Genomic DNA, 57,671 nt, shown 5'->3' with positions numbered 1-57,671 from the left:
GACTGACCGCGACCATGCCTTTCATCCGCGCCTCTACTGCCCGGTCCATGTCCGAATAGACCGGCTTGCGCTTGCTCTGCTGGGTCAATTGCGCCTTCAGCGCCGCACCCATTCGTTCGACGACAGACTCCGGCTCGCCCACTGGCGGCACCAGGCCGTCGATCAAGGCCAGACGACTCACCCGCTCGGGGACAGCCGCCGCGACGATCACCGAAATGATCGCCCCCAACGAATGACCCAGCAGGGAAAACCGCTCCCAGCCCATCTGCCCCGCCACCTGCAACACATCGTGGGCATAGTCCGGCAAACCATAGGCCGAACCTGGCGGACGGTGGTCGGAGTGACCATGCCCGGCCATGTCCAGCGCCAGAATCCGCAGCCCTTCAAGCCTGGGCGCCAGGCGCGCGAAGCTGTTGGCGTTGTCCAGCCAGCCATGCAATGCAATTACCGGAATGCCGTCCTGGGGACCAAACAGATGAGCCGCCAGTTCAATATGGGGCAGGCTCAGGCGGATTTCTTCTACCGAACAGGTCATGCGCGTGCTCGTTCAAGCGCGGCGTCTGCGTCTGGCATTGCAGTTGCGCCGTCAGCGCCGGCCGTCCAGCGGGAAAACAGCGTTCTGAGCATGTGGGCGGTGTCCTCGGGATGTTCGAGCGGGAACATATGCCCGCCGGGGACAGAAAGATACACGCCCTCGCGCATGCTTTTGACTGACAGCGCATGGTGGCGCCGCACCACGTCACTGCTTTCACCGCGCACCATCGCCAACGGCACCCGCAACTGACGGGCCAGGCCGGGGCTGGTGTGGGGCACGCTGCGGTAGATGCTGATTTCGGTCGCAGGATCGAAACGCAGGCGCAACCCGTCGCCATCGGCTTGCAGCCCATGACGCAGGTACGCCTCGAAGCACTCGGGATCGAAACGCCGGAACAGCGACTTGCCGGCAAAGTATTCCCGGGCCGCCTCGACGCTGCTGAACACCTCCCGGCGCCCCAAGGTCCGGCCTGCGGGCGTGATGCGATCAATGAAGCCAAAGCGCTTGGCCGCGCGAATCATCCACTGATCGAACCGCGTCAGCACCGGCGAATCAAGCATCACCACACCCCGGTACAGCTCGGGATGACGCAACGCCGCGTGGTAATGCAGCACACCGCCGAGAGAATGGCCCACACCCCACACCGGTTCAGGCTGCTCGCGCACATGGTGGATCAACTCATCCACCAGCTCCGGCCAGTTGTCCGTCACCGGAAATTGCGGGTTGTGGGCATGCTGCTCCAGATGCCGAATCTCGAATTCAGGCCCGAGCGCCGCGAACAACTTGCCGTACGTGCCCGACGGGAAGCCATTGGCGTGAGCGAAAAACAGGAGTTGAGACATGCCGACGCACCCAGAGCAACCAGAACAAGCCGCGATTGTGCGCACCGCCCGGCCGGGGCGGCAATGATCGGAACTGCCATCGATGAGGCCACTCCGGTCATGGGCGTGTTTATAGGGTGCGTTTGAACGATAAAGTGGGACCGGCTTTAGCCGGGAAGGCGTAAGGCGTGGCATTCCCACGCGGAGCGTGGGAACGATCAGGTGTCAGAGCTCAGGAATACCGGCGTCTGGACTGGCTTCCTCCCGGCTAAAGCCGGTCCACAAAAAACCAGCGCGTGCAGTCAGCGGGAGTAGCGAGGCCCCCCGACCGTAGGACCGGCTTCAGCCGGGAAGCCCTTGATCTGCTTTTGATCTTCCTACGCAAAACGCCCATACACCACCAATCGCGACTTGGGTGCCGGCTGAACGGAGATCTCGCGCAGTGGGTCGAGCCGCAGGTCCAACCCGCTCAGAGCATCTTTGTGAAACGGTCCAGACACGCCTGAATATAGGCGACCTGGAAGGCGTACGCCTCCTGAATGTTTGCCTTTGCCTCCTCGGGCAAGTGCCTCTTTTTAAAACTCAAAATCCCCACCTGCATCTGCTGCACAGCGTCATCTGCGGCTTTCTGAAAAGTGCCCAGACCATCACTTTCCGGATACAGCTCCTTCAACGCGTCCAGCCTGCGATCAGCCTCATCACGCAATTGCTGAAACTCGACATTGTTGAGCGACTGGTCGTCGTAGATACGCGCCAGCCATCGGCTCAGTGCAGTTTCGCCCGCTCTCGCCTTGGTCTTCTCGGGTGTCGAGAGTTCGGCGGCGAGTTTTGCAATCTCGGTACACCGGGGACAGATTGATTTACGGTGAAGCGCTGTAAATAAATCAGTCCCCTTGAAGCTTGGAACGATCAGATGTTAGAGCTCAGGAAATACCGGCGCCTGGACCGGCCTCTTCCCGGCTAAAGCCGGTCCCACGAAAAGCAGCGCGTGCAGTCAGTGGGAGTAGCGACGCTACTAGACCGTAGGACCGGCTTCAGCCGGGAAGCCCTTGATCTGCTTTTGATCTTCATACGCAAAAAGTCCGGACACCACGAAACGCGACTTGGGTGCAGGCTGAACGCAGGTCTCGCGCAGTGGGCCGAGCCGCATGGATGCGGCGTGAGCGCCGTTGCGGACATGGATGTCCGTTCGGCGGGGGCCCACGGAGCGAGGCCGGAGTGAAGGAACCCTGACGAAGTAAGGGCCAAACCAGGAGCACAAGCCCTTGGTTACTTGGGGCTTTATCAAGTAACTCGCCGAAGGCGAAACCCGAGGCCGTTAGGCCGACGCTCTTGATCTTGGCGTCAAGCGCCTCAACCATCAGCGAGCCGGAGGCTGCTCCCCATGGGGCACCACCGCCACGGTCAACCGGGAAATGCAACAGGCCTTGCCATCCTCCGTCGACAAACGAATATCCCAGACATGGGTCGTGCGCCCGATATGCACCGGGTGCGCCACCGCCGTCACCCGCCCACTGCGGACCCCGCGCAAATGGTTCGCGTTGACCTCAATCCCCACACAAAAGAACCGATCGGTATCAATCACCAGATAACTCGCGGTAGAGCCCACCGTCTCCGCCAGCACCACCGACGCGCCGCCGTGCAACAAACCATAAGGCTGATGAGTGCGCTCATCCACCGCCATGCTCGCCGTCAAAGACAGATCGTCGACCGCCTCAAACCGAATATCCAGCACCTCACCGATGGTGTTCTTCTGCTTCGCATTAAGCGCGTCAAGGTCCGGAGGGCTACGCCATACACTCATGGTTCTTCCTTGTTATTGGAGGGTTTGCACCACTTCTCTCATTCAGCACCGGGAGCGCTGACAACCGCTCACCGCTGCCATCATTCAGCGTGCCGAACATCCACCAGTTCCATCGCGCCAGCAAGCGGCAAATCCGCCTCAAGCTGAGCGAGACTGGCGGTGTGCATCGGTTGCGCCTGCTGCAACGAGCCATGTACCGCCAGCCCGATCAACGTGCCCACCAACGGTTGATGACTGACCAGCAAGACATTCTCCGCACTGTACGCACTCAGTTGCTCCAGCACCTTGTGCGGATTGCAGTCGGGCGTCAGCCACGGCACGGTCACGATGGCCTCCGTGAACCCAAGCGCTTGACGGACCAGCTCGGCGGTCTGTTGGGCACGCACATACGGGCTCGCGATGATCCGCTGCACGGGCTGCCCCATCAGGTGAGCGGCACTGCGCAAAACCTCTTCGCGACCATTGGCGGTCAGCTCCCGCTCGGCGTCCGTAGGGGCCTGAGGTTTCGCCTCGCCATGGCGCAGAATCCAGACCTTCACAGTTTTGGCCCTTCGCCCGGCGTGGACGGCGGCGTAATCGGCGCCGGTGGCGATGGCGATGTGTCGGCAGCGGCGTCCGACGTGTCGGGAACCGCCGGCGAGGTTTCGGAACCCGGTTGCGGCGTGTCGGAAACCGGTGGCGTCGCAGCAGGAACCGGCTGCGGCGTCACGGGTGCCGGTGGCGGCGTGGCCGCAGCGGGTTGCGGAGCAGAAGGCGCCGGTTGCGGCTTGACCGTGACAACGTGTGGCGCCTCGCCTTCAGGCGCACGCGGCGTTGGCCAATCGGCGAACGGCCACGGCTTCTGATCGGTGTGGAAGGTGCCGAAGCGGCCTATCTGCGCCAGGTACTGGCTCAGGCTGTCGCCAAATGACATCACGCTGAGGCTCGGCGCGCCGTTGAACAGCCGGTAAACCAGCTGCACCAGGACGGCCACCGCCAGAACCACTTCCGCCACCTGCCAGACCAGCACAAACAGCACCATCCACAGGATGCGCAGCAGGATCGATTCGTGTTGCTTGAGTTTTGATTCGTTCAAGAGCTTCTCCGTGTGGGGATCAGTTGAAACCACTGGTTGAAATGAAATCGACGTCGGTCTTGGGCTCGGCGCGCATCAGCAGCTCGATGACCTGCTCCAGCGTGCGGCCCTCGAACAGAATGGCGTGCAGCCCGGCCACCAGCGGCATGTAAACCTGCAACTCCTGCGCTTTGGTCTTCAGCACCTTGAGCGTGTTGACGCCCTCGGCGACTTCACCCAGCCGGGTAACCGCTTCGTCGAGGCTCAGGCCCTGCCCCAGGGCAAAACCGACCTGGTAATTGCGGCTCTTCGGCGAGGAGCAGGTGACGATCAGATCGCCGACCCCGGCCAGGCCCAGGAAAGTCATGGGATTGGCGCCCTGACTGACCGCAAAACGGGTCATCTCCGCCAGCGCGCGAGTGATCAGCATGCTCTTGGTGTTCTCGCCCATGTTCAGCGCCACCGCCATACCGGCGATGATGGCGTAGACGTTTTTGAGCGCGCCGCCCAGCTCCACGCCAAAACGGTCAGCGCTGGCGTACACGCGGAACGTGCGGCCGTGCAGTGCAGCCTGAACCTGCTGACAGAGGTCCTCATCTTCGCTGGCGACCACCGTGGCGGTCAGGGCGTGCTCGGCGATTTCGCGGGCCAGGTTGGGGCCGGACAACACGCCGATTCGCGCAGCGGGCGCGATGTCCTCAAGGATCTCGCTCATGAGCTTGAAGGTGTCGGCCTCAATGCCCTTGGTCAGGCTGACCAGCATTTTCCCCGCGAGCAGGTCGATGTGCGGGGTCAGTACGCCACGCAGGGCACTGGACGGCAACGCGACGAAAACCAGTTGACTGTCTTGCAACGTGGCGTGCAGGTCAGTGACCGGCTCAACGCCTTCGAGCACCTTGATGCCCTTGAGGTAGCGCGGGTTCTCGCGATTCACGCGAATCGCCTCGGCCTGCTCCGGATCGCGCATCCACTGCGTCACCCGATGACCGTTGCCGGCCAACAGATTGGCCACTGCGGTCCCGAAGCTGCCGCCGCCAAGGACCGCTATTGGTTGCTGCTGGGTCATAAAACAATCCATTCAGGGCCATCACATCTGGCGATGCGGGCATTATACGGAGCCCCGGGCTCGCGGCCAGCGGCAAAAGGTGACCCCACGAACTTACAGGCCATCCCCCACTCTTGCCGAGGAAATTGCCCACAGCTCGGTTAAGATGCGTCCCTGAGATGAAAATTCCTCAATGGCGCCGATGAGCTATCGTCAGGGTGCTCCCGAAGAGATCCGTCACATGACACCAAGCGTCCACCGCCCGTCCCCCGTCAGGCTTCGCCATGCCTGAACATCGGCAAACCCTCCGGGCGCAGACCGCCGGAACCCCCTCGTGACGGCTCAACGCGGCTGGAACATCAGCACCCGGACGCAGATCCTCAGCCTGGGCCCGGCGTTATTGCTGACCTTGTTGCTGATCAGCTTCTTCACCGTGGTGCGGATTCAGGACCTGCGACAGGAGCTCAATCACACCGGGCAACTCATCGCCAACCAGCTGGCCCCCGCTTCGGAGTACGGCGTCATCGTCGGCAATAACGCGGTGCTGGAAAACCTCATGAACGCCACGATGAACACGCCCCACGTGCGTTTTCTCGAAGTGCGCGACAGTGCCGGAAAGGTACTCGTTCATGTCGAACCCGCCGAGGAACAGGGGCATTCGCGGCAGATGGAAGTGTTCCAGGCGCCCATCCGCCTGCAGCCAGCCCGATCTGCACAGCCGATCGAGGATGCCAATAAGGCCGTTTCCGATAACGCCATCGGCGTGCCGGTCGAAGGCTATCTGGGACGCGTGCTGGTAGGCATGTCCAGTGACGCCTTCAATCAGCGCGAGCAGGAGATATTGCTGAAAGCGGGTGTGCTGGCGATGTTCGCCCTTCTGTTTACTTACATGCTGGCCAGACGTCTGTCGCTGAGCCTGTCCCAGCCGATCAGCGCCATGAGCGCGGCGGTGAAGGCCATCCAGCGTGGCGATTACTCGGCGCCGCTGCCCGTTGCAGATGATGCCGAGCTGGGCGATCTGGCGCGGCACATCAACAATCTGGCTTTGGGCCTGGAGAAGGCCAGCCGCGAGCAGAAGCAAGCGATGGACGCGCTCATCCGCACCCGCGAAGAAGCCGAACGCGCCAATAATGCCAAGTCCGAATTCCTGGCCATGATGAGCCACGAGCTGCGCACGCCCATGAATGGCGTGCTGGGTATGCTGCAGTTGATGGAAACCACGAAAATGACCGACGAGCAGGCCGAATACGCCGCGCTGGCCATGGAATCCACCGAACACCTGCTGCGCGTTATCAACGACATTCTGGATTTCTCCCGCTTCGAACGCGATGCGCTGGAGCTAGAAAGCATTCCATTCAACCTCGCCGACCTGATCAGCACCTCGGTTCAGGCGTTTGCCCACAACGCGCAGCAGCGCGGTCTGGCACTGGAACTGGAGTTACCGCCTTCGATGGAGGCGTTGCAGGTGACCGGCGACCCTACGCGCATCCGGCAGATCCTGGTCAACCTGATCGGCAATGCGCTGAAATTCACCGAATGTGGCAGCGTGCGCGTCGAGGCGGGCTTCACCCTCGCCGACCCGCACCACGTTCGGTTTACCTGCGCGGTACGCGACAGCGGCATCGGGATCTCTCCTGACCTGCTGGAATCGATGTTCGACGCGTTTCAGCAAGCGGACAACTCCATCTCCCGACGCTACGGCGGCACCGGCCTGGGCCTGCCCATTGCGCGCAATCTGGCCGAACGCATGGGCGGGTCGCTGCAGGCGCAGAGCAGCGAGGGACTGGGCTCGGTGTTCCAGCTGCAAATCCCGCTGCAGCGGGTTCAACAGCCGGTGATAGAACCCTCTTCCGGCGCGGTGGCTGAATTGCCCCACAGCCGCGATGCCTGCGTGTTGCTGGTCGAGGACAACCCGGTGAACCGCACGGTGGTCGAAGCGATGCTGCGCAGCCTGGGTTTGCAGGTGAGCGTGGCGGCGGATGGCCTTGAAGCGGTGAACATGGCCAGTCGGGAACGCTTCGCGCTGATCCTGATGGACTGCCGGCTGCCGGTCATGGACGGCTACGAGGCGACGCGCCGAATCCGACTGCTGCCGGGGCTGACGACGCTGCCCATTATTGCCCTGACCGCCAACGCTCAGCACGGCGACCGGGACATTTGTCTGCAAGCCGGAATGAACGATTACCTGGCCAAGCCGTTCAAACGTACTGATTTACAGCAGGTTTTGCAGCGTTGGCTGACCATTAAGCCACCTGCGACTGGCGGTAAATGATAAATTGCGGCAGTCTTGTGTGCCGATTCGACCCACGCCAACGCGCGGACGAAAAATTTCAGTGCACAGGTGTACATTCATTTCACCCGTGCTGTGACTTTCACTACAACGCAATAGTCTATGAGTAGGCTGCCAGCAGAGGGATAACCCGCTGGCCAGATTGGGTACGTAACGCCACACCCTGCCGCACAGGATTATCGAGGAGCTCGCATGACCAAACAAAACGCCTTTACCCGGGAAGACCTGCTGCGCTGCAGTCGCGGCGAGCTGTTCGGCCCAGGTAACGCGCAATTGCCCGCCCCCAACATGCTGATGGTTGATCGCATCACCCACATCAGTGAAGAGGGCGGCAAGTTCGGCAAAGGTGAATTGGTCGCCGAACTCGATATCACCCCGGACCTGTGGTTCTTCGCCTGTCACTTCGAAGGTGACCCGGTGATGCCAGGTTGCCTGGGCCTTGATGCCATGTGGCAACTGGTCGGCTTCTTCCTGGGCTGGCAAGGCCTGCCGGGCCGCGGTCGCGCACTGGGCTCGGGCGAAGTGAAATTCTTCGGCCAGGTTCTGCCGACCGCCAAGAAGGTCACCTACAACATTCACATCAAGCGCGTCCTCAAAGGCAAGCTGAACCTGGCGATCGCCGACGGTTCGGTCAGCGTGGACGGCCGTGAAATCTATACCGCTGAAGGCCTGCGTGTCGGCGTCTTCACTTCCACTGAAAATTTCTAAGGGTATTCGCATGCGCCGCGTCGTTATCACTGGTCTGGGCATTGTTTCCTGCTTGGGCAATGACAAAGACACCGTCTCCGCCAACCTGCGTGCAACTCGCCCTGGCATCCGTTTCAATCCGGAATACGCCGAAATGGGTCTGCGCAGCCAGGTGTCGGGCTCCATCGACCTCAACCTTGAAGAGCTGATCGATCGCAAGATCTTCCGCTTTGTGGGCCACGCCGCTGCCTATGCCTACCTGGCGATGAAAGACGCTGTCACCGACTCCGGCCTGACCGAAGAGCAGGTGTCCAACCCGCGTACCGGTCTGATTGCCGGCTCGGGCGGCGCATCGACGCTGAACCAGATGGAAGCGCTGGATATACTGCGCGAGAAAGGCGTCAAGCGCGTCGGCCCCTACCGCGTGACCCGCACCATGAGCAGCACGGTGTCGGCGTGTCTGGCGACGCCATTCAAGATCAAGGGCCTGAACTACTCCATCGCGTCTGCCTGCGCCACCAGTGCTCACTGCATTGGCACCGCCATGGAACAGATTCAGATGGGCAAGCAGGACATCGTGTTTGCCGGCGGTGGCGAAGAGGAGCACTGGAGCCAGTCGTTCCTGTTCGACGCCATGGGCGCGCTGTCCAGCAAACGCAACGACACCCCGGAACAGGCTTCCCGTGCCTACGATGCTGACCGTGACGGTTTCGTCATCGCCGGCGGCGGCGGCATGGTCGTGGTCGAGGAGCTGGAACACGCTCTCGCCCGTGGCGCGAAGATCTACGCGGAGCTGGTTGGCTACGGCGCCACGTCCGACGGTTACGACATGGTCGCTCCGAGCGGCGAAGGCGCCATCCGCTGCATGCAGCAGGCGCTGTCCACGGTTGATGGCACCATCGACTACCTGAACACCCACGGCACTTCCACTCCGGTCGGCGACGTCAAGGAAATGGAAGGCGTGCGTGAAGTGTTCGGCGACAAGGCACCGGCGATCAGCTCCACCAAGAGCCTGTCGGGTCACTCCCTGGGCGCCGCCGGCGTTCACGAAGCGATCTATTGCATGCTGATGATGGAAGGCAACTTCATGGCCGGTTCGGCCAACATCGACGAGCTGGACCCAGCCGTTGCCGACATGCCGATCCTGACCAAGACCCGCGAAAACACCGAGCTGAATCTGGTGATGAGCAACAGCTTCGGCTTCGGCGGCACCAACGCCACCCTGGTAATGAAGCGCTGGACTGGCAAGTAATCCAGTCAGTTGCAGACAAAAGGCGCCCCTCGGGGCGCCTTTTTTGTGGCAGGTTGAAATGCATTGGCTCGGACCTGATTTCGCAGGACCGGCTTTGGCCGGGAACACATCGGGCGTCACGCCGCAGGATTGCCAGTGCCCAGACCGGCCCCTTCCCGGCTGAAGCCGGTCCTACAACCGAACCGAAAGAGAGAACGCCATCATGCTGACCATCATTCCCCGCGCTGAAGACGTCGAAGGCCAACCGATCCTGCGTCCCCTCCCCGCTGCGCGATGCCGGAGCGTGGGGCCTTTCGTTTTTTTCGATCACATGCTGGAGACCACCTACGCCCCCGGCACCGGCATGGACATCCGTCAGCACCCGCACATCGGCCTCTCGACACTGACCTACTTGTTCGAAGGCGAGATCCGACACAAGGACAGCCTCGGCAGTGATCAGCACGTCAGACCCGGCGAGGTCAGCTGGATGACCGCCGGCAGCGCCATCGCCCACATCGAGCGCACGCCCGAAGCGCTGCACGCCAGCGGCTCGCGACTGCATGGCCTGCAAGTCTGGCTGGCGTCGCCCAAGTCCCATGAGCAAGGGGCCGGACATTACAGCCATCACCCCGCCCACACACTGCCGGTCAGCGACGGCATGGGCATTCGTATCCGCCTGATTGCTGGCGAAGGCTTTTGCCTGAAGTCGCCTGTGCCGGTGCTGTCGCCCACCCTTTACGCCGAACTGAACATGCAGACCGCGACAACGCTGCGAATCCCGGCCGAGCACGAGGAGCGCGCCCTGTACGTGATCGAAGGTGAGCTGCTGCTGGACGCCGAGCCGGTGCAGCCGCGCAGCCTGGTGGTGCTGGATGCAGGGAGCGAGCCGACGCTGTGTGCGGAAAGCGAATGCCACGCGGTACTGATTGGCGGTGCGCCCCTGGATGGGCCGAGAAGGATGAACTGGAATTTCGTCGCCAGCGATCCGGCACTGATTGAACAGGCCACGGCGAAATGGGCGGACGGGGACTGGCCGACCGTGCCGGGGGAAGTAGAGCGGATTGAATTGCCGGTGGGCAGCAGGCCGAAGCGCTGATTGGCCGCGGCCTGCCCGGACTCTGTGGGAGTGACCGGAGGGGCACTCTCACAACAGTTAAAACATCACATTAGCCCGCGAACACTTCATCCAGCAGGTTGTGCATCGAGGTAAACGCACGCTTCGAAACGGTCGGGTTGTACATCTGCACGCCCGGGTTGTTGGCGTGCGGGTCGGTGAAGGAATGGAACGCGCCGCCGTAGCTCAGCAGTTGCCAGTCGACATTGGCAGCGTTCATTTCAGCTTCAAACGCCGGCAGTTGCTCCTTCGGCACCAGAGGGTCGGAGGCGCCGTGCATCACCAGCACTTTGCCCTTGATGTTGTTCGCGTCAGCCGGGTTCGGGGTGTCGAGGGTGCCATGGAAGGACACCGCTGCCTTCAACGGTGCACCGGTGCGCGCCAGTTCCAGCGCGCAGCAACCGCCGAAGCAGAAGCCAAACGCCGCCAGCCGGGACGTGTCGACGGTGGCAATGGTCTGCGCGGTCAGTTGATCCAGTGCAGCCTTCATGCGCGTGTTCAACAGCACGCGATCATTTTTCAACGGCATCATGGCAGCCGCCGCTTCATCGCCATTGGACGGGCGCACCTGCTGGCCATACAGGTCCGCCAGCAACACTACATAGCCCTTCGCCGCCACGTCTTTGGCAATCTGCTCGGCATCTGTGCTGACACCCATCCAGTTAGGCGCCATCACCAGACCCGGTAAGGCCTGACCGCCTTCGGCGAAGACCAGACGACTCTCGTAGCTCACGCCATCGATCTCATACACGATGGACTGCACGGTCACATTGCTCATAGCGAACTCCTGCTGATAAGGATGGAGGGAGATTAAATGACAAAACCCGCCGAAGCGGGTTCTGCCGTGACGCTGATGTTAAACCGAGAGCTCAACCAACAACTTGTTCAGACGGCGCACGTAGGCCGCCGGATCTTTCAAGCTGTCGCCGGCCGCCAGCGCAGCCTGGTCGAACAGGATGTGCGACAGATCACCGAAGCGGTCTTCATTCTGCTCGTTGTCCAGCTTGCCGATCAGCGGGTGCGACGGGTTGAATTCGAAGATTGGCTTGGAGTCCGGTACCTTCTGACCGCTGGCTTCCAGAATCTGACGCATCTGCAGACCCAGGTCCTGCTCGCCAATCGCCAGAATCGCCGGCGAATCGGTCAAACGGTGGGAAACCCTCACTTCGCTGACGGCTTCACCCAGCGCCGTTTTCAGGCGTTCGATCAGGCCTTCCTTGTCCTTGGCGACTTCTTCCTGAGCCTTCTTGTCCTCTTCGGAATCAAGCTTGCCCAGATCCAGGTCACCGCGTGCCACGTCGACAAAGCCCTTGCCGTCGAAGTCGCTCAGGTAGCTCATCAGCCACTCGTCGATACGGTCGGTCAGCAGCAGCACTTCAATGCCTTTCTTGCGGAAGACTTCGAGGTGCGGGCTGTTCTTGACCTGGGCGTAGCTTTCGCCGGTGAGGAAGTAGATCTTGTCCTGACCTTCCTTGGCGCGCGACAGGTAGTCGGTCAACGACACGCTTTGCTCGCCGCCGTCGTCGGAGGTCGACGCGAAGCGCAACAGGCCGGCTATTTTTTCTTTGTTGGCGAAGTCTTCGGCCGGCCCTTCTTTCAGCACCTGACCGAAGTTTTTCCAGAAGCCTTTGTATTCTTCCGGCTGGTTTTTCGCCAGCTTCTCCAGCATGTCCAGCACGCGCTTCGTCAGCGCGGACTTCATCGAATCGATGATCGGATCTTTCTGCAGGATTTCACGGGACACGTTCAGGGACAGGTCGTTGGAATCGACCACGCCCTTGATGAAGCGCAGGTACAGCGGCAGGAACGATTCCGCCTGGTCCATGACAAATACGCGCTGCACGTACAGCTTCAGGCCGCGCGGTGCTTCGCGCTGGTACAGATCGAACGGCGCGCGGGCCGGCACGTACAACAGCGAGCTGTATTCCAGCTTGCCTTCAACCTTGTTGTGGCTCCAGCTCAGCGGGTTCTCGAAATCGTGGGCGATGTGCTTGTAGAACTCCTGGTATTCCTCGTCCTTGACCTCAGTACGCGGACGGGTCCACAGGGCGCTGGCGCGGTTGACGGTTTCCCACTCTTCAACAGGCTCGGCGTCGCCTTCGACCGGCGCCTGTTCTTTCGGCAGCTGGATCGGCAGGGCGATGTGGTCGGAGTACTTTTTGATGATGTTACGCAGACGGAAGCCGTCAGCGAACTCGTCTTCGGCGCTCTTGAGATGCAGCACGATGCGCGTACCGCGATCGGCTTTCTCGATCGTGGCGACTTCGAACTCGCCCTCGCCTTTCGACGACCAGTGCACACCTTCGCTGGCGGACAGGCCGGCGCGACGGGTGAACACTTCGACTTGATCGGCAACGATGAACGCGGAGTAAAAGCCGACACCGAACTGGCCGATCAGGTGGGAATCTTTCTTCTGATCACCGGACAGGTTCTTCATGAAGTCGGCGGTGCCGGACTTCGCGATGGTGCCCAGATGCGTGATGACATCTTCGCGGCTCATGCCGATGCCGTTGTCTTCCAGGGTAACGGTCTTGGCATCCTTGTCGTAGCTGACTCGGATCTTCAGCTCGGCGCCGCCTTCCAGCAGCTCAGGCTTGGACAGTGCCTCGAAGCGCAGCTTGTCCACCGCGTCGGATGCGTTGGAAATCAGCTCGCGAAGGAAAATTTCCTTGTTCGAGTACAGCGAATGGATCATGAGGTGCAGCAGCTGCTTCACCTCGGTCTGGAAGCCCAGGGTTTCCTTTTGAGTTTCCACACTCATGGTCATCAAACTCCAATCAGTCCACACAAATAGGGGGAGCTGCTCGAAACGCCCAAGGCGGCTCGGAGCAGCGCGTTGTCATCTAGGTGGGGGCTGGGGAGACGATTTCAAGGGACAGGCGTGCGGTCAGTGCAGAATCTTCACCCTCTGAAAATCTTTGGGCCGCCGATCTCATGGCTGAGGACGGCGCACAAACGATCACCGCCTCTCTTCGGCTCAGTGATTACGTCGCCGGATGCTTATGTATTTATCCCGACGGAACATGGAACTAACCTAATAACCGAGTGCTCGAAGGCACGTTGATGACCAATAAGGAGAAACACCCCATGCGTAAATCTTTAGCTATTGCCCTGATGCTTTCTGCCACTCTGGGCCTCGCCGCCTGTGACAAAAAATCCGAAGATAAACAGCAAGATGCAAACAAGGCTGCCGAGCAGTCGCAAGAATCGATGCAAAAAGCGCAAGACAAAGTGAACGACGCTGCCAAAGAAAGTCAGGAAGCCGCTCAAAAGAACGCTGAAGCCGCTCAAGAGCGCGCTAAAGAAGCGAACCAGGCAGCACCTGCAACTAAGCAGTAAGTTTCCAGAGTTTCAAAAAACAAAGCCCGCATTAAGCGGGCTTTGTTTTGTCTATCAAATAATCAGCTCTGCTTCAGAGTGATCGGCGCATCGCTTTCACGGCGCGCCAACCTCCCCCCTCAGGCCAGTGCCTCGCTGCGCTTGCCGAGCATGCGGTCCACGACGAACGCGACGAACAGCGTGATCAGCGACGGGATCAGCCATGCGAGGCCTTGCTCGCTCAAGGGCAGATGAGCCAGCGCATCCGGCAGGTACACACCAAGCGCAGAGCCCTTCACCGCATCCACCGCACCGATCAGGAACGCCACCAGCATGACCGGCGCCACGATCCGCCCCTGCTCGTGCCAGAAATCCTTGCAGAAGCTCAACGCCACCAGTGCAATGCACGGCGGGTAGATCGCGGTCAGCACCGGAATCGAGAACTGGATCAGCTTGGTCAGGCCCAGGTTGGAAACCAGCAGGGAAAACACTGCCAGCAGAATCACCAGCGTCTTGTAAGACAGGGGCAGCACGCGGCTGAAGTATTCGGCGCAGGCGCACGTCAGGCCGACGGCGGTCACCAGACACGCCAGCGAGATCAGCACGGCAAGGAAGCTGCTGCCCAACGTGCCGAAGGTGTGTTGGACGTAGGCATGCAACACAGCGGCGCCATTGGTTGCCCCGGCAGCGATGGCGTGGCTGTCGGAACCCAGACGGAACAGGCTGATGTACACCAGTGCCAGTCCCACACCGGCGATCAGGCCGGCGATGATGGCGTAGCGGGTGATCAACCGAGGCGACTCGACACCGCGGGAGCGAATCGCGTTGACGATGACGATGCCGAAAACCAGCGCGCCCAGGGTGTCCATGGTCAGGTAGCCGTTGATGAAGCCTTGGGAGAACGGCGCGGCGACGTAGGCAGGTTCGGCAATACCGACGTCACCCGCCGGCAGGACAAACGCGGCGATGCCGAGGATGGCCAGGGCAATGATTTTCAGTGGTGCCAGGAAACGGCCGACGGTGTCGAGCAGACGACCCGGATAAAGCGAAATCCAGAACACCAGCACGAAATAAACCAGGCTGTAGAGAAACAGCGCGAGCGGACTTTCACCGGTTAAGGGCGCCAGGCCGACTTCAAACGACACCGTCGCCGTGCGCGGCGTGGCGAACAATGGACCCACGGACAGGTAGCAGACGGCGGCGAGGATGGTTCCGGCGACCTTGCCGATTGGACTGCTCAAGGCGTCCATGGCGCCGCCGACCTTGGCGAGCGCGATCACGGTGACCACCGGAAGGCCGACCGCCGTGACCAGAAAGCCCAACGCGGCCATCCATACATTGGGGCCGGCCTGGAGGCCTACGATCGGGGGGAAGATGATATTGCCAGCGCCCACGAACAGCGCAAACGTCATGAAACCCAGTGCCAGAATGTCCTGGCCTTTCAACACTTTCATTGAGGAAACCACACTGCTGAATCGGAATTAAGAAGAGGATTTCCCTGAGGGTGGGGGAAATGCTGCCCGCCCTTTTAAGACAGACCCTGAGCGCGCCGCCGCTCCTTGTGGGAGCCGACTGCACAAAACGGCGGCTAGCCTACCCTATTTGGCGCACCGATACAGGGCGGTGCGACCGCTGAACGCACGTTCGTGTCGCATATCAGAAATGTCTTACAGGATCAGGGCCTTCCCGCCGGCGCAAATCGAAACGCCAGAAACACAAAAGCCACCCGAAGGTGGCTTTTGTTGATCAGGCAGTGAGACGAGGGCGATTAAGCCTTCTTCACTTCCCAACCGGTCAGCTCAGCCAGGGCTTTGCCGATGTCTGCCAGCGAACGCACGGTTTTCACGCCTGCGTCTTGCAGCGCAGCGAATTTCTCGTCTGCAGTGCCTTTGCCGCCGGAGATGATCGCGCCCGCATGGCCCATGCGCTTGCCCGGAGGAGCAGTCACACCCGCGATGTAGGAAACGACTGGCTTGGTCACGTGTGCCTTGATGTAGGCAGCCGCTTCTTCTTCAGCCGAACCGCCGATCTCGCCGATCATGACGATCGCTTCGGTCTTCGGGTCTTCCTGGAACAGCTTCAGGATGTCGATGAAGTTCGAACCCGGGATCGGATCACCACCGATGCCGACGCACGTCGACTGACCGAAACCGGCGTCAGTGGTCTGCTTCACAGCTTCGTAAGTCAGGGTGCCGGAACGCGACACGATACCGACTTTGCCTGGCAAGTGAATGTGACCTGGCATGATGCCGATCTTGCACTCGCCCGGGGTGATAACGCCTGGGCAGTTAGGGCCGATCAGGACCACACCCAGTTCGTCGCACTTGACCTTGGCTTCGAGCATGTCGATGGTCGGGATGCCTTCGGTGATGCAAACGATCAGCTTGATGCCGCCGAACGCTGCTTCAAGGATGGAATCCTTGCAGAACGGAGCCGGAACGTAGATGACCGAAGCGGTTGCGCCGGTTTTTTCTACTGCTTCGGACACCGTGTTGAACACTGGCAGGTTCAGGTGCGTGGTGCCGCCCTTGCCTGGGGTCACGCCGCCAACCATTTTGGTGCCGTAGGCAATGGCTTGCTCGGAGTGGAAGGTACCCTGGGAGCCGGTGAAGCCCTGGCAGATAACCTTGGTGTCTTTATTGATCAGGACGCTCATTATTTGCCCTCCGCAGCTTTGACGACTTGTTGAGCAGCGTCGGTCAGGCTGGTAGCTGCGATGATGTTCAAGCCGCTTTCTGCCAGTACTTTAGCGCCCAGCTCAGCGTTGTTGCCTTCAAGGCGAACAACAACCGGGATTTTCACGCCGACTTCTTTCACCGCGCCAATGATGCCTTCGGCAATCATGTCGCAACGGACGATGCCGCCGAAGATGTTGACCAGTACTGCAGCGACGTTGGTGTCGGACAGGATGATCTTGAACGCTTCGGTAACGCGTTCTTTGGTTGCGCCACCGCCTACGTCGAGGAAGTTGGCTGGCTTGCCGCCGTGCAGGTTGACGATGTCCATGGTACCCATGGCCAGACCGGCACCGTTGACCATGCAGCCGATGTTGCCTTCCAGTGCCACGTAGTTCAGTTCGAACTTGGCAGCGTGGGCTTCACGTGGGTCGTCTTGCGACGGGTCGTGGAAAGCCTTCAGCTTTGGCTGACGGTACATGGCGTTGGCGTCGATGTTGATCTTGGCGTCGAGGCAATGCAGATCGCCGTCAGCCTTGATCACCAGCGGGTTCACTTCCAGCAGGGCCAGGTCGTGGTCCTGGAACAGCTTGGCCAGACCGGTGAAGATCTTGGCGAACTGAGTGACCTGCTTGCCTTCCAGACCCAGCTGGAAGGCCAGATCGCGACCCTGGAATGGCTGAGCGCCAACCAGTGGATCGATGGTCGCTTTGAGAATCTTCTCAGGCGTGTCGTGAGCGATTTTCTCGATGTCCACGCCACCTTCGGTGGACGCCATGAACACGATACGGCGGCTCGAACGATCGACTACAGCGCCCAGGTACAGCTCTTTGGCGATGTCAGTGCACGATTCAACCAGGATCTTGGTGACCGGCTGACCGTTGGCATCAGTCTGGTAAGTGACCAGACGCTTGCCCAACCACTGTTGAGCGAACGCAGCGGCGTCTTCCTTGCTGCGAACCAGCTTGACGCCTCCCGCTTTACCGCGACCGCCTGCGTGAACCTGGGCTTTGACGACCCACTCGGTTCCGCCGATCTTGTCGCACGCTTCTGCTGCTGCTTCCGGGGTGTCTACTGCATAGCCCTTGGATACTGGCAGGCCGTATTCAGCAAACAGCTGCTTACCCTGATACTCGTGAAGATTCATGCTTATTACCGTCTTCGTTAGGTACTGCGCATTCGGTGCTGCTCGTCAAAGCGTGCCGCACCACCTGTGACCGCTTCTCCCGGAGAACGCAGATCAGGCGTGAAGCCTGCCTGCGCTGCCGGGAGTTCGAGTCCAACGATCCTTCCGCGGTAAGCCCTGCGAGCAGGGCCTGCGACGGGCGGATCGTCGTGGTTATTTTCAGCGTTTTTTCTTGTTCTGGATGTGAATGGCGCCGCCATTCACTGCCAGTGCCGCTTCGTGCAGCGCTTCGGACAGCGTCGGGTGGGAGAAGACCATCATGCCGATGTCTTCGGCACTGGTGCCGAACTCCATACCGATCGCGCCCTGCTGTACCAGCTCTGCAGCGCCAGGACCAATGACGTGCACACCCAGTACACGGTCGGTCTTGGCATCAGCGATGACCTTGACGAAACCGCCGGTGTCATTCGCTGCCATTGCACGGCCGCTCGCCGCGAACGGGAACTGACCGACGTTAACTTCCACGCCTTCGGCCTTGAGCGTCTGCTCGGTCTTGCCGACCCACGCGATTTCCGGGTGGGTATAGATAACCGACGGGATCAGGTCGTAGTTCATCTGGGTCTTGTGACCCTTGATGCGCTCGACGACCATGATGCCTTCTTCGGACGCTTTGTGCGCCAGCATCAGACCACGAACCACGTCACCGATGGCGTACACGCCAGGAACGCTGGTCTCGCACTGCTCATTGACGAAGATGAAGCCGCGCTCGTCGATGTCGACGCCGCTGTCGGCAGCCAGCAGCTCGGTGGTCACCGGGCGACGGCCAACGGCCACGATCACGCGGTCGAACGTGATGTTCTGCTCGCCGTCCTTGTCGGTGTAGGTCACGACAACTTCATCGCCATTGACCTTGGAACCGGTGACGCGAGCGCCCAGCTTGATGTCCAGACCCTGCTTGTTGAAGGTCTTCTGCGCTTCCTTGGCAACGGCTTCGTCAGCGGCAGGCAGGAATTTCTCCAGCGCTTCGAGAACTGTCACTTTGGCACCCAGGCGAGCCCAGACCGAACCCAGTTCCAGACCGATAACGCCGGCGCCGATGACGCACAGGCGCTCAGGCACTGCCGGGAATTCCAGGGCGCCTGTCGAATCGACGATGGTGACCTGATTGACCGGAGCCGGCGGAATGTCGATCGGACGCGAACCGGACGCCAGAATGATGTTTTCGGCTTCGATGACTTCGGTGGTGCCGTCAGGCTTGGTCAGCTCGACTTTCTTGCCGGCCAGCAGTTTGCCGTGGCCCTGCAGGGAAGTGACGCCGTTGGCCTTGAACAGGCTGGCAACGCCGCCGGTCAGGCCTTTGACGATCTGTGCCTTGCGACCAATCATAGCAGCAATGTCCATCTTCAGGTCGCTGAGCGAGATACCGTGAACACCGAACTGATTCTTGGCTTCGTAGAATTTCCAGGAGCTGTCCAACAGCGCCTTGGAGGGGATGCAGCCCACGTTCAGACAGGTACCGCCGAGGGCCAGCTTGCCCTCTTTATCCTGGTACTTCTCGATGCAGGCAGTCGTGAGACCGAGTTGCGCGGCCTTGATAGCGGCCACATAGCCGCCAGGGCCAGCGCCAATCACTACCACGTCGAATTTCTGGGACATAGAAAAGAGTTCCTCTTTAGCTGCGAGCTTTAAGCCACAAGCTGCAAGCTGATCCGTGATGCTTTACAGACGAGTTGCAGCCTGTTCATTAGGATGTTGCGACGACCCAAGCGTCGGCGCCAGGCTGCTGTAACTTGCAGCTTGACGCTTGCGGCTTGCAGCTGTCCTTGAATCAGATGTCCAGCAACAGACGCGCCGGGTCTTCCAGCAGGTTCTTGATGGTCACCAGGAAGGTCACGGCTTCTTTACCGTCGATCAGGCGGTGATCGTAGGACAGCGCCAGATACATCATCGGACGGATGACGACCTGGCCGTTGATCGCCATAGGACGCTGCAGAATGTTGTGCATGCCCAGAATGGCCGCTTGCGGCGGATTGACGATAGGGGTCGACATCATCGAACCGAAAGTACCACCGTTGGTGATGGTGAAGGTACCGCCAGTCATCTCGTCGATGGACAGTTTGCCGTCACGGGCTTTCTTGCCGAAGGTGGCGATACCGCCTTCGATTTCAGCCAGGCTCATCTGCTCGGCGTTGCGCAGCACCGGAACCACCAGACCACGATCGCTCGACACGGCAACGCCGACGTCGGCATAACCGTGATAAACGATGTCAGTGCCGTCGATCGAGGCGTTGACGGCCGGGTAGCGTTTCAGCGCTTCGGTCGCGGCCTTGACGAAGAACGACATGAAGCCCAGGCGTACGCCGTTATGGGACTTCTCGAACAGGTCCTTGTACTTCGAACGCAGGGCCATGACTTCGGTCATGTCGACTTCGTTGAAGGTAGTCAGCATCGCCATGTTCGACTGAGCTTCAACCAGACGCTCTGCCACCTTGGCGCGCAGACGCGTCATCGGCACGCGCTTCTCGGTGCGGTCGCCAACGGCAGCCACAGGCGCGGCGGCAGCGGCAGCAGGCTTGGCGGCAGGTGCAGCGGCCGGAGCGGATTTCTTCGCTTCGATGGCAGCAACAACGTCTTCCTTGGTCACGCGGCCGTCTTTGCCTGTGCCTTTGACGCTGGACAGGTTGATGCCGTTTTCTTCGGCCAGCTTGCGGGCAGCCGGAGCGCCGATGGCGTCTTCGTCACCGGAAGCGGCGGCAGGTGCAGCAGCAGCCTGGGCAGGCGCAGCAGCCGGAGCCGATGCAGCAGCGGCTGGAGCGGCAGCGGCTGGGGCAGCGGCAGCACCGCCCTCTTCGATCGATCCCAGTAGCTGGTTCGACAGGACAGTAGCGCCCTCTTCGGCAACGATTGCGCCCAGTACACCGTCAGCTTCGGCCAATACTTCCAGCACGACCTTGTCGGTTTCGATATCGACGATCAGGTCATCACGCTTGACGGCGTCGCCCGGTTTTTTGTGCCAGGTGGCAACGGTGCCGTCGGCAACGGATTCCGGGAAAGAGGGGGCTTTGATCTCAATAGCCATTATCTGTAATTCCTTTAATTCGGTTTCTAGTGCGCGAAGGCGTTAAACGGAGAACGCGTCTTTCAGCAGTTTTTCCTGCTGTTCGGCGTGCATCGAAGCGTATCCACAAGCAGGGGCAGCGGAGGCATCACGGCCGGCATACTCGAGAACGAGGTTGCGGTTGTGATTGCCGATGCTGCGGCGCAAGTGGTGCTGACTGCTGTACCAGGCGCCCTGGTTCATGGGTTCTTCCTGACACCAGACCACGTTGGTCAGGTTGGTATACGACGCGATAGCGTCCATCAGGTCGTCTTCCGGGAACGGATAGAGCTGCTCGAGACGCACGATGGCGATGTCTTCGCGGCCTTCGGCACGGCGCTTTTCCAGCAGGTCGTAGTAGACCTTGCCGCTGCACAGCACCAGACGCGTCACTTTCGCGGCATCGAGGGTGTCGATTTCCGGGATGACCGTCTGGAACGAGCCATGGGCCAGATCTTCCAGTGTCGACACGGCCAGCTTGTGGCGCAGCAACGACTTCGGCGTCAACACGATCAGCGGCTTGCGCAGCGGACGGATCACCTGACGGCGCAGCAGATGGTAGATCTGAGCCGGGGTGGTCGGTACGCAGACCTGGATGTTGTGCTCGGCGCACAATTGCAGGTAACGCTCAAGACGTGCCGATGAGTGCTCCGGGCCCTGCCCTTCGTAGCCATGGGGCAACAGCATGGTCAGGCCGCACAGACGGCCCCATTTGTGCTCGCCGCTGGTGATGAATTGGTCGATCACGACCTGTGCACCGTTGGCAAAGTCACCGAACTGGGCTTCCCAGATCACCAGCGCATTGGGCTGAGTGGTCGAGTAACCGTATTCGAACGCCAGCACAGCTTCTTCCGACAGGAAAGAGTCGTACAGGTCAAAGCGAGGCTGACCGGCGTACAGGTTCTGCAAAGGCACGTAGGTCGCACCGTCTTTCTGGTTGTGCAGCACGGCGTGGCGGTGCGAGAACGTACCGCGACCAACGTCCTGCCCGGTGATGCGAACCTGATGCCCTTCGAACGCCAGCGTGGCGTAGGCCATGGTTTCGGCGTAACCCCAGTTGATCGGAAGGCCACCGACTTGCATCTTCTGGCGGTCTTCGTAGATTTTCTGGACCTGACGCTGAACCACGAAACCTTCCGGCACTTCCATCAGCTTGGCCGACAGTTCCTGCAGGGTCTTGAGGTCGAAACTGGTGTCGTGACGTGCTGTCCACGCGTGACCCAGGTACGGACGCCAATCAACGAACAATTCCTTGTTCGGCTCTTTGACCAGGCTTTTGACAACGTGCATGCCGTTGTCCAGCGCGTTGCGGTACTCGTCGACCTTGGCCTGAGCGGCTTCGGCGTTGAGGATGCCGGCGGTGGCCAGTGCATCGGCATACAGCTCACGGGTGGTGCGCTGTTTGGCGATCTGCTGGTACATCAGCGGCTGGGTGCCACTCGGCTCATCGGCTTCGTTGTGACCGCGACGACGGTAGCAGACCAGATCGATGACCACGTCACGCTTGAACTGCATGCGGTAGTCGATCGCCAGCTGGGTCACGAACAACACGGCTTCCGGATCATCGCCATTCACATGGAGGATCGGCGCCTGAATCATCTTGGCAACGTCGGTCGCGTACTCGGTGGAGCGCGAGTCTTCCTGCTTGCTGATGGTGAAGCCGACCTGGTTGTTGATCACGATGTGGATCGTGCCGCCGGTCTTGAAGCCGCGGGTCTGCGACATCTGGAAGGTTTCCAGCACCACACCTTGACCTGCGAACGCCGCGTCACCGTGGATCGAGATCGGCAGCACTTTCTCGCCAGTGGCGTCGTTGCGACGGTCCTGACGGGCACGCACCGAACCTTCAACCACAGGGGAAACGATTTCCAGGTGGGACGGGTTGAACGCCATCGCCAGGTGGACTTCGCCGCCGGTGGTCATCACGTTGGACGAGAAGCCCTGGTGATATTTGACGTCACCGGAGCCTAGCTCGACCTTCTTCTTGCCTTCGAACTCGTCGAACAGGTCGCGCGGGTTCTTGCCGAAGGTGTTGACCAGCACGTTGAGACGGCCACGGTGGGCCATGCCGATGACAACTTCCTTGGTGCCGTAGGAACCGGAGCGCTGAATCAGCTCGTCGAGCATCGGAATCAGGCTTTCGCCGCCTTCCAGACCGAAACGCTTGGTGCCCGGGTATTTGGTGCCCAGGTACTTCTCCAAACCCTCGCCCGCCGTCACACGCTCGAGCAGATGGCTCTTGATGTCGGCGGAATAGGCAGGACGGCCACGCACGCTTTCGAGGCGCTGCATGAACCAGTTGCGCTGGTTGGAATCGACGATGTGCGTGAACTCGGCGCCGATGGTGCGGCAATATGTCTGCTGCAACGCTTCGACGATTTCGCGTAGGCTCGCTTCTTCTTTGCCGATGAACAGGTCGCCGGCACGGAATGTGGTATCGAGGTCAGCGTTGGTCAAACCGTAATGGTTGATCGACAGGTCAGCTGGCGCAGTACGCTTCCACAGACCCAGAGGATCGAGTTGCGCACCCTGATGGCCGCGCATACGGAATGCCTGGATAAGTCGCAGCACTTCAACTTGCTTCTTTTCATGCTCGCTGCTCACGCTGCCGGCAGAGACCGGTTGGGCGCGGCGCTGGTTTTTCCCCAGCAACACAAAATGATCGCGAACCGTAGAGTGCGATACATCGGTGGCAGTGCTGCCGTCAGCCGGCAACGTCTGAAAATAGGTGCGCCACTCTTCTGGCACAGCGTTAGGGTCGTGCAGGTAGAGCTCATAGAGCTCTTCCACATAGGCAGCGTTACCACCGGAAAGGTGGGCGCTGTTCCACATGCGCTGCATCACGCTTTCTTGCATGCTTGGTCACCCTCGATTAGGGGACACCATCGGCGTCGATGCCAGCGCAAACTTGAAAAGTCCATGTGCAGCGACTTCAAGTCACTAGGGATCACGCAGATAGTCCGGGTACCAGCCCGGATGCCCCTGCTGGTTTCATTTCTTCAAAATAAGAGCTGAAGCCCTGCGACAACTGCTCAGGTTAAAACTACGGCGCCGGTTGAAGCCTGCGCCGCAGCGTTTACGGGTGCTGCAGTAGCGGGTGCTGCGGTGTTACAGATGCGGCAAACTCAGACACCGCTTTTGAGCAGCATGTTGCGCACGTGACCGATAGCCTTGGTTGGGTTCAGGCCTTTCGGGCAAACGTTGACGCAGTTCATGATGCCGCGGCAGCGGAAAACACTGAACGGATCGTCCATCGACGCCAGACGCTCTTGGGTCCGGGTGTCGCGGCTGTCAGCCAGGAAACGATAGGCTTGCAGGATCGCGGCAGGCCCCAGGAACTTGTCGGGGTTCCACCAGAACGACGGGCAGGACGTCGAGCAGCAAGCGCACAGGATGCACTCGTACAGGCCGTCGAGTTTTTCCCGCTCTTCGGGGCTCTGCAGGCGCTCGATGGACGGAGCCGGCGTGTCGTTCTGCAGGAATGGCTTCACCTTCTCGTACTGCTTGTAGAAGATGCTCATGTCGACGGCGAGGTCGCGGATGACCGGCAGGCCAGGCAGTGGGCGAACCACCAGCTTGTTGCCCTTGACCACAGCCGACAGCGGCGTGATGCAGGCCAGGCCGTTCTTGCCGTTGATGTTCATGCCGTCGGAGCCGCACACGCCTTCGCGGCACGAGCGACGGTACGAGAAGCCCTCGTCCTGCTCTTTGATCAGAGCCAGCACATCCAGGACCATCAGGTCTTTGCCACCGGTGTCGACCTGGAAATCCTGCATGAACGGCGCGGCGTCCTGATCAGGGTTGTAGCGATAAACACTGACTTGCAACATGGCGGTCACCCTTAATAAGTCCGAATCTTAGGCTCAAAAGTCGGAACAGTTTTTGGCGAGAAGTTCACGGCACGCTTGGCTACGCGCTTGTCACCCGGGAAGTACAGGGTGTGACACAGCCAGTTCTCGTCGTCGCGATCTTCAAAGTCTTCACGGGCGTGAGCGCCACGGGACTCCTTGCGATGCTCTGCGGCGATCGCCGTTGCTTCAGCGACTTCCAGCAGGTTCTGCAGCTCCAGCGCTTCGATCCGGGCTGTGTTGAATGCCTGGCTCTTGTCGTTGATCTTGACGTTGGCGATGCGCGTGCGCAGGTCAGCCAGCTGGGCGATACCCTTCTGCATGTATTCGCCGGTACGGAACACACCGAAGTAGTTCTGCATGCAGCTTTGCAGCTCTTTGCGCAGGGTAGCGACGTCTTCGCCATCGGTGCGCGAGTTCAGACCATTGAGGCGAGCCAGCGCAACGTCGATGTCGGTTTCGGAAGCGCGACGGTAGTCGACGCCTTCGTTGAGTGCCTGCTCCAGGTGCAGACCGGCAGCACGGCCGAACACCACCAGATCGAGCAGCGAGTTACCGCCCAGACGGTTGGCACCGTGAACCGATACGCATGCCACTTCACCCACCGCGAACAGGCCCGGGATGATGGTGTCGACGCCAGCGGCGTCCTGGGTGATCGCCTGACCATGAATGTTGGTGGCAACGCCGCCCATCATGTAGTGGCAGGTCGGCACGACAGGGATTGGCGCAACGGCCGGATCGACGTGTGCGAAGGTCTTGGACAGTTCCATGATCCCTGGCAGACGGCTGTGCAGCACTTCCTCACCGAGGTGATCGAGTTTGAGCATCACGTGGTCACCGTCGGGACCGCAACCGTTGCCGGCGATGATCTCTTTAACCATCGAGCGAGCCACAACGTCACGACCGGCAAGGTCCTTGGCGTTTGGCGCGTAACGCTCCATGAAACGCTCGCCATGCTTGTTGATCAGGTAACCGCCTTCACCACGGCAGCCTTCTGTGACCAGTACACCTGCGCCGGCGATGCCGGTCGGGTGGAACTGCCACATTTCGATGTCCTGAACCGGAACACCGGCACGCAGCGCCATGCCCACGCCGTCGCCGGTGTTGATCAGGGCGTTGGTGGTGGAGGAGTAGATACGGCCAGCACCGCCAGTGGCCAGTACAGTCGCGTCAGCGCGAATGTAGGAGGTTTCACCGGTTTCGATGCAGATGGCAATGATGCCGACGAACGCGCCGTCCTGGTTCTTCACCAGGTCAACGGCGTAGTACTCGTTGAGGAATACAGTGCCGGCCTTCAGGTTGGCCTGATACAGGGTGTGCAGCAGCGCGTGACCGGTACGGTCGGCAGCTGCACAGGTACGTGCAGCCTGACCGCCCTTGCCGAAGTCTTTCGACTGGCCGCCGAACGGACGCTGATAGATGCGGCCCTGCTCGGTACGGGAAAACGGCAGACCCATGTGCTCGAGCTCGAACACGGCTTCCGGGCCCACGGAACACATGTATTCGATAGCGTCCTGGTCACCGATGTAGTCGGAGCCCTTGACGGTATCGTACATGTGCCAGCGCCAGTCATCGTTCGGATCAGCCGAAGCGATGGCGCAGGTGATGCCACCCTGTGCGGAAACGGTGTGGGAGCGAGTCGGGAAAACCTTGGTGACTACAGCGGTCTTGTGGCCGCCCTGAGCCAGCTGCAATGCGGCACGCATGCCCGCACCGCCGCCGCCAATGATAATGGCGTCGAATGAAAGCGTATTAATGTTAGCCATGAATCAGATACCCCAAAGAATCTGCACACCCCAGACGAAGTAAGCGAACATCGCAATGCCGCACACCGCCTGAAAAAGGAAACGCACCACTGTCGCGGAGTTGCCCAGCGCCATCGGCGTCAGGTAATCGGTCGCGATGGTCCACATGCCAACCCAGGCGTGAGCCGCCAGGGCAACAAGGGCCAACAGGCTGAAGATGCGCATTGCGTTATGGGAGAACAGCGCGTGCCACGTGGCGAAATCGAGGCCAGGGTGCGCGATCAGGTACCCGATCAGGAAAATGAAATAAGCCGCGAGTACGACGGCGGAGACGCGTTGCGCCATCCAGTCATACAGGCCCGAACGAGAAAGGTTAGTGACGTTGGTTACCATATCCACACTCCTGCCAGAACGATCACCACCACAGACACGGCGATAACAATTTGAGAGCCCCGCTTGCCGCCTTCCAGCGTCTCGCCGATGCCCGTGTCCATGATCAGATGACGGACGCCCGCCACCAGGTGATAAAGCAGTGCGGACAGAAGAGCCCAGATCACGAACTTGGCCAGCGGACTGGTCAGTCCCGCTTTCACCGACGCGAAGCCTTCCTCGGAGTCGAGCGACAGGTCCAATGCATAAAGCATGATGGCAATGCCGACGAAGAGGATGACACCGGAAATACGGTGAAGGATGGACGTGTAAGCAGTGATAGGGAGTTTGATGGTCCTTAGGTCTAGGTTTACAGGTCGTTGGCTTTTCACGGCTTTTTTTCACACTGAAGAGCCCTAACACTCAGGGCAAGTTGTTGGGAAGTGTACTGGTCAGGTACCCACTACCCAGGAAGTGACCAACCCCGTTGAATCAGGCCTGAAAGCCCCTGGCGGTCGGACGCCGAGTATAGACAGTTAGCCCGCTAATGACAACGCGCAGACCCTGTCCCAAGGGTGGATTGCTTTAGCCCGATAATTGGCGTAAATGGCCCGTAATTTCGACGAAAACCATGGCTTAAAGCCCTCTGCTACAAGACTTTTGGCAAATTGACTTTAGAATTTATCTCACTATAGTGATGCGGGCCCTGCGTGGGGGGTCTGTCTGATGATTTGAAGCATAATTAGGAGGCCACATGGCTGATAAAAAAGCGCAGTTGATCATCGAGGGCGCAGCCCCCGTCGAGCTGCCCATTCTGACCGGCACCGTTGGTCCCGATGTTATCGACGTACGCGGCCTGACTGCCACCGGACGCTTCACATTCGACCCAGGCTTCATGTCCACCGCCTCATGCGAATCGAAGATCACCTATATCGATGGTGACAACGGCATTCTCCTGCATCGCGGCTACCCGATCGAACAGCTGGCCGAGCAATCGGACTACCTGGAAACCTGCTACCTGTTGCTTAACGGCGAGCTGCCAACCGCCGAGCAAAAAGCCGAATTCGTCGTCACCGTGAAGAATCACACCATGGTGCACGAGCAACTGAAGACCTTCTTCAACGGTTTCCGCCGCGACGCCCACCCGATGGCCGTCATGTGCGGTGTGGTTGGCGCCCTGTCGGCGTTCTACCACGACTCCCTGGACATCAATAATCCGCAGCACCGGGAAATCTCCGCGATCCGCCTGGTCGCCAAGATGCCGACCCTGGCCGCGATGGTTTACAAGTACTCCATGGGTCAACCCATGATGTACCCGCGCAACGACCTCAGCTACGCGGAAAACTTCCTGCACATGATGTTCAACACGCCGTGCGAGATCAAACCGATCAGCCCGACGCTGGCCAAGGCCATGGACCGGATCTTCATCCTTCACGCCGACCACGAACAGAACGCCTCGACGTCCACCGTGCGCATGGCAGGCTCTTCGGGCGCCAACCCGTTTGCCTGTATCGCAGCCGGTATTGCCGCGCTCTGGGGCCCTGCCCACGGCGGCGCCAACGAAGCCGTGCTGACCATGCTCGATGAGATTGGCGATGTGTCCAACATCGACACCTACATCGCCAAGGCCAAGGACAAGAACGATCCGTTCAAGCTGATGGGCTTTGGCCACCGGGTTTACAAGAACCGCGACCCGCGCGCCACCGTGATGAAGCAGACCTGCGACGAAGTCCTGCGCGAGCTGGGCATCACCAACGACCCGCAGCTCGAACTGGCCATGCGTCTTGAAGAGATCGCCCTGACCGACCCGTACTTCATCGAACGCTCGCTGTACCCGAACGTGGACTTCTACTCGGGCATCATCCTCAAGGCGATCGGCATCCCGACCAGTATGTTCACCGTGATTTTCGCCCTGGCGCGAACCGTCGGCTGGATCTCTCACTGGAAGGAAATGCTGTCGAGCCCTTACAAGATCGGCCGTCCACGCCAGCTGTACACCGGCGAAGTGTCCCGGGACATCGTTCCGCTGGCCGAGCGTAAGTAACTCGGCAGCACCCGCCAAGACGCAAAAAAGGCTGCCCTCGGGCAGCCTTTTTAGTGTGTGGCTTTAGCGTCGCGAGCGAGCCGATCAGTTCTTCTCGGCTCGGTCCTTCAGCGCTTTCAGGGTGTTGAACGGCGCATCCACGACGAACTTGTTCGCCAGCCAGGACGGCACGCTGCCGCCCGGCTCGGTGTGCACCTGATAGGTGACCTCGGTCAGATTCTCGCCTTTGGGCACGAACTTCCAGAACCCCTCGACCTGCGCCACCCGCACAAAGCCTTTCTCTTCCGGGATGTACTTGGGGTCGCCTTCCAGCTGACGGGTCATGCTGCCATCGGCGCCCTCCACTGTGGTGACCTTCAGCACCGAATCCCGGGGTGTGACCGGCCAGGGCGTGTTGAACTGGGAATAGGTCCAGGTCTTGTCGCCCTCATGCTTGAGTATCTTCTGCAGTTTGCATTCGTGAATCCAGGCACAGGCGCTGACCACGTCTTCCTGCAACGCCCGGAGCTTGCCGATGCTCGCCTTGATGGTGGTCACGCCCTGATAGGCCTTGTACTGCGACCCGGGGAATTCGCTGAGTGAGACCTTGATCCCCTCCTCGTTCTTCGCGACTTTCCACTCCTCAGCCTGCGCCGAAGCCGCCACCCATACAGTCAGTCCCAATCCGAAAGCAATGCGGTACAGCGAACTCATATGTTGTTCCTTATTGTTGAAGTTCAGTCGTGCCTCGGCCGCAATTCACGCCACCGATGTCATCTTTTCCCACCAGCCAATCAGCCTGATCGCATCCTCGGGACCGCTGCCACACACTTCGGGCTCCGCTGCAAACTGGCCACATACCGCCGGCCTTCCCGGCTGCCCGAAGATTGCGCAGAGCATGTCCACCGACAGGTGCAGGCAGCGCATGCCGGCAGGTTTGCCGTTGGGCATTCCAGGGATCGGTGATGTGATGGACGGCGCGATGCAGCACGCGCCGCAGCCTGAACGGCATTCCATGGAGAGAACCTGTGTGGCAGTGAGGACGATGGCAGGATCTTACGCGCTAAAACACACGTTTGAAAATCAGGTCCTGCGACAGCGCCGTGCGCTCATCACTTTTTAAAGGTGAAATCCAAAGCAGCGCCTTCGACGTCCTTGCGTGCCTCATTACGCAACTGCAAATCCATTTCATTGCTCAGCAGACGGCCTTGCATCTGGAAGTCTGGGTCCGCATCCGCATCCGGGAACATTTTAGGCAGCAGCGGCTTGGCCCCAGTTGACTGGGCTTTGGACTTTGACGCCGAGGAGATCACATTCGCCGGAGGGGTCAGTTGCTTAACCATCTCGGGCGGCAGACTCAGGTCGAGGGGCACCTTGTTCAGGCGGGTCTCCTTGACCACTTGAGACGCCGATTTACTCTTGCTGGCCACCGGCGCACGCCGCGCGACTTCGGCATTATCCGCTTTGACCTTGGCAGATTTGGCGTTCGTGCCAGCGGACTTACCGTCCGCAGCCTTGACATCGGTGACCTCCCGCGGCGCTCCAGCCGACGCCTTACCCGACGCGACTACAGGCACGGCAGGAATGTTCGGCGCCAGCGCATGGACCGCTGGCGCATCCGCAGCAGGCTTGTCCGCCAGCGCAGGCGCGGACTCAGGCTCTGACGCTGGCTTCGCTGCTTTAGCAGCTTCGGCCGGCGCAGCGGCACCCGCAGCAGGCGCAGAAGCGGTAGCTTTCGCCGGCGGGGTGGGCGCTTTATCGGCATCACAGGCGCTCAGCAACACCAACACCATCACACTTAAACAACGCAGTGATTTCATAGTCTGAACGGCAGTAAGTAAGACAGGGGCCATATGCTGGCCCGTTGCACGGCGGCTGACAAGTTCCCTGTCAGCCTCCCTCGATAGTATGGAAAGCTGGCGGCCCTACGAGTTCACCAGGATTGCCCGGCGTCCTGGCATAACTGCTTGGCCAGCATGCCCACCGTTATCAACGCCCTCTCCGCTTCACGGTTCCACGGCAGCCCGCAATTCAGGCGAATGCAGTGGTTGAACTGCTCGGTATTACTGAAGATCAGGCCCGGCGCGATGCTGATGCCCTGCTCAAGCGCGCGCACGTGCAACTCCTGAGTGTTTACCCGCCCCGGGAGGCTGATCCACAGGATGAACCCGCCCGCAGGCCGGCTGATCTGCGTGCCTTCGGGGAACATTTGCTGCACGGCGAGCTGGAAGGCGCTCAGATTCTTGCGGTGCTCCTGACGGATAAAGCGCAAGTGCCGGTCATACCCGCCGTTTTCGAGGTAGGACGCCACCGCCATCTGCGTCACGCTGCACGCCGAATGGGTGCTGAAGGTCTGCAGGCGCTGGATTTCCGCTTGGTATTTCCCGGCGATCATCCAGCCGATCCGCACGCCCGGCGACAGGGTCTTGGAGAAGCTGGAGCAGTAGATGACGTGGCCCAGCCGGTCGAACGCCTTCAACGCCTTGGTCTTGTTCTGCTCGTACATCAGCTCGCCGTAGATGTCGTCCTCGATGATTTGGATGTCGAAATCCGAGGCCAGGCGCAGCAGGTGTTTCTGCCGCTCTTCCGGCATGGTGCTGCCCAGCGGGTTGCTCAGCCGCGACGTCATCACCAGCGCCTTGATCGACCACTGATTGGCCGCCAGTTGCAGCGCTTCCAGGCTGATCCCGGTGTTGGGGTCGCTGGGGATTTCGATGACTTTCAAGCCAAGCAGATCGGCCAGTTGCAGCAGGCCGTAATAGGTTGGGGATTCTGCAGCGATCAGGTCACCGGGGCTAGTCAGCACCCGCAGCGACATCTGCAGCGCATCGACGCAACCGTGGGTGATCACCACTTCCGAGGGGTCGATCACCACGCCGGCGTCGCGCATCCGGATCGCCACTTGCCGGCGCAGCGGCTCGAAACCCGGGCTGAACATGTAGTTGAATGCGCGGGGGCTTTGAAACCGGGTGACCTTGGCCAGTTGCTGATGCAATGCGCGCAACGGCAAGTAATCGATGTGCGGGACAGCAGCGCCAAACGCGAACACCCCTTCACGCCGCGCTTCGACCAGCACCTGCTGAATGATGCTGGCGCGGGTGACCAGGCCGGGACGCTCAACCCGCGCGATATCGGGGGTCGCCGCCGTGAGGGCCGGGGTTTGGTGCACGTAATAGCCGGACTGCGGCCGCGCGCGGATCAAACCCTGATCTTCAAGGTTGGCATAGGCCTGCAGGACGGTGGCATGGCTGACGTTGAGCTGGGAGCTCATCTTGCGCACGGAGGGCACGCGTTCGCCTGGCTGGTACACGCCCCGGCGAATGTCTTCGGCCAGCTGTTGGGCGATGCGTTGGTACAACAACAGACTGGTCATTTCGCGTCCCTCGATCCCGTGCTTTGATCATGCGTGCGGTGACCAAAACAGCAGGATCACCGGAACAGTTCAGAAGTGTACGGTGACAGTTCCTGTTCCGGCTAGAGGGCGCGGTGTTTGAATCACTCGGATTGTGACAGTCCGCTGCTCTTCAACGAGGCGCGCTCAGACGCCCCTTGTCGTCCGAGAAGACGATTTCGACACGGCGGTTCTGGGCGCGGCCGCTTTCAGAGGCGTTCGAGTCCACCGAGTACTGATCGCCGTAGCCTTCGACCTGAATGCGGTCTTCCTCGATGCCCAGATCAGACAGCACGTCAGCGACGGCCTGTGCCCGGTCTTTCGAAAGCGCGAGGTTTACCTCACTATCGCCGGTGCTGTCGGTGTAGCCCTCGATGCGCACGACGCGCTTGGGATTGAATTGCAGGAACTGCACGACCTTCAGTACCGTGCGGTTGGCCGAGCTTTTCAGTTCGGCGCGGCCGGTATCGAAGAGCATGTCGCCGAGGGTCATCACCAGCCCCCGCTCATTCTGCTGCGTCGACAGGCTGATCACCTGATCTTCGGCCCACTTGCCCTGTTGCTGGGCGCCGGCCAGCTTGGCCTCACGCAAGGCCAACTGCAGGCGCTGACGTTCCAGCTCCAGTCGCGCGAGCTTTTCCTGATTCAGCAGCAACTTGCTGTGCTCCCGGGCGATCGCGCTGTAACGGCTGCTCAGGTACGCGTAATGACTGACGTCGTCAGCGCTGCCGATGTAGCTTGACAGGCGCTCGGCCCGGCCCAGCAATTCACCGGCACGGATCACGTCCTTCGGCGCGCTGCGCAGGACGTTGGTGTCTTCCTTGACCTTCTGGTAATCGGCAACGGCGCCCTGCAACGCCTGTTCACTGCTCTGGTGGCCGGCACAGCCAGCAAGACCGGCACTGGCCAGCAAAAGGCCGAGACTGAGGCTTCGCGCAACGGCATTCATTGGCCAGCCCCCAACTGCTTGCGCAGACGCTCGAGGCGGGTGTTGACCTGGGCCACCTGTGCTTCACTCTTCTGCGTCAGCACACGGGCCTCCGCCAGACGGGCGTCCAGCTCGGCCTGCTCAGCCTGCATGCGCGCGTCCTTGTAGGACTTGTCCGCCATGTCGACGCGGGCCTGGGTCAGCTTGGTCTGCGCTGTCACCAGGTCCGGTTCTTCATCCGTAGCGCCGACCGCGGTGGCCTGGGCGACAGCCTGTTCGGTGAGTTTGAGTTGTTCGGTGGGCGCTGGGTCGTTGGCACAGCCGACGAGAGCGACGAGCACGACAGCGGCGAATACAGGCTGGATTTTCAAAAGAAAGCTCAAAACACATTCCTACTGATGGAGGGCGCTACCGGACTGCTGCAACTGGATTTTCCACAGGTCCAGGTTGCGCGTGACGGCTTCACTGGAGCGACCGGAAGCGGCCAATTCTGTCATTTTTTTCGCCAGCTGTCCGCGCAGCCATGGATCGTTGCAGGCGGAGTTGAACGACAGCGCCAGATAAAAGCCCGGACGATCGAGGGTCAGGGGCTGGGTTTGCAGGTCTTTGGCGATGTTCAGCGCCTGAGTCACGGCCATCCCCGCATAGCGGCCGGCCAGGACGAATTCGACCTGCCCCGCCGCCAGTTTCTGAAAGGCCTGGAGAAGACTGGCCTGCCTCTCCAGCGTCAGGTGCGCCTTGATCGCCTCATCGAACCCCGGTGTCACGCGGGTTTTTTCAGACATGGCGCCGGGATGGCTCTGCAGATCGGCCAGCGAATTGAACGGCTGCTCATGGCCGGTGCGGGTCCAGACCATGATCTCGTTCTGGGCGATGGGCGGGTGGATGAAATCCAGGGATTCCAGCTCGGCGCTGTTGAGGGGCGTGTCCGCCAGCATGTCCATGCGCCCGGTGCGCACCTCTTCCAGGGCCTGGCTGCGCTTGCCGCCATACAGCAGCTCGACCTTGACGCCGATCTGTTGCGCGACCTCCTTGAGCAGGTCGGCATTGGCGCCCATCAGGTGCTTGGGGTCCTGCGGGTCGCGCCACAGGTACGGCGGCGCGTCCGGGCTGCCGGTGACAATCAGCCGGTCACACTTGCCCGCAGACCAGGCCAGCGACGGCAGCAACAGCAACCCGCCCAGCAGTGAAGCCAGCGTCTGCTTTGGCGACAACATGACAACGTCCTTTTTGAGCCCATAAAAAAACCCGCCAGCTCCGACTGCCTGAGCGCTGGTTCATCGAGTGAACGATGACCGGCGCTCAGGCAGCCCGAACGAACGGGTTCTCTTTATAAGTCAGGGAAGTGGATTAAACCAGCTTCTCCAGCTCGGGGATCGCTTCGAACAGGTCCGCCACGAGGCCGTAATCGGCCACCTGGAAGATCGGTGCTTCTTCGTCCTTGTTGATCGCCACGATCACCTTGGAGTCTTTCATGCCGGCCAGATGCTGGATCGCGCCGGAGATGCCGACCGCAATGTACAGCTGCGGCGCGACGATCTTGCCGGTCTGGCCGACCTGCATGTCGTTGGGCACGAAGCCTGCGTCGACGGCCGCGCGGGAAGCGCCAACAGCCGCACCCAGCTTGTCAGCCAAGGTGTACAGGTGTTTGAAGTTGTCGCCGTTCTGCATGCCACGGCCGCCGGAAACGACAATCTTGGCAGCGGTCAGCTCCGGACGATCGGACTTGGCCAGCTCTTCGCTGACAAAGGACGATTTGCCCGCATCATGGGCCGCGCTGACGGCTTCAACCGAAGCAGAACCGCCTTCCGCTGCAACGGCGTCAAAGCCGGTGGCGCGAACGGTGATGACTTTCACGGCTGCCGACGACTGAACGGTCGCAATGGCGTTACCCGCGTAGATCGGGCGCTTGAAGGTGTCAGCGCTTTCGACCGAGATGATCTCGGAGATCTGGTCGACGTCCAGTTGGGCAGCAACACGCGGCAGGATGTTCTTGCCGTTGGAGGTTGCAGCGGCCAGCACGTGGCTGTAGGCCGAAGCCAGCTCGACGACCAGCGGGGCAACGTTTTCCGGCAACTGGTGTTCATACGCTGCGTGGTCAGCCACGAGGACCTTGGACACGCCTGCGATTTTTGCAACTGCTTCGCCGACGGCACCGACATTCAGACCGGCGACCAGAACGTGAATGTCACCACCGATCTTGGTGGCCGCGGCAACGGTATTGAGAGTGGCGGGAGCGATTGCGCCGTTTTCGTGCTCAGCGATAACCAGGGTCGTCATCAGATCACCTTCGCTTCGTTTTTCAGTTTATCAACCAGTTCAGCAACCGACTTGACCTTGATGCCTGCGCTGCGGGCAGCCGGCGCTTCAACCTTCAGGGTCTTGTTGGTGGACGCAATCGAAACGCCCAACGCATCAGGGGTCAGCACTTCGAGGGGCTTTTTCTTGGCTTTCATGATGTTCGGCAGCGACGCGTAGCGCGGCTCGTTCAAACGCAGGTCGGTGGTGACGATGGCCGGCAGCTTGAGGGAAACGGTCTGCGCGCCAGCGTCGATTTCACGGGTGACGTTGACGCTGTCGCCGGACACTTCGACTTTGGACGCGAAGGTGCCCTGGGCATAACCGCTCAGCGCAGCCAGCATCTGGCCAGTCTGGTTGTTGTCGCTGTCGATCGCCTGCTTGCCGAGAATGACCAGCTGCGGTTGTTCTTTGTCGACAACAGCCTTCAGCAACTTGGCCACGGCCAGGGAGGTCAGTTCGTCAGCGGATTCCACGAGGATGGCGCGATCGGCACCCAGTGCCAACGCGGTACGCAGTTGCTCCTGGGCGGTGGTCGGGCCGATGGAAACGACGACGATCTCGGTCGCCACGCCTTTCTCTTTCAGGCGGACGGCTTCTTCTACCGCGATCTCGCAGAAGGGGTTCATCGACATTTTAACGTTGGCGAGATCGACGCCGGAGTTGTCCGCTTTGACGCGAACCTTGACGTTGTAGTCGACCACTCGTTTGACAGCTACAAGAACCTTCATGGATTCCTCGTTTCTCTCCGGTGAAAAGAAAATCGCCAGGCCTTGCCCGGCGATGGGTACTCGTCAGTGTAAAGAACACCTGTGAAAACAACGTATTCGTGGTTGGTGAATGCTGATATCAGCAAAAGCGGCCACGCTACGGCGGCAATCCAAGCCAGACGTTGCCCGCCCGTGTAAACTGCAGCGCGCCGCAGGCCTGGGGCTGAGGGTTGCGCGGGGGCGATGCTCACGTTGCTTTTAGCGGTGTTCTGCTACCGACAGTTTGCACGCAGCCGACAAGGCCGGCGGCCAACTGTAGCGAGCGCAAAACCGCCCGTATCTTGACCGCAACGCCGGGTCGGGTCAATACGACATAAACGCCAGTCACAAGCCGTCTCACCATGATTTATCAGGGTTTCGGCCGATTCAAACAAACGTTTGTATTGGACCTGCGAGGTGGTGTAGATATAATGCGCGCCTTCAAGACGACACCCGGATAAATGAGCTTCCGGGGGTCGGTTTTAGCCATCTATAAAAAATACGCCTAAAAAATACGCCGTTGAGCCTTGAGTAGGAGATAGCCTGTGGAACGCGAATTTATGGAGTTCGACGTCGTCATCGTCGGAGCCGGGCCCGCCGGGCTGTCTGCCGCTTGCCGCCTGAAACAGAGAGCCGCTGACGCCGGTCAGGAAATCAGCGTCTGCGTGGTGGAAAAAGGCTCCGAGGTCGGTGCTCACATTCTCTCCGGCGCAGTGTTCGAACCCCGCGCCCTCAACGAGCTGTTCCCCGACTGGAAAGCCCTGGGCGCCCCGCTCAATACCCCGGTCAAAACCGACGACATCTATGTGCTGACCGGTGCGGACGCCAGCCAGAAAGTCCCGGGCGTGTTCGTGCCCAAGACCATGCACAACGAAGGCAACTACATCATCTCCCTGGGCAACCTGTGCCGCTGGATGGCACAGCAGGCCGAGAACCTCGGCGTCGAAATCTACCCGGGCTTCGCGGCTCAGGAAGCGCTGATCGATGAGACCGGCGTGGTGCGCGGGATTCTCACCGGTGATCTGGGCGTCGACCGTGAAGGCAATCCGAAAGAAGGCCTGTACACCCCCGGTATGGAACTGCGCGGCAAGTACACGCTGTTCGCCGAAGGCTGCCGTGGTCACATCGGCAAGCAACTGATCAATCGCTTCAAGCTGGACAGTGAGGCCGACGCTCAGCACTACGGCATCGGCTTGAAGGAAATCTGGGAAGTCGATCCGGCCAAACATCAGCCGGGCCTGGTGGTTCACACCGCCGGCTGGCCGCTGGATATCATGGGCACCGAAAACACCGGCGGCTCGTTCCTTTACCACCTGGAAAACAATCAGGTCGTGGTCGGCCTGATCGTCGACCTCTCCTACGCCAACCCTTACCTGTCGCCGTTCGACGAATTCCAGCGCCTCAAGCACCACCCGGTCCTCAAGCAGTACCTGGAAGGCGGCAAGCGCATCAGCTACGGCGCACGGGCCATCTGCAAGGGTGGCCTGAATTCGCTGCCAAAGATGGTCTTCCCCGGCGGCGCACTGATCGGTTGCGACCTGGGCACGCTGAACTTCGCCAAGATCAAGGGCAGCCATACCGCCATGAAATCCGGCATGCTCGCCGCCGAAGCGGTGGCGGATGCGCTGTTTGCCGGCAACGAGGGTGGTGACACGCTCAACGGCTACGTCGAGGGCTTCAAGGCCAGCTGGCTGCACGAAGAACTGTTCGCCAGTCGTAACTTCGGCGCGGCGGTGCACAAGTTCGGCGCGATCTTCGGCGGCGCGTTCAACTTCGTTGACCAGAACCTGTTTGGCGGCAAGATCCCCTTCACCCTGCGTGACACCACGCCGGACTATGCGTGCATGAAGCTGGCGGCCGACTCGAAGAAAATCGACTACCCGAAACCCGACGGCAAGCTGAGCTTCGACAAGCTGAGTTCGGTGTTCATCTCCGGCACCAACCACGAAGAAGAGCAGCCGTGCCACCTGAAGCTGAAGGATCCGAGCATCCCGATCAGCGTCAACCTGCCCAAGTACGACGAGCCTGCCCAGCGTTACTGCCCGGCGGGGGTTTACGAGGTGGTGACCCAGGAAGACGGCGCCAAGCGCTTCCAGATCAACGCGCAGAACTGCGTCCACTGCAAAACCTGTGACATCAAGGATCCGTCGCAGAACATCACGTGGGTAGCACCGGAAGGCGCAGGCGGCCCGACCTATCCCAATATGTAAGAGAAGCGGCAAGCTTCAAGCTTTGAGCTGCAAGCTTCCCGGCTAAAGCCGGTCCTACTGACACTGCGCGCGTTCAGTGGGACCGGCTTTAGCCGGGAAGGCGTCAGCGGCCACATCGCACAATTGATGGTGCACACACTGGCCTCTTCCCGGCTGAAGCCGGTCCCACAAAGACACCGCGCAACCTTCGTAGGACCGGCTTTAGCCGGGAAGCTCTTGAGGTTCAGCGTCACCCCTCACGCTGATATCTTCAGCCGCTCGCCCTCTTCCCCCGGATTGCGTTCGAAGTAGCGTTTGTACTCGCGACTGAATTGCGACGTGCTCTGATACCCGACCTTGTGCGCCACCTGCGCCACGCCCATGCCCTCGCCGATGAGCATCTGCTGAGCCTTGAGCAGCCGCACGCGTTTCAAGTACTGGACGGGTGACAGCAGCGTGCTGCGCTTGAAATGCTCATGGAAGGTCGAGGCGCTCATATTGGCGCATCGGGCCAGATCCTCGACACTCAAGGCCTGATCATAGTGGTCGCGCAGATGCTGCAGCGACGCGGCAATGCGCGCGAAGTGGCCGGTCTGCTCGACCAATGCCCGCAGCACCCCGGCCTGGGGACCGCGCAACGCGGCATACACCACCTCCCTGACCCGCGCCTGGCCCATCACTTGTGCGTCCAGCGGATCGTGCAGGCAGCGCAATAGCCGCTCGACACTCTCACGCATCGGCGCATCCAGCTCGGCGGAGGTCATGGATTCCGGCGTCTGCGCCTTGACCTTGACGTTCGGCGCCTCGCCCATGGCATGCACCAGCTCGCCCAGCAGCGCGCGATCGATTGACACGGCGACGCCATACATCGGCGCCTCGGCCGTGGCGAAGGTTTCGCACATGAACGGCACCGACAACGCCTGCACCAGATAATGACCGGCGCCGTATTCCAGCGTTCGCGGGCCCAGGCGCGCGAGCTTGCTGCCCTGGGCAATGATCACCAGACTCGGTTCATAGATCTGCGGGCTGCTGGCGACGTAGTAATCCCAGGACATCGCCTGCACGCCCGGGACGCGGGTGTCGACGAAACCCGGGCGCGACGCCAGCGGTTTGATGAGGGCGACCAACTCGGCGTTGGCATCGGAATGGGAAAGAGGAGACATGGGCAGCCGTACGGAGGATTTGACACCGCCATCATCGCAGATCAGCGGCGTGACGCCCTATTCGATTCGTGAAATCCGGAGGATCAGGCATGACAGGCGGAGGAATGACCATGGCCGGCAATGCCCTGCCTGGGGACAATGCACCGCCTCAACCGTCATCGTTTCTGCGAGGTTCTTCATGTACACAGCCATCGGTTACGCCGCCCAGTCCGCCACCGCCCCCCTCGCCCCTATGACGTTCAGCCGCCGCAGCCCGCGGCCGGACGACGTGGCCATCGAGATTCTGTACTGCGGCGTCTGCCACTCCGACATCCACCAGGCGCGCAACGAGTGGGGCATCGCCGTGTACCCGCTGATGCCGGGCCACGAGATCGTCGGCAAAGTCACCGAAGTCGGCGCCAATGTCAGCAAGCACAAAGTCGGCGATCTGGTCGGCGTCGGTTGCATGGTCGACTCCTGCCGTCAGTGTGAAGCCTGCGCGCAGGACCTCGAGCAGTATTGCCTCGAAGGCCCGACCATGACCTACGCCACCCCCGACCGCGTTGACGGCAGCAACACCATGGGCGGCTACTCCAACAGCATCGTGGTCAGCGAGCACTTCGTCGTGCGTATCCCGGAGAAACTCGACCTGGCCGCCGCGGCGCCCATCCTGTGTGCCGGCATCACCACCTACTCGCCACTCAAGCATTACGGCGTCAAGGCCGGCGACAAAGTGGGCGTACTGGGCATGGGCGGTCTGGGCCACATGGGCATCAAGTTCGCCAAGGCCATGGGCGCGGAAGTGACGCTGTTCACCCGTTCGGCGAGCAAGGCCGAAGAAGGTCGTCGCCAGGGCGCCGATCACGTCATCGTCTCGACCGATGCCGAGCAGATGAAAGCCGCTGCCGGTCACTTCGACTTCCTGCTGGACACCATTCCGGTGCAGCACGATTTGAACCCCTACCTGGAAACCCTGAGTTTTGACGGCGTGCACATTCTCGTCGGCCTGATCGAACCCGTCGACCCGGCGCTGCATGCGGCCAACCTGGTGATGAAGCGCCGCGTGCTGGCGGGCTCACTGATTGGCGGCATCGCCGAGACCCAGGAAGTCCTGGATTTCTGCGCCGAGCACGGCATCACCTGTGACATCGAGATGCTCGACATCAAGAACATCAACGAGGCCTACAGCCGCATGATCGCCGGTGACGTGAAGTACCGTTTCGTGATTGATATGGCCACGTTGAAGGCCTGACCCCCCGGTTCGCCCCGCGCAATGCGGGGCGACACGCTAGCCGCCCAATTCCGCCGACAACCGTGCCGCCGCGTCCTTGATCACCGGCACCAGGTCGGCCATCTTTTCCAGCGGCATGTACGGCACGGTGCTGGCGATGCTGATGCCGGCGACAATCTGCTTGCTGGCATCACGCACCGGTGCCGCCACACAGCGGATCGACGGTTCGTTGTCTTCCAGATCGAACGCATAGCCGCCCTGTACGTACTCGTGCATGCGCGCCTGCACCTGCTCCCAGGTCTGTTCTTCGTGGGCCGGCCACAACGGGTTCTTGCCGGTGGTCGGCACACTGATTTCGTACAGCCGTCGCCATTCGCTTACCGGGCTGTCCAGCAGCAATGCCTTGCCGATGCCGGTACGCGCCAGCGGCATGCGATGGCCCACCCGCGATCGCATCTCCGGGCCATTGCGCCCGGGATTTTTATGCAGGTACAAGACCTCGTCGCCATCGCGCATGGCCAGGTGCACGGTGTCCCCGGTGAGTGCCGACAGTTCGTCGAGAAAGGGTCTGGCCAGCACCAGCAGCGGCACTTCTTCCCGAGCCTGAAACCCCAGCTCGATCAATCTCGGCCCGAGCACATACCCCACCTGCGGCAACACCCGCAGGTAGCGCTCCTCCACCAGACAACTGGCGAGCCGGTGGGTGGTGCTGCGGGTGGTGCCGATCAACCGGGCGATTTCCTTGAGGTCGCGAGCGCCGCTGGCGACCGCCTGAATCACGCCCAAGCCACGAATCAGCGTCTGCGTGCCGGTGGGTGCAGGGTCTTTGCCTGTGACGGCGGTGTCGGATGCATCTTGCATGGCGCGCCTTATCGAATCAGAAAACCGGCGCCATTATCGTCGCCAGCCTTGAAGCCTGCCAGCGCTGTGCAGAATTTGCTCGGCGTCGGCGCAGGTCATACCCACTCGATGCGTTCGACCTTGCCCACCAACAGGATGTAGGAAAACGCGCCGTACGCACGCTCGAAGACCACCGCATTCTCCCCAAGATTCACCTTGGTAGCACGCGTCTGAGGGCAGATAATTAAGCCGTTTCGATGACCAAGGATTCCGCAGGCATGAGGCAAAAAGTTCTGAGACTTTCGCAAAATCACCATGGCCGTGACTTTGTCGTAGGTGACATTCACTTCAAAACCACCGACTTGTACAAAGGCCTGCGCAAACTCGGCTTTGACAGCCAGACTGACCGAGTCATCGGCGTCGGCGACCTCATTGATCGCGGCCCGGGCGTGCTCGAAGGGCTCAAGCTTTTGGGCGAGCCGTGGTTTTTCACCGTAATGGGTAACCATGAACAGATGCTGATTCGGGCTTACCGTGAAAACCCGGACGCTCGTTATGTCTCTCATGGGGCTGGTTGGTGGGCAACCGTCGCCGATGAGTCGAAAGAGATGATCATCGTCAAGCTTGAGACCCTCCCTACCCTCATTGAGATCGAATCACCCCGTGGGGTCGTGGGCGTTGTACATGGGGATGTACCGAGAGGCTTGTCCTGGCAGGGGTTCGTCAACGATATCGACAACGCGCAAGTCGAAGAAATAGCCCTCTGGGGGCGAGAGCGGATCAAAAAGCATTACCGTCAAGGCGTGGCCGGCGTTTGGCGTGTTTGCACGGGTCACACGTGGATTCCAGAGCCGTTACGCCTCGGGAACGTGCTCGCGCTGGATTGCACCGGAGGCGGTGACGGGCCGTTGGGGATTTACTGCGTGCAGGACGACACCCTCTATGTCGACGGTCTTTCCGTGGCGCTTGACCAAGCTGAAGTTTTCACGGAGTTGCTTAACGATCTAGAGCGCACGCAGGCAGAACTCAACAGCATGTTGAGTGCGAGCACGCTCATCGAATCCCAACGCCTGAGTCGTAAGGCTGAAGATTTGGCGGCTCGGGCGAATACTGCCTGGCTTGCACTGCAGCCTGAGGTCGAAGCGTCTCAGAAGCTCTTGAATGAGCTCCACGGGCTCAGCCTGCTTGGCGGAGAGCGTAGGGTTCTGAAGCTAGAAGAATTACGGTCTGGATACGAAGGAACCCACATTGAAGGATTACTGAACAGGCTGTTTTGCTAGACGCGAGAGCTGCTGGCCCATAGATGACGGCCGGTTTAATCATTCAAGGCAGATGCTGCATGCTTACGTCTGACGGGATTGTTGATGTTCACTCGTGCAATCGCTCACTTCTATTCAGGAGCCATGACAGCAACAGCCCTGGAACCAGAAAGCCTAACGAGACCAAAACCCCGTGAAGTATGTGCGAGAGAGGTTCGTCGAGAGTCGCAACAAGCCTCATAGGCGAAGCGACTGGGGATAGCTGCAAGAACAAGACAACCAGCACTGCGCAAGGCCACATCAAGCTCACACCGCGTCGCGCGCTTTGTTGCCATGCATAGCCCGCCAGCACGGCAGAGAAAGCCCCTTCAAGAATCCAGGCAACAGTTCCCAGTCTTCCCCACAGACCATAACCGTAATGTTCAACCGAATGGGGATACAGTGCCAGATCGCTGTTATGCATAGGCCAATCAGCGATGAAGTGAGAGAAAGCTGCCGCTGCTGCCACGATTGCTACGGATCGATGCTTTACGAAAAGCAGCCCCCACACTACGGACCAGACTACAGCGGCAAGCAGCGAGTGATCCCAATCGATAAAGGTCAAATCAAAGAACAGGTAAGGCCCGCTTTTTAAGTTGGGGGTGACAGTGTTAAAGCCGAGGATGATGAAGATGCCATCCAGCAGATCCAGGAAGCCAACGCCCATCAGGATGGGCATCGCAGGGATCTTGGGATAGCGGGCCTTGATTGCGAGGCCGATCGCGAAGTGACCTACGTACATTCTGTGTTCCTGATTCTGGTATGCCTGTCCTCTACAGGCTAGATGCTTCCGATACTATCCGAGCCTTCAAAACAAGATTGTCGGGTTTTAGCAATGTCGGAATTATCTGGCCAAGTCACATCTCCATCCTTCCACCTGCCACCGGAGGTGGACGCAATTTTGCTCAAGGCCTCGCGGGTCAGGACGTTGGTGAAATCTGAGGCAGTGTTCCCTCAGGGCTCTGAGCCATTGGGAATGTTTCGCGTGCTTCATGGCACGTTGGGCGTCCATAGCCAGGGCGCTAGTGGACGCCAACTCTTTCTTACTCAATTGGTGTCTGGAGATTGGTTTGGCGAAGTACCACTTCTAGATGGCTTGCCGCGGGCGTATGACGTCCGCGCTGCCTCCCAGGCGACTATTTCCGTTCTTCCTGCAAGCGCGTTCTGGCAGATCATCCAGGATCGACCAGATGTTCTACTGGCCATAACTCGCCTGGTCTGTGGCAGATTTCGAATGGCGCTCGATTGGGCCGGAAGCGCATTCCTCGATCCCCTGCCCGTGAGGTTGGCTAGCCGACTCGCTTCATTGATCAAACGTTCAGATGTCGACGGCGGCCACTGCCTGAAAGTAAGCCAGGAAAAAATTGCGCAACAGCTTGGTGTTTCTCGTCAGAGCATCAACCGCCAGCTGAAAATTTGGGAGGCGCAAGGCTTATTGATTGTTCGATACAGCGCTATCACAATTCTCGATCTACAAAAACTCAAAGAGACAGCAGGCGGCGAGTAAGTATCAGGATCCCAACCACAAGCGGGGGCAGGACTGATGACTTGGAACAGGTGATGGATCATCGATGGCTGACCTTGCACGCCACAACTCGTTAAACATTGTGGCGTGTCCTGTGATTGCTCTGTCAGCAAGACAATGGGGCGCTCCCCGATAATCCAGGGTGTATTTGCCAGTCGCTTGCGGTGTGTTCGCTGGTTGCATACGAAGTATCATTCGCCGTGACCAGCACTCCTTTAAATTGCGCGAACGTGATCATTGCGCCAGCGGAATCTTTGCCACTCTTGCACTTAAAGACCATTTCTGTAGATACAGAGGTGGCGCGGGGTAAGCCCGAAGTACCTTGAGCCACAAGTCTCCCTTGCGTCGTGGCTAAGTAGTGGCTCAGCTGAAGTTCCCGCCATCTATTGCTTGAATACCTTTGTATTAGTCATCCCGCGTAGACATGCGACTGCGGAGGTCGCCAAGCCCCTGCGCTGAACCTACTAAAGATGCGTTACTTTCTCTACAGTGAAACTAAAATGCCACCATCCCGGATTGCACCTTAGTTGTGCCTACTCCGTCTAGATGCCTCATCACAGCGCCTTATCCCTTATTACCCACGTGGTATCTTGCCAAAGGCTTTGTATCAAATTTGAAACAAATAAGTTGCCATCCCCTGCGCAGCGGACTATTTTCTTACGGCGCTCACTAGGGAGCTAACAAATAAAAAAGGTGTGCAGGGATGCGAAGGTTCAAGCCGTCGAATGCTGTCCGTTATTCCGTTAAACCCGCAACCACTACCGCACTTTGCGCGTTGTCTTTTACCTTTGGCTGCTCGGCTTATGCCGACTATGCAGAACAGGGGAAGTTAGGCGACGCGGCCAGTTGGCGCTCGGAAGAATTCAAGAGCGACTGGGGATTGGGCCGTATCCAGGCTGACCAGGCTTATGCCGCCGGTATCACCGGCGCCGGCGTAAAAATCGGCGCGATGGACTCAGGTTTCGACCCCTCTCATCCCGAAGCCAGCCCATCCCGCTACCATGCGGTAACCGCCAGCGGCACCTATGTAGATGGTTCGCCCTTTAGCATCACGGGTGCCATCAACCCCAATAACGACACCCACGGCACGCACGTGACCGGGACCATGGGCGCGGCCCGTGATGGCGTCGGCATGCATGGCGTGGCGTACAACGCGCAAATCTATGTGGCCAACACCAACCAGAGCGATAGCTTCCTGTTTGGCCCGAGCCCGGATCCGCAGTACTTCAAGGCGGCCTATGGCGCGCTGGCCGATGCCGGTGTGCGGGCGATTAACAACAGTTGGGGTAGCCAGCCGCCGGATGTGACCTACGCGACGTTGAACGGCGTACAGGCTGCCTATGCCCAGCATTACAACCGGGGCACCTGGCTGGATGAAGCGGCTAACGTCTCGCGCAAGGGCGTGATCAACGTCTTCAGTGCTGGCAATACTGGCTATGCCAACGCCAGTGTGCGGTCTGCGCTGCCGTATTTCGAGCCGGACCTGGAAGGCCACTGGCTGGCGGTGTCTGGCCTGGATAGCGCCAATGCCCAGCGCTACAACCAGTGCGGCATTGCCAAATATTGGTGCATCACCACGCCCGGGAGGCTGATCAACAGCACCGTGCCTGGCGGCGGCTATGCGCTCAAGTCCGGTACTTCCATGGCCGCGCCCCATGCCACGGGCGCATTGGCGCTGGTGATGGAGCGCTACCCTTACATGAACAACGAGCAGGCCTTGCAGGTGCTGCTCACCACCGCGACCCAGCTCGATGGTTCGGTCACCCAGGCGCCCAATGGCGCTGTGGGCTGGGGTGTAGTCAACCTGGAACGGGCCATGCGCGGCCCGGGCCAGTTGCTGGGCACCTTCAATGCCACCCTGGGTGCCGGCCAAACCGATGCCTGGAGCAACGATATTTCTGATCAGGCGTTGATCCAGCGTCGGGCCGAGGACACTGCTGAACAGGCCGCCTGGCAGCAAACCCTGGTGAGCAGAGGTTGGCAGAACGGCGTGGCCAGCACCGCCAGCCAACAGGACCAGACCGACTACGCCGTGGGCACCGCCCGTGCTGCGGCAGCGGCTCAGCGCCAGTACCAAGGCAGCCTGATCAAGTCCGGCGCGGGCCGGTTGATTCTTGAAGGCAACAATACCTATCGCGGCGATACCCAGGTCAACGGCGGTGTGCTGTCGGTCAATGGCTCTCTGGCGTCCGCTGTGCAGGTCAATGCGGGGGGCACCTTGGGCGGCAATGGCCAGGTCGGTAACCTCACCGCGTTGAGCGGCGGGCAGGTGGCGCCGGGGAACTCCATCGGCACCCTGCAGGTGAACGGTGACGTAACCTTCGCGCCGGGCTCAACCTACGCGGTAGAGCTTTCGCCAACGGCCAGTGACCGCATTGTGGCCACCGGCAGTGCCACGGTGTCGGGGGCCAACATGACCCTGGCCCTGGACCCAACGCCGCTGGCCTTGAATGCCACGCCTGGCCAAACCCTGGTTGGCCGCCAGTACAACGTGTTGCAAGCCGCCAACGGTGTGAACGGGCAGTTCGCTGCGGTCACCTCCAACTACGCTTTCCTCGGCGGCCGGCTGGACTACGCCGCTAACGGCGTTGCACTGAATATCGAGCGCACGGCGGCTTTCGACAGCGTGGCGCAAACCCCTAACCAGGCAGCTGTGGCCTCGGCCGCCGAGCAATTGGGGGCGGGCAACGCGGTGTATGAAAACCTGCTGCTCGCGCCAAGCGCCGCCTCGGCCCGGGAGAGCTTCCAGCAGCTGTCGGGCGAGATCTACCCGGCAGTCGCTACCCAGTTGATCAACGACAGCCGCTACGTGCGTGATGCCGTTGGCGAGCGCCTGGGCGCCAGCGTGTTCGGTGCCGATGCCAATACGGCAGCGCAAGACAATGTGTGGTTCAAGGCCTTGGGCGCGTGGGGCAAAACGGATTCCCGTAGCGATACGGCTGGCTATACCTCATCGATTAGCGGCGTGCTGGCGGGTGTCGACGGCGACGTAGGTGACGACACCCGCCTTGGCCTGGTAGGCGGCTACAGCGACAGCTCGGTCAACATGGGCTCGGGCACCCATTCCCGTGCATCGGTAGACAGCTACCATCTGGGCGCCTACCTGGGTCATGAGATCGGCGCCTGGCGCTTGACCCTCGGCGGTGCCTACAGCTGGCACCGGATCGATGGCAAGCGCGATGTACAGGTCGGCGACGCCAGCGGGCGGGAGAAAACCAATCACGATGCGCAAACCGCACAGGTGTTCACCGAAGCGGCATACCGTATTCAGTTGCAGCCCGCAGTGCTTGAGCCCTTCGCCAACCTGGCCTATGTACACCTTGGCACGGATAGCTTCAGCGAGAAGGGAGATACCGCAGCGCTTGCCTCCGGCAGCGACACCCGTGAAGCCGTGCTCGGTACGCTGGGCGTACGGGCGCTTAAAACCGTCGCAATCAATGATCATCAGAAGCTCGACCTGTCCGGCAGCCTGGGCTGGCAGCACAACCTGAGCGATACCGATTCAGAGCAGCACATGGCCTTTGCGGCAGGTGGCAGTCGCTTTGGTATCGAAAGCTCGCCCTTGGTGCGTGATGCGGCCCTGGTGGGTGCCCATGCCCGCATGGCGCTGAGCCGTGAGGCCAGCGTTAGCCTGGACTACAACGGCCAACTGGCCAGCCGTGAAAAAAGCCACGGCATTGGCTTGAGCCTTAACTGGCAGTTCTAAACGCAAAGCGGCAGGGCGAGCCAGGCCTTCGCCCGCCGCTTTCCTGAAGCTGAATGTTTCAACCTACCCATTGTTGGAAAAAGAACGACGCGGATACCAAGACGGCATTCGCGCGGGGTTTTGTGTGCGCTAACTAAGGACAGTTGTATTTATGAAAAAGCCATCCACCACTCGACAGCTTGCTGTCAGCTCCATTCGGCACGCTATTCGGCAAGCCAATCGCGTTTCTTGCGGCGCTCTGGCCTGCTACCTGGCCACCCTCGGTGCAGCCCAGGCTGCGCCTTACGTAGAAGCCGGCCAGGCCGGGAATGTCGCCAGTTGGCGCAGCCCGGAGTTCACGGCCCAATGGGGGCTGGGCGCGATCAACGCCGACCAGGCCTACGCCGCCGGCTACACCGGGAAGGGCGTGAAGCTGGGGATTTTCGATCAGCCGGTGTACGCACCGCACCCGGAATTCGCCAGCCCGGATAAAGTGATCAACCTGGTCACCAGTGGCATTCGCGAGTACACCGACCCCTATATCCCGGTAAAGGCCGGCGACGCCTTTCGTTACGATGGCACCCCTACCCCTGACTCCAACGGCCGGCTGGGTAACCATGGCACCCACGTAGGCGGCATCGCGGGCGGCAACCGTGACGGCGGGCCCATGCACGGCGTGGCGTTCAACGCCCAGATCATCAGCGCCGACAACGGCGACCCTGGCCCGGAAGACGGCATTGTGCTGGGCAACGACGGCGCGGTTTACCAGGCGGGCTGGAATGCATTGGTCAGCAGTGGCGCGCGCATCATCAATAACAGCTGGGGCATTGGCGTTACCGACCGCTTTGACCAAGGCGGTCGCGATCCGGCCTTTGCGCACTTTACCGTGCAGGATGCGCAGCTGCAGTTCAATCAGATCCAACAGATCCTCGGCACTCGCCCAGGGGGCGCTTACCAGGGCGCCATCGATGCCGCGCGCAGCGGCGTGGTCACCATTTTCGCCGCCGGCAACGACTACAACCTGAACAACCCGGACGCCATGGCCGGGCTCGGGTATTTCGTGCCAGAGATCGCGCCCAACTGGCTGACGGTTGCTGCCCTGCAGCAAAACCCGAACGCCACGGCCGCCGGCGCCACGCCTTACCTTCTGAGCACCTTTTCCTCTCGCTGCGGCTACACAGCCAGCTTCTGCGTGTCGGCGCCAGGTACGCGCATCTACAGCTCCGTGCTTAACGGCACCAGCTTGCAAGACCTGACCGTGGGCTGGGCCAACAAAAACGGTACCTCCATGGCCGCGCCCCATGTGGCGGGCAGCATGGCGGTACTGATGGAGCGCTTCCCCTACATGACCGGCGCCCAGGTGGCCGACGTGTTGAAAACCACCGCCACCGACCTCGGCGCGCCTGGCGTGGACGCGCTCTATGGCTGGGGCATGATCAACCTGGGCAAGGCCGTCAACGGCCCGAGCATGTTCGTCACCGAGGCGGATATTCCCGCTGAGTTTCGTATCAGTGGCGCCTATGGCGACAGCCAGTTCGTGGCCAACCTGCCGGGGGTAGGCGCGGTGGTCGATGCCGGTAAACCGACCCAGCGCCTCTGCAGCGGGCCGCAATGCGGGCGGGACACGTGGAGCAATGACATAGCCGGGCATGGCGGGTTGACCAAGACAGGTATCGGCACCTTGGTGCTGACCGGCGCCAACACCTACAGCGGCCCAACCCTGGTCAATGAGGGGCGCCTGGCGATCAATGGTTCGCTGGCCTCGGCCGTGACCGTCAACGACACCGGCATACTGGGCGGCAACGGCCGGATCGCGTCACTTGCCGCCAACCGCGGCGGTACGGTAGCGCCGGGCAATTCCGTGGGCACCTTGCAGGTGGCGGGGGACCTTAACCTGGCGCCCGGCGCTGTGTATGCGGTGGAGTTTTCGCCCACTGGCAGCGACCGCATCATCGCCGGCGGGCAGGCGACGGTGAGCGGTGCGACCATGGCCCTCTCGCTGGAAAACGGCGCCGGCTTCAGCACAGGCGAGGTCAACAGCCTGATCGGCCGGCAGTTCAACGTGCTGCAAGCGGCTGGCGGCGTGCAGGGCCAGTTCGGGTCGGTGCTGGATAACTACGCCTTTCTGGATGGCAACCTGGCCTACAGCGGCACGGGCGTTGCCTTGGCCCTGGAGCGCAACGCGGACAGCTTCGCCAGCGCCGCGCACACCGCTAACCAGGCCAACGTAGCGGCTGCCGCCGAGCAATTAGGGGCCGGTAATGCGGTGTACGAAGAGCTGCTGTTGAGCCCCGATGCGGCTACCGCTCGGCGTGCCTACACCCAGTTGTCAGGCGAAGTGCATCCGGCCATCGCCACTCAGTTGATCAACGACAGCCGCCAGGTCCGCGATGCCGTCGGTGATCGCCTGCGCGTCGACGGGCTGTATGACCAGCCTACGGCGGGTGTTGAAGACAACAACCTGTGGGTGAAAGGCCTGGGCGCCTGGGGCAAAAACGCCGGCAGCAGCGACAGCGCCAGCTCAACCTCATCCCTGGGCGGCCTGCTCGCCGGTGTGGACGGCCTGGTGGCTGAGCACACCCGGTTGGGCGCCATGGTCGGTTACAGCGACACCTCGTTAGGCATGGGTGACGACACCCATTCCCGCGCCTCGGCCAATAGCTACCACCTCGGTGCCTACATGGGCCACGAGGAAGGGCCGTTGCGCCTGACCGCGGGTGCGTCCCATAGCTGGCACCGCATCGACGTCAAGCGAGACCTGCAACTGGGCACCTCGACCGACCGCCTGAAGGTCAAGCGCGACGCGCAATCGACTCAGGTGTTCACCGAAGCGGCCTATCGCCTGAACCTGCAGCCTCTGGCGCTGGAGCCCTTCGCCAACCTGGCCTATGTGCATTTCGACAGCGACAGCTTTACGGAGAAGGGAGGCGCCACGGCGCTCAAGGGTAATGACGACACCCGCGACACCGTGCTATCCACACTGGGCATGCGTGCCGGTAGCCGGTTCAACCTCACCGATACTCAGAAGCTGGACGTCTCAGGTACCTTGGGCTGGCAGCATAACCTGAGCGATACCTCGGCCGAGCAGCACCTGGCCTTTGCCAGCGGGGTGAATACCTTTGCCGTGCAAAGCGTGTCCATGGACCGGGACGCGGCCGTCGTAGGCGCCCGCGCCAGCCTTGCCTTGAACCGGGATGCGCGGATCAACCTGGATTACAACGGCCTGCTGGGCGCCCGGGATAAAACCCACGGTGTAGGGCTGTCACTGAATTGGGCGTTCTAACCTCAAGCGCTGCCTGAAAGCCCGCGCCAGCTTGGGTGCTCCCGCCCGATAATAAAAACCGTTTGGAGGGTCGATTTTGTCCCTCCAAACGGTTCAGCAGCTATCCAATGGGGCGCCTGAGCACCGGCTCGAAAGGTCGCTCTCGTTGATGCAGACAACCTCTCAAGCCCGGTCATGCCAAGGCATAGCCGGCTTCCACGCCTCTCTCAAGGAAACGTTGGTCACGGCGCAAGTGATTGACGTCCCTCATTCCGTATCGACACGGCCATCACAACTCGATGCGTTCCACCTTGCCCACCAACAGGATGTAGGACAACGCCCCGAGCAACGCGAGAACGGCGATGTAGGTGATCGCCGGCGCAAAGGAATCACCCGACGCCAGGAAACCGATCACGATTGGCGTGGCGATCGCCGCCAGGTTGCCGATCAGGTTGAACGTTCCGCCGGTCAGCCCCAACAGCCGCGCCGGGGCGAGGGTCGAGACCAGCGACCAAGTGATCGACGCCAGGCCGTTGCCGAAAAACGCCAGGGCGAGGAAGGCGATCACCAATGGGGTCGAGTCGACGTAGTTGGCGCCGATGATCGACGTGGAGATCAACAGGCCGGCGATGATCGGCGTCTTGCGCGCGAAGCCGACGGTGTAGCCGCGACGGATCAGCCAGTCGGAGAAGAACCCTGAGCAGAGCACGCCGACGAACGCTGCGAGAAACGGCAGCGAGGCCAGCAGGCCGGACTTGATGAAGTCCATGCCGCGGTATTTGACCAGGTAGGTCGGGAACCAGGTGAGGAAGAACCACAGCGTCGAGTTCAGGCAGAACTGACCCAGGTAGATGCCCCACAGCTTGCGCTTGGTCAGCACGATGCCGAGGTCCTGCCAGCTAAAACCGCTTTTGCGTTTCGAGGCATCGGTCTGCATGTCGACCAGACCGCCGCCGTCCTTGATCAGGTCGATCTCACCCTGGTTGATGCCTTTGAAGTCACGCGGTTCGCGATAGACCATGTACCAGATGGCCGCCCAGAGCACGCCGACGCCACCGGTGGCCACGAACACCATGTGCCAGCCGTAGCGGGTCTGCAGCCACGCGAGCACAGGGGTGAGGAATGCCAGGCCGACGAATTGGCCGGAGGTGTAAAAGCCTACGGCGGTGGCGCGTTCTTTCTCCGGGAACCAGGCGGTGACGACTCGGCTGTTGATCGGATACGCCGGGGCCTCCAGCGCGCCGACGGCCATGCGCAGGACGAACAAGCCGATGAAGCTGCCGACGAAGCCGAGGAAGATGGTCGCGATGGACCACAGCGCCAGCGCGACGGTGTAAAGGATGCGCGGCGGAACGCGATCCACCAGCCAGCCGCCGGGCAGTTGCATGGCGGCGTAGGTCCAGCCGAACGCGGAGAAGATCAGGCCGACGTGCACCGGATCGATGCCCAGCTCGCTGGTCAGTGCGGGCGCGGCGATGGACAGGTTGCTGCGGTCGAGGTAGTTGATCACCACGGTGATGAACAGCAGCACCATGATGAAAAAGCGTTTGCGGGTCGGCGTGGCGGTGGTCGCCCGCGCCTGGGTTGCGGTCTGTGTGCGCAAGGGAAGTGCCTCTTTTTATGGTTATCTGAGGTCTGGAGTGTCATAAATTAATTGTTCCCACGCTCTGCGTGGTAACACTGCTCTGGACGCTCTGCGTCCGGCAGTCGACGCCGAGCGTCGGGGGATGCATTCCCACGCGGAGCGTGGGAACGATCAGTCGGGCTCAAGCCCGGGGAGCAATCACCACTCGGCAAAGCTGCCGTCGGCATGGCGCCAGATCGGGTTGCGCCAGCGGTGGCCGATGGCGGCGCGTTCCTTGACGTACTCTTCGTTGATCTCAATGCCCAGGCCCGGCCCGTTCGGGATCTTCACCATGCCCTTGTCGTAGTCGAAGACTTCCGGGTTCTTGATGTAGTCGAGCAGGTCGTTGCTTTCGTTGTAGTGAATGCCCAGGCTCTGCTCCTGAATGAACGCGTTGTAGCAAACGGCGTCCAGTTGCAGGCACGCGGCCAGCGCGATCGGGCCCAGGGGGCAATGCAGCGCCAGCGCCACGTCATAGGCTTCGGCCATGTTGGCGATCTTGCGGGTTTCGGTGATGCCGCCCGCGTGGGAAGCATCCGGCTGGATGATGTCGACATAGCCTTCGCTTAACACGCGCTTGAAATCCCAGCGGGAGAACAAACGCTCGCCCAGGGCAATCGGCGTGCTGGTCAACGGCGCCAGTTCCTTCAGCGCTTCGTAGTTCTCGCTGAGCACCGGCTCTTCGATGAACATCAGCTTGTACGGGTCCAGCTCTTTCATCAGCACCTTGGCCATCGGCTTGTGCACACGACCGTGGAAGTCGACGCCGATGCCGACATTGGGGCCCACTGCATCGCGCACGGCGGCGACGTTGGCCAGGGCCAGATCAACCTTGTCGAAGGTGTCGAGGAACTGCAGCTCCTCGGTGCCGTTCATTTTCACCGCAGTGAAGCCACGCTCCACCGCTTCTTTTGCCGCACGCGCGGTGTCCGCCGGACGGTCGCCGCCGATCCACGAGTACACCCGAATCTTGTCGCGCACCTGGCCGCCAAGCAGGTCGCTGACCGACACGCCCAGCGCCTTGCCCTTGATGTCCCACAGCGCCTGATCGATGCCCGCCAGCGCGCTCATGTGGATGGCGCCGCCCCGGTAGAAGCCGCCGCGATACAGCACGGTCCAGATGTCTTCGATGTTGCGGGGGTCTTTGCCGATCAAATAGTCGGACAGTTCCTCAACCGCTGCAGCCACGGTGTGGGCGCGGCCCTCGACCACAGGCTCCCCCCAACCGGTGACGCCCTGGTCGGTTTCGACTTTCAGGAAGCACCAGCGCGGCGGAACGATGTACGTCGTGAGTTTGGTGATTTTCATGTCTTGTCTCTCTTATTCAAAAACACATGCTCGATGGCGCAACGAGCGGGTGGGTCACTGGTTATTTGCTGGCTTGTGCTGGTTCCAGGCGTCCACGTAGGCCTTGGCGCTCTTGGCAACGTCCTCGGCGCTCATGCCCGGCTTGAACAGCCCCGAACCCAGGCCGAAACCGGAAACACCGGCATCGAGGAACACTTTCATGTTGTCCGGGGTGATGCCACCGACCGGAATCAGCGCCGTGCCGGCCGGCAACACCGCCAGCCAGGCCTTGACCACCGCCGGGCCCATTTGCTCGGCAGGGAACATCTTCAGCACGTCGGCGCCTTCGGCCAGCGCGGCGAAGGCTTCGGTCGGTGTCGCCACGCCCGGGGACAGAAACAGGCCTTCGGCCTTCGCCGCGCGCAGCACCTTCGGGTCGCTGTGGGGCATGACGATGACCTGGCCGCCGGCTTCCTTGACCTGGCGCACTTGCTCCGGCGTCAGCACCGTGCCCGCCCCGATCAGGCAATCGGCGGGTAGGCTCTGACGCAGCAGGCGGATGCTGTCGTACGGCTGCGGGGAATTGAGCGGCACTTCGATGACGCGGAAACCGGCGGTGTACAGGACATCACCGATGGCCGGCGCTTCTTCGGGGCGCAGGCCGCGCAGAATTGCGACCAGACCGTTTTGCACGAGGGCTTGCTTGAGCATGTCAGTTCTCTACATGAAGGGGCCGGGCAGCGGCCGAAGAGGAGGATTGAATCAGACCGGCCTGCACCGCCACCTGCCAGAGGCCACGCTCGGTGGCCTGCTCGGCCAGGGTCACTTGGGCGAAACCATTGGCATCAAGGGCGCGCTGGTAGCGTGCGATCAGGGCGTCGCTGCCGATCAGGATCACGGCGGGCAAGTGCGCGTCGGTCTGACGCAGCAGCTGCGCCAGCGCGACGATTTCGTGACCGATTAACAGGCCCGAGAGGTAATCGGATTGAGCGGTGCCGGACAGCACGCCGGTCAAGCCGAGGGTGCGGCAACTGAAGATAGTCGACAGCGGACCCGCCGCGCCATTGGCCGACCGCGACACCGCCACGCCTCGGTCAAACGCTTCGGCGTCGAAGGTATCGCTGCGCTGCATCGTGCGACCGAGAATGGTGTGGCTGGACAGCGCGGCGTAGACCTCGCCGGTCATGAAGGTGTCGAAATGCTCGATCCGGCCGTCCACCGCCCTCACCCACTTCGAGTGGCTGCCGGGCAGGCCGATCAACAGGGCCTTTGCGGTTTCACTGGCGGGCAGCGAGTCAAGAATGCCCAGGACTTGGGTCTCTTCGCCGCGCATCACGTTGGGCAGCTCGGAGCGCTGCAGAATGCCGGGAATGATGTGAACGTCGACGCCGCGCACGCTGCGCACCGTGACCAACGCAGAGCTAAGCGCTGCGACGCTGGCGGGCGTCTGCTGATAGACCGCCTCGCGCCAGCCCTGAGCACTGCCGACCATCCCGCAGGCGATCACCGGCAGCGTCGGTTCGGCGTCGAGCCAGTCGCCGCAGGCTTCGTCGAAAGCGAGTTCGAATCCGTCGGAAACCTGCTGCCCGCCGATCAAGCGAGGCGTCGATGGCAACTGCATGATGCCCGCGCTGAGCGAACGTTGTTCCAGTACCCGGCCGTGTTCGCCGAGTCGATACGCGCGAAGGGAGGTCGTCCCCCAATCGAGCGCGATCAATTGCGCCTGCATGGCTTCACCTGATTGTTATTAATGAGTGAATGCGGAGCGGACTATAAACCGGTTGCGCCGAAAATCTCAATATATAACGTTCGATCCCATATATAGGGATTCGCCCTTCTTGGGTGGTCAGATCTTGATGAATGCCTGTTCCGAAGGAGTTTGCGGTTCGGGCATACTGCTGCCCGCTGGCAAAACTTTCACGAACCCAGTGTTAGCTTCTGCCTCCAGCCTGCGGTGCGCCACCTTCTGTTTTTCACACTGCTTGCGCCACTCATCAGCCCCAGCGCCGAAGGTGGTAACTTTCTTGCTCGCCCAGCCTTACGTTCTCTGCCCTGCACGCCTGTCGGCGCCTGTTCGCGTGCCCGCGCGCTTAACTCATCTGAAACAAGGACCCTCAAGATGAAGCGATTCCTCGTGCTCGACAGCCTGCGCGGTCTCTGCGCCCTGACGCTGATTGTTCATCACTCGCACATCGAGCGAAGCATCACGGAGTTGTCGTTTTTCCGTAACGCCAGTCAGTTCGCCGGCCTGTTCTTCGCCCTGAGCGGGTTTGTGATTTACCGGCGCTACGTCGGCACGCTGAACACCCCGCGGCAGTTGGGCGACTTCATGATTGCCCGCGCCGGCCGGGTCATGCCGCTGCATATCGCGGTGCTGGTGTTCTTCATCGGTTTCGAGTGTTTGAAACTGGTGCTGGAGCGCTATGGGCTGCTGTTGAATTTCCCGGCGTTCAGCGGTGACCGCGCGCCTGGGGAAATCCTTCCAAACCTTTTGCTGATTCAAGCCTGGTGGCCGGGCTTTAATGCGCTGTCGTTCAACTATCCGTCGTGGTGGGTCAGCGTCGCGTTTTACCTGTGGCTGATCTTCGGGCTGGTCTGCTACGCGCTGCCGGGGATGGCGCGGGCGATTTTCACGCTGCTGGGGGGGTTGGCGTTTGTCGGGTTGTTCGCGGATTCCGACCTGCTGACGCGCTATGTGTTGTGGGGCGCGGCCTGTTTCTATGCGGGCACGGTGACGTATCGGCTGTACGCGAGGCTGCGGAATTTCGCGCCGGGGGTGGTGCTGGGCAGTGTGCTTGAGGTGGGGGTTTTGGCGACTATCGGCTGGCTGATGGTGGACGGCCAAGCCCCGATGACGATTGAGCTGGCGCTGCTGTTTTGCCTGGCGATTCTGGTGTTCGCCTGGGAGGGCGGTGTGGTGTCGCGGCTGTTGCAGGTGCGGGTGTTTCCGGCGCTGGGCCGGTTGTGGCTGTCGATTTACCTGACCCATGCGGCGGTGATTTTCGTCGCCGCGACGGGATTGACGGTGGCGGCGAAGTTCGGCGGTTATCCGCTGTTGGTGGACAAACCGGGGGAGATTCCGGGGTCGCTGGTGCGGTATCTGAGTACGGGCAGTGCGCTGAACGATAACCTGTTGATGTTGCTGGTGGTGGTGGCGGTTGTGGTGGTTTCGATGTTGGCTCATCGCTTCATCGAGGTGCCGGGTATGCGGTTTTGTACGGGGTTAAGATCAAGATCAAGGGCGTCGGCCTAACGGCCTCGGTTTCGCCTTCGGCGAGTTACTTGGAAAGGCACCCCAAGTAACCAAGGGTGCTTGCTCTCGGTTTGGCCCTTCCTTCGTCAGGGTTCCTTCACTCCGGTCCCGCTCCGTGGGCCCGCCGCCATCCGCCATCCATGGCGGGGGGCGGCTCTCGCGGCATCCATGCCGCTCGGCCCACGCC

General features: G+C 60.9%; 46 protein-coding genes and 3 pseudogenes (1 of these 49 running past the window's edge). 14 read left to right on the top strand and 35 right to left on the bottom strand.

All coding sequences use genetic code 11. The annotated features are described in order from the left end of the window. The 7 genes and pseudogenes from BBI10_RS01815 to BBI10_RS01785 form a co-directional block, all read right to left on the bottom strand. On the bottom strand, positions 1-535 hold the 5' portion of the coding sequence (locus tag BBI10_RS01815) for an alpha/beta fold hydrolase (RefSeq protein ID WP_065986310.1). 320 nt of this gene lie to the left of the window's left edge; 535 of the gene's 855 nt are visible here — the first part of the coding sequence; its start codon is at positions 533-535; the stop codon falls past the left edge of the window. Next, entirely contained in the window at positions 532-1,377 is an 846-nt protein-coding gene (locus BBI10_RS01810; protein WP_065986309.1) for an alpha/beta fold hydrolase, read from the bottom strand. Before BBI10_RS01810 ends, BBI10_RS01815 begins: the two co-directional genes overlap by 4 nt. 448 nt (positions 1,378-1,825) lie before the next feature. Continuing rightward, the gene (locus BBI10_RS01805) at positions 1,826-2,062 is read right to left on the bottom strand and encodes a hypothetical protein (protein ID WP_208600726.1); all 237 of its coding nucleotides are present in this window, start codon (positions 2,060-2,062) and stop codon (positions 1,826-1,828) included. Positions 2,063-2,716: 654 nt separating this feature from the next. Next, entirely contained in the window at positions 2,717-3,160 is a 444-nt protein-coding gene (locus BBI10_RS01800) for a hotdog fold thioesterase (RefSeq protein ID WP_065986307.1), read from the bottom strand. An 80-nt stretch (positions 3,161-3,240) separates the two neighbouring features. Continuing rightward, positions 3,241-3,699, bottom strand: coding sequence for a phosphohistidine phosphatase SixA (gene sixA / locus BBI10_RS01795; RefSeq protein ID WP_065986306.1), 459 nt, complete (start codon positions 3,697-3,699; stop codon positions 3,241-3,243). A 215-nt stretch (positions 3,700-3,914) separates the two neighbouring features. Further along, positions 3,915-4,235 (bottom strand): annotated as a pseudogene (locus tag BBI10_RS27835) (DUF4389 domain-containing protein); the annotation flags it as partial. A gap of 19 nt (positions 4,236-4,254) precedes the next feature. Next, complete coding sequence (locus tag BBI10_RS01785; protein ID WP_065986305.1) at positions 4,255-5,280, bottom strand: NAD(P)H-dependent glycerol-3-phosphate dehydrogenase; 1,026 nt, start codon at positions 5,278-5,280, stop codon at positions 4,255-4,257. A 313-nt stretch (positions 5,281-5,593) separates the two neighbouring features. Between BBI10_RS01785 and BBI10_RS01780 the strand changes: the two are divergent. The 5 genes and pseudogenes from BBI10_RS01780 to BBI10_RS01765 all read left to right on the top strand — a co-directional run. Beyond that, positions 5,594-7,075: pseudogene (locus BBI10_RS01780) on the top strand (ATP-binding protein); the annotation flags it as partial. A gap of 72 nt (positions 7,076-7,147) precedes the next feature. Further along, positions 7,148-7,531, top strand: a pseudogene (locus BBI10_RS28475) (response regulator); the annotation flags it as partial. Between the two features lie 210 nt (positions 7,532-7,741). After that, entirely contained in the window at positions 7,742-8,257 is a 516-nt protein-coding gene (gene fabA / locus BBI10_RS01775) for a 3-hydroxyacyl-[acyl-carrier-protein] dehydratase FabA (protein WP_065986303.1), read from the top strand. A gap of 10 nt (positions 8,258-8,267) precedes the next feature. Beyond that, on the top strand, positions 8,268-9,488 hold the full coding sequence (gene fabB, locus BBI10_RS01770; RefSeq protein ID WP_065986302.1) for a beta-ketoacyl-ACP synthase I: 1,221 nt from the start codon (positions 8,268-8,270) through the stop codon (positions 9,486-9,488). A 202-nt stretch (positions 9,489-9,690) separates the two neighbouring features. Further along, entirely contained in the window at positions 9,691-10,563 is an 873-nt protein-coding gene (locus BBI10_RS01765) for a pirin family protein (protein WP_065986301.1), read from the top strand. A gap of 70 nt (positions 10,564-10,633) precedes the next feature. Here BBI10_RS01765 and BBI10_RS01760 read toward each other — a convergent pair whose 3' ends face one another. Both BBI10_RS01760 and htpG read right to left on the bottom strand, forming a co-directional pair. Beyond that, on the bottom strand, positions 10,634-11,359 hold the full coding sequence (locus BBI10_RS01760; RefSeq protein ID WP_065986300.1) for a dienelactone hydrolase family protein: 726 nt from the start codon (positions 11,357-11,359) through the stop codon (positions 10,634-10,636). A gap of 78 nt (positions 11,360-11,437) precedes the next feature. After that, positions 11,438-13,342, bottom strand: coding sequence for a molecular chaperone HtpG (gene htpG / locus BBI10_RS01755; RefSeq protein ID WP_065986335.1), 1,905 nt, complete (start codon positions 13,340-13,342; stop codon positions 11,438-11,440). A 326-nt stretch (positions 13,343-13,668) separates the two neighbouring features. On the opposite strand from htpG, the gene BBI10_RS01750 reads away from it, so the two are divergent. Then, complete coding sequence (locus BBI10_RS01750) at positions 13,669-13,920, top strand: hypothetical protein (protein WP_065986299.1); 252 nt, start codon at positions 13,669-13,671, stop codon at positions 13,918-13,920. 119 nt (positions 13,921-14,039) lie between these two features. On the opposite strand, the gene brnQ is transcribed toward BBI10_RS01750, so the two are convergent. From brnQ to sdhC, 10 genes are all read right to left on the bottom strand, one after another. After that, entirely contained in the window at positions 14,040-15,353 is a 1,314-nt protein-coding gene (brnQ, locus tag BBI10_RS01745; RefSeq protein WP_065986298.1) for a branched-chain amino acid transport system II carrier protein, read from the bottom strand. A gap of 314 nt (positions 15,354-15,667) precedes the next feature. Continuing rightward, positions 15,668-16,555, bottom strand: coding sequence for a succinate--CoA ligase subunit alpha (sucD, locus tag BBI10_RS01740; RefSeq protein WP_037009399.1), 888 nt, complete (start codon positions 16,553-16,555; stop codon positions 15,668-15,670). Then, positions 16,555-17,721: an ADP-forming succinate--CoA ligase subunit beta gene (gene sucC, locus BBI10_RS01735; protein WP_004882574.1), complete on the bottom strand. Its 1,167-nt coding sequence runs from the start codon at positions 17,719-17,721 to the stop codon at positions 16,555-16,557. The genes sucD and sucC overlap by 1 nt, the downstream gene beginning before the upstream one ends. Positions 17,722-17,919: 198 nt before the next feature. Continuing rightward, positions 17,920-19,356, bottom strand: coding sequence for a dihydrolipoyl dehydrogenase (gene lpdA, locus BBI10_RS01730; RefSeq protein WP_065986297.1), 1,437 nt, complete (start codon positions 19,354-19,356; stop codon positions 17,920-17,922). Between the two features lie 172 nt (positions 19,357-19,528). Next, the gene (gene odhB, locus BBI10_RS01725; RefSeq protein ID WP_065986296.1) at positions 19,529-20,779 is read right to left on the bottom strand and encodes a 2-oxoglutarate dehydrogenase complex dihydrolipoyllysine-residue succinyltransferase; all 1,251 of its coding nucleotides are present in this window, start codon (positions 20,777-20,779) and stop codon (positions 19,529-19,531) included. A gap of 42 nt (positions 20,780-20,821) precedes the next feature. Then, the gene (locus BBI10_RS01720) at positions 20,822-23,653 is read right to left on the bottom strand and encodes a 2-oxoglutarate dehydrogenase E1 component (RefSeq protein ID WP_065986295.1); all 2,832 of its coding nucleotides are present in this window, start codon (positions 23,651-23,653) and stop codon (positions 20,822-20,824) included. Positions 23,654-23,922: 269 nt separating this feature from the next. Beyond that, a complete protein-coding gene (locus BBI10_RS01715; RefSeq protein WP_065986294.1) occupies positions 23,923-24,627 on the bottom strand; it encodes a succinate dehydrogenase iron-sulfur subunit in 705 nt (234 codons plus the stop codon). An 11-nt stretch (positions 24,628-24,638) separates the two neighbouring features. Then, on the bottom strand, positions 24,639-26,411 hold the full coding sequence (gene sdhA, locus BBI10_RS01710) for a succinate dehydrogenase flavoprotein subunit (RefSeq protein WP_065986293.1): 1,773 nt from the start codon (positions 26,409-26,411) through the stop codon (positions 24,639-24,641). 3 nt (positions 26,412-26,414) lie between these two features. After that, positions 26,415-26,783 (bottom strand): succinate dehydrogenase, hydrophobic membrane anchor protein, encoded by a 369-nt coding sequence (sdhD, locus tag BBI10_RS01705; RefSeq protein WP_065986292.1) that lies wholly within the window; start codon positions 26,781-26,783, stop codon positions 26,415-26,417. After that, positions 26,777-27,151, bottom strand: coding sequence for a succinate dehydrogenase, cytochrome b556 subunit (gene sdhC, locus BBI10_RS01700; RefSeq protein ID WP_065986291.1), 375 nt, complete (start codon positions 27,149-27,151; stop codon positions 26,777-26,779). The genes sdhD and sdhC overlap by 7 nt, the downstream gene beginning before the upstream one ends. A 362-nt stretch (positions 27,152-27,513) precedes the next feature. Here sdhC and gltA point away from each other — a divergent pair, with 362 nt between their 5' ends. Next, positions 27,514-28,803, top strand: coding sequence for a citrate synthase (gltA, locus tag BBI10_RS01695; protein ID WP_037009384.1), 1,290 nt, complete (start codon positions 27,514-27,516; stop codon positions 28,801-28,803). Between the two features lie 84 nt (positions 28,804-28,887). On the opposite strand, the gene BBI10_RS01690 is transcribed toward gltA, so the two are convergent. From BBI10_RS01690 to BBI10_RS01650, 9 genes are all read right to left on the bottom strand, one after another. Then, positions 28,888-29,496 (bottom strand): START domain-containing protein, encoded by a 609-nt coding sequence (locus tag BBI10_RS01690; RefSeq protein WP_065986290.1) that lies wholly within the window; start codon positions 29,494-29,496, stop codon positions 28,888-28,890. A gap of 45 nt (positions 29,497-29,541) precedes the next feature. Beyond that, entirely contained in the window at positions 29,542-29,799 is a 258-nt protein-coding gene (locus tag BBI10_RS01685; RefSeq protein WP_065986289.1) for a YkgJ family cysteine cluster protein, read from the bottom strand. Positions 29,800-29,894: 95 nt separating this feature from the next. Continuing rightward, entirely contained in the window at positions 29,895-30,602 is a 708-nt protein-coding gene (locus BBI10_RS01680) for a hypothetical protein (protein WP_065986288.1), read from the bottom strand. A gap of 113 nt (positions 30,603-30,715) precedes the next feature. After that, complete coding sequence (locus tag BBI10_RS01675) at positions 30,716-32,155, bottom strand: PLP-dependent aminotransferase family protein (RefSeq protein ID WP_065986287.1); 1,440 nt, start codon at positions 32,153-32,155, stop codon at positions 30,716-30,718. 151 nt (positions 32,156-32,306) lie between these two features. After that, the gene (locus BBI10_RS01670; protein ID WP_065986286.1) at positions 32,307-33,122 is read right to left on the bottom strand and encodes an OmpA family protein; all 816 of its coding nucleotides are present in this window, start codon (positions 33,120-33,122) and stop codon (positions 32,307-32,309) included. Beyond that, positions 33,119-33,472, bottom strand: a complete 354-nt coding sequence (locus tag BBI10_RS01665) for a DUF4398 domain-containing protein (RefSeq protein ID WP_065986334.1) — start codon at positions 33,470-33,472, stop codon at positions 33,119-33,121. Before BBI10_RS01665 ends, BBI10_RS01670 begins: the two co-directional genes overlap by 4 nt. A gap of 21 nt (positions 33,473-33,493) precedes the next feature. Then, entirely contained in the window at positions 33,494-34,315 is an 822-nt protein-coding gene (locus BBI10_RS01660) for a substrate-binding periplasmic protein (RefSeq protein WP_410933778.1), read from the bottom strand. 136 nt (positions 34,316-34,451) lie between these two features. Further along, positions 34,452-35,381: an electron transfer flavoprotein subunit alpha/FixB family protein gene (locus BBI10_RS01655; RefSeq protein WP_065986284.1), complete on the bottom strand. Its 930-nt coding sequence runs from the start codon at positions 35,379-35,381 to the stop codon at positions 34,452-34,454. Continuing rightward, on the bottom strand, positions 35,381-36,130 hold the full coding sequence (locus tag BBI10_RS01650) for an electron transfer flavoprotein subunit beta/FixA family protein (RefSeq protein ID WP_065986283.1): 750 nt from the start codon (positions 36,128-36,130) through the stop codon (positions 35,381-35,383). The genes BBI10_RS01655 and BBI10_RS01650 overlap by 1 nt, the downstream gene beginning before the upstream one ends. Before the next feature lie 563 nt (positions 36,131-36,693). Between BBI10_RS01650 and BBI10_RS01645 the strand changes: the two genes are divergently transcribed. After that, entirely contained in the window at positions 36,694-38,358 is a 1,665-nt protein-coding gene (locus BBI10_RS01645; protein WP_065986282.1) for an electron transfer flavoprotein-ubiquinone oxidoreductase, read from the top strand. A 236-nt stretch (positions 38,359-38,594) separates the two neighbouring features. Here BBI10_RS01645 and BBI10_RS01640 read toward each other — a convergent pair whose 3' ends face one another. Beyond that, a complete protein-coding gene (locus BBI10_RS01640) occupies positions 38,595-39,500 on the bottom strand; it encodes an AraC family transcriptional regulator (protein WP_065986281.1) in 906 nt (301 codons plus the stop codon). 178 nt (positions 39,501-39,678) lie between these two features. Between BBI10_RS01640 and BBI10_RS01635 the strand changes: the two genes are divergently transcribed. Further along, the gene (locus BBI10_RS01635; protein ID WP_065986280.1) at positions 39,679-40,731 is read left to right on the top strand and encodes an NAD(P)-dependent alcohol dehydrogenase; all 1,053 of its coding nucleotides are present in this window, start codon (positions 39,679-39,681) and stop codon (positions 40,729-40,731) included. A 36-nt stretch (positions 40,732-40,767) separates the two neighbouring features. Here BBI10_RS01635 and BBI10_RS01630 read toward each other — a convergent pair whose 3' ends face one another. Beyond that, on the bottom strand, positions 40,768-41,571 hold the full coding sequence (locus BBI10_RS01630; protein WP_065986279.1) for an IclR family transcriptional regulator: 804 nt from the start codon (positions 41,569-41,571) through the stop codon (positions 40,768-40,770). A gap of 236 nt (positions 41,572-41,807) precedes the next feature. On the opposite strand from BBI10_RS01630, the gene BBI10_RS01625 reads away from it, so the two are divergent. Beyond that, entirely contained in the window at positions 41,808-42,830 is a 1,023-nt protein-coding gene (locus tag BBI10_RS01625) for a metallophosphoesterase (protein ID WP_244160289.1), read from the top strand. Positions 42,831-42,918: 88 nt separating this feature from the next. Here the strand turns inward: BBI10_RS01625 and BBI10_RS01620 are convergent, their stop codons facing one another. After that, positions 42,919-43,590, bottom strand: a complete 672-nt coding sequence (locus BBI10_RS01620) for a hypothetical protein (protein ID WP_065986277.1) — start codon at positions 43,588-43,590, stop codon at positions 42,919-42,921. A gap of 93 nt (positions 43,591-43,683) precedes the next feature. On the opposite strand from BBI10_RS01620, the gene BBI10_RS01615 reads away from it, so the two are divergent. The 3 genes from BBI10_RS01615 (at position 43,684) to BBI10_RS01605 (ending at position 51,341) form a co-directional block, all read left to right on the top strand. Continuing rightward, positions 43,684-44,355 (top strand): Crp/Fnr family transcriptional regulator, encoded by a 672-nt coding sequence (locus BBI10_RS01615; RefSeq protein WP_167355762.1) that lies wholly within the window; start codon positions 43,684-43,686, stop codon positions 44,353-44,355. Positions 44,356-45,076: 721 nt separating this feature from the next. Beyond that, complete coding sequence (locus BBI10_RS01610) at positions 45,077-48,079, top strand: autotransporter serine protease (RefSeq protein ID WP_065986275.1); 3,003 nt, start codon at positions 45,077-45,079, stop codon at positions 48,077-48,079. Between the two features lie 151 nt (positions 48,080-48,230). Beyond that, complete coding sequence (locus BBI10_RS01605) at positions 48,231-51,341, top strand: autotransporter domain-containing protein (protein ID WP_065986274.1); 3,111 nt, start codon at positions 48,231-48,233, stop codon at positions 51,339-51,341. 268 nt (positions 51,342-51,609) lie between these two features. Here BBI10_RS01605 and BBI10_RS01600 read toward each other — a convergent pair whose 3' ends face one another. From BBI10_RS01600 to BBI10_RS01585, 4 genes are all read right to left on the bottom strand, one after another. Next, on the bottom strand, positions 51,610-52,923 hold the full coding sequence (locus tag BBI10_RS01600; protein ID WP_065986273.1) for an MFS transporter: 1,314 nt from the start codon (positions 52,921-52,923) through the stop codon (positions 51,610-51,612). A 180-nt stretch (positions 52,924-53,103) separates the two neighbouring features. Further along, positions 53,104-54,252 carry a galactonate dehydratase gene (gene dgoD / locus BBI10_RS01595; RefSeq protein WP_065986272.1) on the bottom strand — a complete coding sequence of 383 codons (1,149 nt, stop codon included), beginning with the start codon at positions 54,250-54,252 and terminating at the stop codon, positions 53,104-53,106. A gap of 54 nt (positions 54,253-54,306) precedes the next feature. Then, positions 54,307-54,942: a 2-dehydro-3-deoxy-6-phosphogalactonate aldolase gene (locus BBI10_RS01590; protein WP_065986271.1), complete on the bottom strand. Its 636-nt coding sequence runs from the start codon at positions 54,940-54,942 to the stop codon at positions 54,307-54,309. A gap of 1 nt (position 54,943) precedes the next feature. Then, complete coding sequence (locus BBI10_RS01585) at positions 54,944-55,960, bottom strand: 2-dehydro-3-deoxygalactonokinase (protein WP_065986270.1); 1,017 nt, start codon at positions 55,958-55,960, stop codon at positions 54,944-54,946. A 390-nt stretch (positions 55,961-56,350) separates the two neighbouring features. Between BBI10_RS01585 and BBI10_RS01580 the strand changes: the two genes are divergently transcribed. Further along, complete coding sequence (locus BBI10_RS01580; RefSeq protein ID WP_065986269.1) at positions 56,351-57,484, top strand: acyltransferase family protein; 1,134 nt, start codon at positions 56,351-56,353, stop codon at positions 57,482-57,484. Positions 57,485-57,671 lie beyond the last annotated feature (187 nt).

Origin of the sequence: Pseudomonas graminis (assembly GCF_001705435.1) — a bacterium.
Lineage (GTDB): Bacteria > Pseudomonadota > Gammaproteobacteria > Pseudomonadales > Pseudomonadaceae > Aquipseudomonas > Aquipseudomonas graminis_B.
This window is presented reverse-complemented; position numbering and strand designations above follow the sequence as displayed.

Bases quoted from the DNA above. Each gene is read 5' to 3' on its own strand.
- BBI10_RS01760 (WP_065986300.1), bottom strand. From the start codon at position 11,359: ATGAGCAATGTGACCGTGCAGTCCATCGTGTATGAGATCGATGGCGTG.
- BBI10_RS01720 (WP_065986295.1), bottom strand. From the start codon at position 23,653: ATGCAAGAAAGCGTGATGCAGCGCATGTGGAACAGCGCCCACCTTTCC.
- lpdA (WP_065986297.1), bottom strand. From the start codon at position 19,356: ATGTCCCAGAAATTCGACGTGGTAGTGATTGGCGCTGGCCCTGGCGGC.
- BBI10_RS01620 (WP_065986277.1), bottom strand. From the start codon at position 43,590: ATGTACGTAGGTCACTTCGCGATCGGCCTCGCAATCAAGGCCCGCTAT.
- BBI10_RS01585 (WP_065986270.1), bottom strand. From the start codon at position 55,960: ATGCAGGCGCAATTGATCGCGCTCGATTGGGGGACGACCTCCCTTCGC.
- gltA (WP_037009384.1), top strand. From the start codon at position 27,514: ATGGCTGATAAAAAAGCGCAGTTGATCATCGAGGGCGCAGCCCCCGTC.
- BBI10_RS01675 (WP_065986287.1), bottom strand. From the start codon at position 32,155: ATGACCAGTCTGTTGTTGTACCAACGCATCGCCCAACAGCTGGCCGAA.
- BBI10_RS01670 (WP_065986286.1), bottom strand. From the start codon at position 33,122: ATGAATGCCGTTGCGCGAAGCCTCAGTCTCGGCCTTTTGCTGGCCAGT.
- BBI10_RS01765 (WP_065986301.1), top strand. From the start codon at position 9,691: ATGCTGACCATCATTCCCCGCGCTGAAGACGTCGAAGGCCAACCGATC.
- BBI10_RS01680 (WP_065986288.1), bottom strand. From the start codon at position 30,602: ATGAAATCACTGCGTTGTTTAAGTGTGATGGTGTTGGTGTTGCTGAGC.
- fabB (WP_065986302.1), top strand. From the start codon at position 8,268: ATGCGCCGCGTCGTTATCACTGGTCTGGGCATTGTTTCCTGCTTGGGC.
- odhB (WP_065986296.1), bottom strand. From the start codon at position 20,779: ATGGCTATTGAGATCAAAGCCCCCTCTTTCCCGGAATCCGTTGCCGAC.
- brnQ (WP_065986298.1), bottom strand. From the start codon at position 15,353: ATGAAAGTGTTGAAAGGCCAGGACATTCTGGCACTGGGTTTCATGACG.
- fabA (WP_065986303.1), top strand. From the start codon at position 7,742: ATGACCAAACAAAACGCCTTTACCCGGGAAGACCTGCTGCGCTGCAGT.
- BBI10_RS01655 (WP_065986284.1), bottom strand. From the start codon at position 35,381: ATGACGACCCTGGTTATCGCTGAGCACGAAAACGGCGCAATCGCTCCC.
- BBI10_RS01800 (WP_065986307.1), bottom strand. From the start codon at position 3,160: ATGAGTGTATGGCGTAGCCCTCCGGACCTTGACGCGCTTAATGCGAAG.
- BBI10_RS01635 (WP_065986280.1), top strand. From the start codon at position 39,679: ATGTACACAGCCATCGGTTACGCCGCCCAGTCCGCCACCGCCCCCCTC.
- BBI10_RS01810 (WP_065986309.1), bottom strand. From the start codon at position 1,377: ATGTCTCAACTCCTGTTTTTCGCTCACGCCAATGGCTTCCCGTCGGGC.
- BBI10_RS01580 (WP_065986269.1), top strand. From the start codon at position 56,351: ATGAAGCGATTCCTCGTGCTCGACAGCCTGCGCGGTCTCTGCGCCCTG.
- BBI10_RS01610 (WP_065986275.1), top strand. From the start codon at position 45,077: ATGCGAAGGTTCAAGCCGTCGAATGCTGTCCGTTATTCCGTTAAACCC.
- htpG (WP_065986335.1), bottom strand. From the start codon at position 13,342: ATGAGTGTGGAAACTCAAAAGGAAACCCTGGGCTTCCAGACCGAGGTG.
- BBI10_RS01750 (WP_065986299.1), top strand. From the start codon at position 13,669: ATGCGTAAATCTTTAGCTATTGCCCTGATGCTTTCTGCCACTCTGGGC.
- BBI10_RS01605 (WP_065986274.1), top strand. From the start codon at position 48,231: ATGAAAAAGCCATCCACCACTCGACAGCTTGCTGTCAGCTCCATTCGG.
- BBI10_RS01615 (WP_167355762.1), top strand. From the start codon at position 43,684: ATGTCGGAATTATCTGGCCAAGTCACATCTCCATCCTTCCACCTGCCA.
- sdhA (WP_065986293.1), bottom strand. From the start codon at position 26,411: ATGGCTAACATTAATACGCTTTCATTCGACGCCATTATCATTGGCGGC.
- BBI10_RS01685 (WP_065986289.1), bottom strand. From the start codon at position 29,799: ATGGAATGCCGTTCAGGCTGCGGCGCGTGCTGCATCGCGCCGTCCATC.
- BBI10_RS01715 (WP_065986294.1), bottom strand. From the start codon at position 24,627: ATGTTGCAAGTCAGTGTTTATCGCTACAACCCTGATCAGGACGCCGCG.
- BBI10_RS01640 (WP_065986281.1), bottom strand. From the start codon at position 39,500: ATGTCTCCTCTTTCCCATTCCGATGCCAACGCCGAGTTGGTCGCCCTC.
- BBI10_RS01690 (WP_065986290.1), bottom strand. From the start codon at position 29,496: ATGAGTTCGCTGTACCGCATTGCTTTCGGATTGGGACTGACTGTATGG.
- sucD (WP_037009399.1), bottom strand. From the start codon at position 16,555: ATGAGCGTCCTGATCAATAAAGACACCAAGGTTATCTGCCAGGGCTTC.
- sucC (WP_004882574.1), bottom strand. From the start codon at position 17,721: ATGAATCTTCACGAGTATCAGGGTAAGCAGCTGTTTGCTGAATACGGC.
- BBI10_RS01630 (WP_065986279.1), bottom strand. From the start codon at position 41,571: ATGCAAGATGCATCCGACACCGCCGTCACAGGCAAAGACCCTGCACCC.
- BBI10_RS01650 (WP_065986283.1), bottom strand. From the start codon at position 36,130: ATGAAGGTTCTTGTAGCTGTCAAACGAGTGGTCGACTACAACGTCAAG.
- dgoD (WP_065986272.1), bottom strand. From the start codon at position 54,252: ATGAAAATCACCAAACTCACGACGTACATCGTTCCGCCGCGCTGGTGC.
- BBI10_RS01625 (WP_244160289.1), top strand. From the start codon at position 41,808: ATGACCAAGGATTCCGCAGGCATGAGGCAAAAAGTTCTGAGACTTTCG.
- sdhD (WP_065986292.1), bottom strand. From the start codon at position 26,783: ATGGTAACCAACGTCACTAACCTTTCTCGTTCGGGCCTGTATGACTGG.
- BBI10_RS01590 (WP_065986271.1), bottom strand. From the start codon at position 54,942: ATGCTCAAGCAAGCCCTCGTGCAAAACGGTCTGGTCGCAATTCTGCGC.
- BBI10_RS01785 (WP_065986305.1), bottom strand. From the start codon at position 5,280: ATGACCCAGCAGCAACCAATAGCGGTCCTTGGCGGCGGCAGCTTCGGG.